Source organism: Nonomuraea sp. NPDC049480, assembly GCF_044465905.1.
Taxonomy (GTDB): Bacteria; Actinomycetota; Actinomycetes; order Streptosporangiales; family Streptosporangiaceae; genus Nonomuraea.
The window spans coordinates 1-55,970 of the sequence record NZ_JBITMD010000023.1 but is presented as its reverse complement, the minus strand read 5'-3'; the positions used below and the strand labels follow the sequence as shown (position 1 = coordinate 55,970).

Annotated in this window: 54 protein-coding genes (1 of these 54 running past the window's edge); 28 read left to right on the top strand and 26 right to left on the bottom strand. The window is 70.2% G+C overall.

Annotated features, from left to right (window positions below; all coding sequences use genetic code 11):
- On the top strand, positions 1-213 hold the 3' end of the coding sequence (locus ACIBX3_RS44950; RefSeq protein WP_397126768.1) for an acyl-CoA dehydrogenase family protein. The gene continues 753 nt to the left of window position 1, outside the view; 213 of the gene's 966 nt are visible here — the last part of the coding sequence; the start codon falls outside the window, past its left edge; the stop codon is at positions 211-213.
- Between the two features lie 55 nt (positions 214-268).
- Here the strand turns inward: ACIBX3_RS44950 and ACIBX3_RS44945 are convergent, their stop codons facing one another.
- Complete coding sequence (locus ACIBX3_RS44945; protein WP_397126767.1) at positions 269-754, bottom strand: hypothetical protein; 486 nt, start codon at positions 752-754, stop codon at positions 269-271.
- Between the two features lie 94 nt (positions 755-848).
- Here ACIBX3_RS44945 and ACIBX3_RS44940 point away from each other — a divergent pair, with 94 nt between their 5' ends.
- Genes ACIBX3_RS44940 through ACIBX3_RS44915 form a run of 6 tightly spaced genes read left to right on the top strand, consistent with a single transcriptional unit; the run spans position 849 to position 8,210 of the window.
- Positions 849-1,916: an LLM class flavin-dependent oxidoreductase gene (locus ACIBX3_RS44940; RefSeq protein WP_397126766.1), complete on the top strand. Its 1,068-nt coding sequence runs from the start codon at positions 849-851 to the stop codon at positions 1,914-1,916.
- Positions 1,917-1,947: 31 nt separating this feature from the next.
- On the top strand, positions 1,948-3,006 hold the full coding sequence (locus tag ACIBX3_RS44935) for a hypothetical protein (RefSeq protein WP_397126765.1): 1,059 nt from the start codon (positions 1,948-1,950) through the stop codon (positions 3,004-3,006).
- Complete coding sequence (locus ACIBX3_RS44930) at positions 3,006-4,541, top strand: AMP-binding protein (RefSeq protein ID WP_397126764.1); 1,536 nt, start codon at positions 3,006-3,008, stop codon at positions 4,539-4,541. The genes ACIBX3_RS44935 and ACIBX3_RS44930 overlap by 1 nt, the downstream gene beginning before the upstream one ends.
- A gap of 33 nt (positions 4,542-4,574) precedes the next feature.
- Positions 4,575-5,759: a class I adenylate-forming enzyme family protein gene (locus tag ACIBX3_RS44925; RefSeq protein WP_397126763.1), complete on the top strand. Its 1,185-nt coding sequence runs from the start codon at positions 4,575-4,577 to the stop codon at positions 5,757-5,759.
- An 8-nt stretch (positions 5,760-5,767) separates the two neighbouring features.
- Entirely contained in the window at positions 5,768-7,069 is a 1,302-nt protein-coding gene (locus ACIBX3_RS44920; protein ID WP_397126762.1) for an FAD-dependent oxidoreductase, read from the top strand.
- Positions 7,053-8,210 carry a DUF6986 family protein gene (locus ACIBX3_RS44915; RefSeq protein WP_397126761.1) on the top strand — a complete coding sequence of 386 codons (1,158 nt, stop codon included), beginning with the start codon at positions 7,053-7,055 and terminating at the stop codon, positions 8,208-8,210. Before ACIBX3_RS44920 ends, ACIBX3_RS44915 begins: the two co-directional genes overlap by 17 nt.
- 16 nt (positions 8,211-8,226) lie before the next feature.
- On the opposite strand, the gene ACIBX3_RS44910 is transcribed toward ACIBX3_RS44915, so the two are convergent.
- The 5 genes from ACIBX3_RS44910 to ACIBX3_RS44890 are packed head-to-tail and all read right to left on the bottom strand — an operon-like array spanning position 8,227 to position 12,728.
- Positions 8,227-8,907 carry a copper homeostasis protein CutC gene (locus ACIBX3_RS44910; RefSeq protein WP_397126760.1) on the bottom strand — a complete coding sequence of 227 codons (681 nt, stop codon included), beginning with the start codon at positions 8,905-8,907 and terminating at the stop codon, positions 8,227-8,229.
- 51 nt (positions 8,908-8,958) lie between these two features.
- Complete coding sequence (locus ACIBX3_RS44905; protein ID WP_397126759.1) at positions 8,959-10,458, bottom strand: tripartite tricarboxylate transporter permease; 1,500 nt, start codon at positions 10,456-10,458, stop codon at positions 8,959-8,961.
- Position 10,459: 1 nt separating this feature from the next.
- Positions 10,460-10,903: a tripartite tricarboxylate transporter TctB family protein gene (locus ACIBX3_RS44900; protein ID WP_397126758.1), complete on the bottom strand. Its 444-nt coding sequence runs from the start codon at positions 10,901-10,903 to the stop codon at positions 10,460-10,462.
- A complete protein-coding gene (locus ACIBX3_RS44895) occupies positions 10,900-11,886 on the bottom strand; it encodes a Bug family tripartite tricarboxylate transporter substrate binding protein (protein ID WP_397126757.1) in 987 nt (328 codons plus the stop codon). Before ACIBX3_RS44895 ends, ACIBX3_RS44900 begins: the two co-directional genes overlap by 4 nt.
- Positions 11,883-12,728, bottom strand: a complete 846-nt coding sequence (locus ACIBX3_RS44890) for a hypothetical protein (RefSeq protein ID WP_397126756.1) — start codon at positions 12,726-12,728, stop codon at positions 11,883-11,885. The genes ACIBX3_RS44895 and ACIBX3_RS44890 overlap by 4 nt, the downstream gene beginning before the upstream one ends.
- A 68-nt stretch (positions 12,729-12,796) precedes the next feature.
- On the opposite strand from ACIBX3_RS44890, the gene ACIBX3_RS44885 reads away from it, so the two are divergent.
- On the top strand, positions 12,797-13,864 hold the full coding sequence (locus ACIBX3_RS44885) for a DUF5937 family protein (protein WP_397126755.1): 1,068 nt from the start codon (positions 12,797-12,799) through the stop codon (positions 13,862-13,864).
- Here the strand turns inward: ACIBX3_RS44885 and ACIBX3_RS44880 are convergent.
- Both ACIBX3_RS44880 and ACIBX3_RS44875 read right to left on the bottom strand, forming a co-directional pair.
- Positions 13,841-14,311: a ferritin-like domain-containing protein gene (locus ACIBX3_RS44880; RefSeq protein WP_397126754.1), complete on the bottom strand. Its 471-nt coding sequence runs from the start codon at positions 14,309-14,311 to the stop codon at positions 13,841-13,843. The genes ACIBX3_RS44885 and ACIBX3_RS44880 overlap by 24 nt on opposite strands.
- Complete coding sequence (locus ACIBX3_RS44875) at positions 14,308-14,775, bottom strand: hypothetical protein (RefSeq protein WP_397126753.1); 468 nt, start codon at positions 14,773-14,775, stop codon at positions 14,308-14,310. The genes ACIBX3_RS44880 and ACIBX3_RS44875 overlap by 4 nt, the downstream gene beginning before the upstream one ends.
- Positions 14,776-14,996: 221 nt before the next feature.
- Between ACIBX3_RS44875 and rimP the strand changes: the two genes are divergently transcribed.
- The 8 genes from rimP (at position 14,997) to truB (ending at position 22,918) form a co-directional block, all read left to right on the top strand.
- Positions 14,997-15,482, top strand: a complete 486-nt coding sequence (gene rimP, locus ACIBX3_RS44870; protein WP_397126752.1) for a ribosome maturation factor RimP — start codon at positions 14,997-14,999, stop codon at positions 15,480-15,482.
- Between the two features lie 12 nt (positions 15,483-15,494).
- On the top strand, positions 15,495-16,499 hold the full coding sequence (nusA, locus tag ACIBX3_RS44865) for a transcription termination factor NusA (protein WP_397126751.1): 1,005 nt from the start codon (positions 15,495-15,497) through the stop codon (positions 16,497-16,499).
- A complete protein-coding gene (locus ACIBX3_RS44860) occupies positions 16,483-16,782 on the top strand; it encodes a YlxR family protein (protein ID WP_397126750.1) in 300 nt (99 codons plus the stop codon). Before nusA ends, ACIBX3_RS44860 begins: the two co-directional genes overlap by 17 nt.
- A gap of 125 nt (positions 16,783-16,907) precedes the next feature.
- Complete coding sequence (gene infB, locus ACIBX3_RS44855; protein WP_397126749.1) at positions 16,908-20,075, top strand: translation initiation factor IF-2; 3,168 nt, start codon at positions 16,908-16,910, stop codon at positions 20,073-20,075.
- Positions 20,076-20,193: 118 nt separating this feature from the next.
- Positions 20,194-20,490, top strand: a complete 297-nt coding sequence (locus ACIBX3_RS44850; RefSeq protein ID WP_397126747.1) for a DUF503 domain-containing protein — start codon at positions 20,194-20,196, stop codon at positions 20,488-20,490.
- A gap of 39 nt (positions 20,491-20,529) precedes the next feature.
- Positions 20,530-20,997 carry a 30S ribosome-binding factor RbfA gene (rbfA, locus tag ACIBX3_RS44845; RefSeq protein ID WP_397126746.1) on the top strand — a complete coding sequence of 156 codons (468 nt, stop codon included), beginning with the start codon at positions 20,530-20,532 and terminating at the stop codon, positions 20,995-20,997.
- Positions 20,994-22,046 carry a bifunctional oligoribonuclease/PAP phosphatase NrnA gene (locus ACIBX3_RS44840; RefSeq protein ID WP_397126745.1) on the top strand — a complete coding sequence of 351 codons (1,053 nt, stop codon included), beginning with the start codon at positions 20,994-20,996 and terminating at the stop codon, positions 22,044-22,046. The genes rbfA and ACIBX3_RS44840 overlap by 4 nt, the downstream gene beginning before the upstream one ends.
- Entirely contained in the window at positions 22,046-22,918 is an 873-nt protein-coding gene (gene truB / locus ACIBX3_RS44835; protein WP_397126744.1) for a tRNA pseudouridine(55) synthase TruB, read from the top strand. Before ACIBX3_RS44840 ends, truB begins: the two co-directional genes overlap by 1 nt.
- On the opposite strand, the gene ACIBX3_RS44830 is transcribed toward truB, so the two are convergent.
- Complete coding sequence (locus ACIBX3_RS44830) at positions 22,911-23,936, bottom strand: TRM11 family SAM-dependent methyltransferase (protein WP_397126743.1); 1,026 nt, start codon at positions 23,934-23,936, stop codon at positions 22,911-22,913. The genes truB and ACIBX3_RS44830 overlap by 8 nt on opposite strands.
- A 93-nt stretch (positions 23,937-24,029) precedes the next feature.
- On the opposite strand from ACIBX3_RS44830, the gene ACIBX3_RS44825 reads away from it, so the two are divergent.
- The gene (locus ACIBX3_RS44825; RefSeq protein ID WP_397126742.1) at positions 24,030-24,956 is read left to right on the top strand and encodes a bifunctional riboflavin kinase/FAD synthetase; all 927 of its coding nucleotides are present in this window, start codon (positions 24,030-24,032) and stop codon (positions 24,954-24,956) included.
- 153 nt (positions 24,957-25,109) lie between these two features.
- Here ACIBX3_RS44825 and ACIBX3_RS44820 read toward each other — a convergent pair whose 3' ends face one another.
- Positions 25,110-25,700 carry a TetR/AcrR family transcriptional regulator gene (locus tag ACIBX3_RS44820; RefSeq protein WP_397126741.1) on the bottom strand — a complete coding sequence of 197 codons (591 nt, stop codon included), beginning with the start codon at positions 25,698-25,700 and terminating at the stop codon, positions 25,110-25,112.
- Between the two features lie 83 nt (positions 25,701-25,783).
- Between ACIBX3_RS44820 and ACIBX3_RS44815 the strand changes: the two genes are divergently transcribed.
- The 6 genes from ACIBX3_RS44815 (at position 25,784) to ACIBX3_RS44790 (ending at position 32,273) form a co-directional block, all read left to right on the top strand.
- Complete coding sequence (locus tag ACIBX3_RS44815; RefSeq protein ID WP_397126740.1) at positions 25,784-26,221, top strand: VOC family protein; 438 nt, start codon at positions 25,784-25,786, stop codon at positions 26,219-26,221.
- Between the two features lie 137 nt (positions 26,222-26,358).
- Positions 26,359-26,628 carry a 30S ribosomal protein S15 gene (gene rpsO, locus ACIBX3_RS44810; protein WP_397126739.1) on the top strand — a complete coding sequence of 90 codons (270 nt, stop codon included), beginning with the start codon at positions 26,359-26,361 and terminating at the stop codon, positions 26,626-26,628.
- A gap of 322 nt (positions 26,629-26,950) precedes the next feature.
- Entirely contained in the window at positions 26,951-29,287 is a 2,337-nt protein-coding gene (locus ACIBX3_RS44805) for a polyribonucleotide nucleotidyltransferase (RefSeq protein WP_397126738.1), read from the top strand.
- Positions 29,288-29,419: 132 nt separating this feature from the next.
- Complete coding sequence (locus ACIBX3_RS44800; protein WP_397126899.1) at positions 29,420-30,730, top strand: M16 family metallopeptidase; 1,311 nt, start codon at positions 29,420-29,422, stop codon at positions 30,728-30,730.
- Positions 30,731-30,898: 168 nt separating this feature from the next.
- Complete coding sequence (dapB, locus tag ACIBX3_RS44795; RefSeq protein ID WP_397126737.1) at positions 30,899-31,636, top strand: 4-hydroxy-tetrahydrodipicolinate reductase; 738 nt, start codon at positions 30,899-30,901, stop codon at positions 31,634-31,636.
- 157 nt (positions 31,637-31,793) lie between these two features.
- Complete coding sequence (locus ACIBX3_RS44790; RefSeq protein ID WP_397126736.1) at positions 31,794-32,273, top strand: GNAT family N-acetyltransferase; 480 nt, start codon at positions 31,794-31,796, stop codon at positions 32,271-32,273.
- A 31-nt stretch (positions 32,274-32,304) separates the two neighbouring features.
- Here the strand turns inward: ACIBX3_RS44790 and ACIBX3_RS44785 are convergent, their stop codons facing one another.
- Positions 32,305-33,105 carry an aminoglycoside N(3)-acetyltransferase gene (locus ACIBX3_RS44785; RefSeq protein WP_397126735.1) on the bottom strand — a complete coding sequence of 267 codons (801 nt, stop codon included), beginning with the start codon at positions 33,103-33,105 and terminating at the stop codon, positions 32,305-32,307.
- A 283-nt stretch (positions 33,106-33,388) separates the two neighbouring features.
- Between ACIBX3_RS44785 and ACIBX3_RS44780 the strand changes: the two genes are divergently transcribed.
- Complete coding sequence (locus ACIBX3_RS44780; RefSeq protein WP_397126734.1) at positions 33,389-34,720, top strand: MFS transporter; 1,332 nt, start codon at positions 33,389-33,391, stop codon at positions 34,718-34,720.
- Here ACIBX3_RS44780 and ACIBX3_RS44775 read toward each other — a convergent pair.
- On the bottom strand, positions 34,700-36,736 hold the full coding sequence (locus ACIBX3_RS44775) for a tetratricopeptide repeat protein (RefSeq protein ID WP_397126733.1): 2,037 nt from the start codon (positions 36,734-36,736) through the stop codon (positions 34,700-34,702). The two genes, ACIBX3_RS44780 and ACIBX3_RS44775, sit on opposite strands and share 21 nt — an antisense overlap.
- A gap of 158 nt (positions 36,737-36,894) precedes the next feature.
- A complete protein-coding gene (locus ACIBX3_RS44770) occupies positions 36,895-37,053 on the bottom strand; it encodes a hypothetical protein (protein WP_397126732.1) in 159 nt (52 codons plus the stop codon).
- Between the two features lie 161 nt (positions 37,054-37,214).
- Between ACIBX3_RS44770 and fxsT the strand changes: the two genes are divergently transcribed.
- Positions 37,215-39,728, top strand: coding sequence for an FxSxx-COOH system tetratricopeptide repeat protein (fxsT, locus tag ACIBX3_RS44765; protein WP_397126731.1), 2,514 nt, complete (start codon positions 37,215-37,217; stop codon positions 39,726-39,728).
- Between the two features lie 31 nt (positions 39,729-39,759).
- Here the strand turns inward: fxsT and ACIBX3_RS44760 are convergent, their stop codons facing one another.
- The 10 genes from ACIBX3_RS44760 to ACIBX3_RS44715 all read right to left on the bottom strand — a co-directional run bounded on the left by ACIBX3_RS44760 (position 39,760) and on the right by ACIBX3_RS44715 (position 51,674).
- Positions 39,760-41,022 (bottom strand): HEXXH motif domain-containing protein, encoded by a 1,263-nt coding sequence (locus ACIBX3_RS44760; protein WP_397126730.1) that lies wholly within the window; start codon positions 41,020-41,022, stop codon positions 39,760-39,762.
- A complete protein-coding gene (locus ACIBX3_RS44755; RefSeq protein WP_397126728.1) occupies positions 41,019-42,224 on the bottom strand; it encodes an FxsB family cyclophane-forming radical SAM/SPASM peptide maturase in 1,206 nt (401 codons plus the stop codon). The genes ACIBX3_RS44760 and ACIBX3_RS44755 overlap by 4 nt, the downstream gene beginning before the upstream one ends.
- A gap of 97 nt (positions 42,225-42,321) precedes the next feature.
- Entirely contained in the window at positions 42,322-45,048 is a 2,727-nt protein-coding gene (locus ACIBX3_RS44750; protein ID WP_397126727.1) for a hypothetical protein, read from the bottom strand.
- A complete protein-coding gene (locus tag ACIBX3_RS44745; protein ID WP_397126726.1) occupies positions 45,041-46,021 on the bottom strand; it encodes a hypothetical protein in 981 nt (326 codons plus the stop codon). The genes ACIBX3_RS44750 and ACIBX3_RS44745 overlap by 8 nt, the downstream gene beginning before the upstream one ends.
- 3 nt (positions 46,022-46,024) lie before the next feature.
- Positions 46,025-47,257: a P-loop NTPase fold protein gene (locus tag ACIBX3_RS44740; RefSeq protein WP_397126898.1), complete on the bottom strand. Its 1,233-nt coding sequence runs from the start codon at positions 47,255-47,257 to the stop codon at positions 46,025-46,027.
- 80 nt (positions 47,258-47,337) lie between these two features.
- Positions 47,338-48,057 (bottom strand): GAF and ANTAR domain-containing protein, encoded by a 720-nt coding sequence (locus ACIBX3_RS44735; RefSeq protein WP_397126725.1) that lies wholly within the window; start codon positions 48,055-48,057, stop codon positions 47,338-47,340.
- A gap of 138 nt (positions 48,058-48,195) precedes the next feature.
- Positions 48,196-49,071: a 1,4-dihydroxy-2-naphthoate polyprenyltransferase gene (locus ACIBX3_RS44730; protein ID WP_397126724.1), complete on the bottom strand. Its 876-nt coding sequence runs from the start codon at positions 49,069-49,071 to the stop codon at positions 48,196-48,198.
- Positions 49,071-49,679 (bottom strand): GNAT family N-acetyltransferase, encoded by a 609-nt coding sequence (locus ACIBX3_RS44725; RefSeq protein ID WP_397126723.1) that lies wholly within the window; start codon positions 49,677-49,679, stop codon positions 49,071-49,073. The genes ACIBX3_RS44730 and ACIBX3_RS44725 overlap by 1 nt, the downstream gene beginning before the upstream one ends.
- A gap of 44 nt (positions 49,680-49,723) precedes the next feature.
- Positions 49,724-50,239, bottom strand: a complete 516-nt coding sequence (locus ACIBX3_RS44720) for a CGNR zinc finger domain-containing protein (RefSeq protein WP_397126722.1) — start codon at positions 50,237-50,239, stop codon at positions 49,724-49,726.
- A 34-nt stretch (positions 50,240-50,273) separates the two neighbouring features.
- The gene (locus ACIBX3_RS44715; RefSeq protein ID WP_397126721.1) at positions 50,274-51,674 is read right to left on the bottom strand and encodes a PLP-dependent aminotransferase family protein; all 1,401 of its coding nucleotides are present in this window, start codon (positions 51,672-51,674) and stop codon (positions 50,274-50,276) included.
- Here ACIBX3_RS44715 and ACIBX3_RS44710 point away from each other — a divergent pair.
- The 3 genes from ACIBX3_RS44710 to ACIBX3_RS44700 are packed head-to-tail and all read left to right on the top strand — an operon-like array spanning position 51,673 to position 54,109.
- The gene (locus ACIBX3_RS44710; protein WP_397126720.1) at positions 51,673-52,602 is read left to right on the top strand and encodes a DMT family transporter; all 930 of its coding nucleotides are present in this window, start codon (positions 51,673-51,675) and stop codon (positions 52,600-52,602) included. The genes ACIBX3_RS44715 and ACIBX3_RS44710 overlap by 2 nt on opposite strands.
- A gap of 47 nt (positions 52,603-52,649) precedes the next feature.
- The gene (locus ACIBX3_RS44705; RefSeq protein WP_397126718.1) at positions 52,650-53,672 is read left to right on the top strand and encodes a hypothetical protein; all 1,023 of its coding nucleotides are present in this window, start codon (positions 52,650-52,652) and stop codon (positions 53,670-53,672) included.
- An 11-nt stretch (positions 53,673-53,683) separates the two neighbouring features.
- Positions 53,684-54,109: an ASCH domain-containing protein gene (locus ACIBX3_RS44700; RefSeq protein WP_397126717.1), complete on the top strand. Its 426-nt coding sequence runs from the start codon at positions 53,684-53,686 to the stop codon at positions 54,107-54,109.
- Here ACIBX3_RS44700 and ACIBX3_RS44695 read toward each other — a convergent pair.
- The 3 genes from ACIBX3_RS44695 to ACIBX3_RS44685 form a co-directional block, all read right to left on the bottom strand.
- The gene (locus ACIBX3_RS44695) at positions 54,004-54,552 is read right to left on the bottom strand and encodes a GntR family transcriptional regulator (protein WP_397126716.1); all 549 of its coding nucleotides are present in this window, start codon (positions 54,550-54,552) and stop codon (positions 54,004-54,006) included. The genes ACIBX3_RS44700 and ACIBX3_RS44695 overlap by 106 nt on opposite strands.
- Positions 54,553-54,593: 41 nt before the next feature.
- A complete protein-coding gene (locus ACIBX3_RS44690; protein WP_397126715.1) occupies positions 54,594-55,070 on the bottom strand; it encodes a GntR family transcriptional regulator in 477 nt (158 codons plus the stop codon).
- A 547-nt stretch (positions 55,071-55,617) separates the two neighbouring features.
- Positions 55,618-55,905 carry a helix-turn-helix domain-containing protein gene (locus ACIBX3_RS44685; protein WP_397126897.1) on the bottom strand — a complete coding sequence of 96 codons (288 nt, stop codon included), beginning with the start codon at positions 55,903-55,905 and terminating at the stop codon, positions 55,618-55,620.
- Between the last annotated feature and the right edge of the window lie 65 nt (positions 55,906-55,970).

The window sequence follows — 55,970 nt, the reverse complement described above, 5'->3', positions numbered from 1 at the left end:
GCGATCGCGGGGTCGTACTGCACGGAGGCGTATCTGACGGCGGCCGGGGAGAACATCCAGGTCCACGGCGGGATCGGGGTCACCTGGGAGCACCCGGCGCACCGGTATCTCAAGCGGGCCACGTCCGACGCGCAGCTCTTCGGCCCGCCCCAGGCTCACCGGGCCCGCCTGGCGGCCCACGTCTTCGGCGACCCGGTCCCGCTCGTCCCCTGATCGGCGCCGCGTCGTCCCCTGTTGCGATCACACAGACGACAGGAAGCGCCGGCGCCTAGCCGCCCAGGAGTTCCTCCCACGGATGGCGGGCGTTGGTGCGGCGGGTGGTGTCGAGGGCCTCGGCCAGGCGCCAGAAACCCGGCCGCGCGCGTACGGTGGCCCGGCCCATCGGGTCGATCGCGCGCAGCTCGAAGCGCACGCCCATCACGTCCAGCACGGCCGAGGCGTCGTTGCCCGGGCCCGCCTCGGCGACGAGCGAGCCCTCGTAGCCTGGGTCGCGCACCTGCTCGGCCAGCAGGGTCGCCACCTCCGACGCGTACGGCCCGTCGCGCCACTCGATGTGCCAGCTGTGGTCGGATCCGCGCCACCAGGTCAGGTCGCGGCAGGACTCGATGAAGTCGGCCTCGGTCGCCAGTGCGGCCATCACCCGGCCGAACGCCTCGTAGCGGCGGGCACTCGTGAGCGAGAGATCGTCGTCGCCCTGGTCGGGGACCGTGGCATTTTTCGGCCGCCTCAGCGCGTACTTTCGCTTCACAGCCATCCACTCTGATCGCGCCCGCACCCTTCCCGCAAGACTTTGCTGCTGATACTCTCTACCAAGCGAGCGCTTGGTTTACTACTGTGCCGGAGGCGCGATGACGTCCCTGAGGATCAGCCTGGGGTACGAACTGGAGGTCCGCGGCCGCACCCGCGAAGTCGAGCAACAGGCGTTCCACAACGTGGTCGAGCAGGTCGTGCTGGGGGACCGGCTGGGCTTCGACACCGCCTGGTTCGTCGAGCACCACTTCACCAGGGGCTTTTCCCACTCCTCCGCCCCCGACCTGGTCCTGGCCGCCATCTCCCAGCGAACCGAGCGCATCCACCTGGGGCTCGGCGTGGTGCTGCTGCCGTTCCAGTCCCCGATCCGCACGGCGGAGCGCGTGGCCACGCTGGACGTGCTGAGCGGCGGGCGGGTGGAGTTCGGGACCGGGCGCGGGGCCTCGCCGCTGGAGTATCAGGCGTTCCAGCGGCCGTTCGAGAAGTCCCGGCAGATCTGGGAGGACTCGCTGGAGGCGACGCTGGCCATCTGGGAGGCGGACGGCGAGCCGGTCAGCCGGTCGAACGAGTTCTTCGAGATCCCCGATGTGGCCGTCTACCCGCGGCCGGTCCAGCGGCCGCATCCCCCGGTGTGGGTGGCGTCCACGTCGCTGGAGGGGTACCTGGCGGCCGCCAGGCACGGGTACAACCTGCTCGGCATGACGATGCTCAAGGGCATCGACGACGTCGCCGCCGACATCGCGAAATATCGGGAATGTCTGGCGGAGCATGGCTTCGACCCCGCCAGCCGGCGCGTCGCCCTCATGATCCCGTGGTTCGTCGCCCCCACCCGGGAGGAGGCCAACGCCGCGGCCGCCGACCCCGTCCTGTGGTACATCCGGCGCCAGGTCAATCTCGTCACCCCGCCCGACTACTACGACGCCCGCCACGCCACCCACCGCGTGCTCGGCCAGCTCGCGGCCGGGCTCCCGCCCGATGAGTCCATGGCCACGCTGCGCGAGCACCTCATGGTGGTGGTGGACGACGTGGAGGGCTCGCGCAAGGCCCTGGCCAGGATCGCCGAGGCCGGCGCCACGGACCTCATCATCCAGGCCCAGGTCGGCGGGCTGGCGCACGAGCGGGTGTGCGAGTCGATGACGTTGTTCATGACCGAGGTGGTGCGCTGATGACCGTGTTCGCTGCCGGGGCGGTGGCCGGATGACCCGCTGGCTGACCCGCGATGATCTCGGGGCCGCCGCGCGGACGGCCACCGGGCTCCTGCTCGTCTCCCCCGACGTGTCGAGCGTCTTCCCGATGGGCCCCGAGGACCGTACGGCCGCCGCCGGGCTGACCGCGGCGGCGCTGCGGGCGGCCGGCGTCGGTGAACGCGACCGCGTCGTGGTGGCGCTCGCCGAGCCCGCGGGCGCGCTGTGGAGCGCCGCCGCGGCCGACGTCGCGCAGGCCGCCGCCGCCGTGGGGCCGCGCGGCCGGATGCGCCTGCACCACGCGCTGTCCGCGCTGAAGGCCACCACGCTGGTCGCCACCCCGACGGGCGCGATGGACTTCCTGGCCCGCCTGCACCTGGAGTTCCTCCTGGACCCGCTGGACCTCGGGCTCAGGAACATCGTCGTGACCGGCGAGATCGCCTCGAAACGCACGATCGGCCACCTGGCGGATGAGTTCGAGGCACGGGTCACCGAGGTGTACGCCAGCCCGTTCGGCGGCACGCCCCTGGCCTGGCGCGCGTCCGAGGAGGACCCGCTCACGCCGCTCGCGGACGATGTGCTGGGCCTGGCGGCCCTGGCCAAGGACGAGGCCCCCGGTCCGGGCGCCGCGCCGGTCGAACTGGTCGTCACCCCGCACGGGCACTCGACGCTCGGCGACGTCGTGCTCAGAACCGGCCAGGTGGCGAAGGCGGGCGAGGGCCTGCCGGCGCCGGCGCACACCGTGGGTGACCATGTGCTGGTCAGGGGCGTGTGGCTGGCGCTGCCGCGCGTCGAGAAGGCGCTGTCGAAGATCGACGGCGTGGCCGGCTGGGACCTCGCGATCAGCCGGCAGGGCACGCTGGACGCGGCCGTGCTCACCGTGACGTTCAACCGGGAGAGCCTGGTCGGCAACCCCATGTGGCGCTCGCGGATCCAGCAGGCCGTCCAGGCGCTGACCCCCGTGTCGATCGGCGTGGAGATCGCCCAGGACGTCTCCGAGACGCCACGGCCGGGCACCGTGAACGACCTGCGCGGCCACCACCTGGGCAGGGACCGGGCTCTCATCCAATGATGCCGGACTGGGAGACGCTGCCCCGCATGCTGCGCGACCAGGCAGAGCGCCATCCCGACGCCGTGGTGATCGCCGAGGGCGGCACGCGGGTGACGCTGTCGGACCTGCGGTCGGCGGCCGCCGACGTCGCCCGCGGCCTCATCGCCCTCGGCGTCGAGCCCGGCGACCGGGTGGCGATGTGGGGGATGAACTCCGCGTACTGGGTGACGCACGCGTTCGGGATCTGGGACGCGGGCGCGGTGATCGTGCCGCTGTCGTCGAGGTACAAGGGCATCGAGGCCGCCCAGCTCATCGAGAAGACCGGTGCGAAGGTGCTGATCACCGGCGAGGGGCCCACGGCCGTCCCGCTCGCCGGGCTGCTCCCGCCGCTGCCCGGCCTGCGCCACACGATCGTCCCCCCGGCGCAGGAGTTACGCGCTCTCGGCAGGCGGGTCTCCGAACGGGAGGCCGAGGACAGGGCGCTCGCGCTCCGCCCCGATGACCTGTGCGAGATCATGTCCACGTCGGGCACGACCGGCACGCCCAAGGGCGTGATGCTGGATCACGCCCAGGTCCTGCGCGGCTACTGGGACTGGTCGGAGATCGTCACGCTGGACGAGCACGACCGCTATCCGATCATCGCGCCGTTCAGCCACGGGTTCGGGCTCAACGCCGGGCTCGTCGCCTGCGTGCTGCGCCGGGCCACGATGTTGCCGATCCCGATCTTCACTCCGGACGCGCTCATGTCGCTGATCTCGGCCGAGCGCGTCACGATCCTGGCCGGGCCGCCCACGCTCTTCCACCGCATCCTGGACGAGCTGGAGCGCGGCTCCTGGGACGTGTCGTCGCTGAGGGTGGCCATCTGCGGCGCGGCCGCCGTCCCGGCGACCCTGATCAGGCGGCTGGTCGAGCGGGTCGGCCTGGAACGGATGATCAACGCGTACGGGCTGATGGAGGGCACGGTCGTCTCGATGACCAGGGCGGGCGACCCCATCGACGTCATCGCCACCACCACCGGACGGCCCGTGCCGGGCATCGAGGTCAAGATCGTCGATGACGACGGCAAGGAGGTCGCGACAGGCGAGCGCGGCGAGATCCTCCAGCGCGGGTACGGCGTGATGCGCGGCTACTGGGACGACCCCGGGAAGACGGCCGAGGCCGTCGACGCCGGCGGCTGGCTGCACACGGGCGACGTCGGCGTACTGGACGAGCACGGCAACCTCGCCATCGTGGACCGCAAGAAGGAGCTCTACATCGTCAACGGCTTCAACGTGTCCCCGGCCGAGGTCGAGTCGCTCCTGCTGCGCGAGGGGTCGCCGGCCCAGGTGGCGGTCGTCGGCGTGCCGGACCCGGTCACCGGCGAGGCGGGGGTGGCGTACGTCGTGCCCAGGCCGGGCGCGACCGTCGACCCCGAGGCGCTGATCGCGTGGGCGCGGGACAACATGTCCAACTACAAGGTCCCCAAGCGGGTCGTCGTCGTCGACTCCCTCCCCACCAACGTCAACGGCAAAATCGACAAGATCGCACTACGCGACCGGGAGCGGCGGGCGAGTTAAGTTGGTAGTGCGCCCGCTGTCCCAGGAGCTGCCATGTTGCGCCTGCTGGCCGGGGCGGCCGCACGTAGGTTCGGGGCGCGCGCGGCCGTGGTCACCGGCTCCACTTCGCTGACCTTCGCCGATCTCGACCGGCTCTCCGACGAGGTGGCCGCCGGGCTCGCCCATCGAGGCGCCCGGATCGGCGACGTCGTGGTCCTCGCGCTCCCCGACGGCCCCGAGTTCGTGATCTGCTATGTCGCCGCCGCGAAGATCGGCGCGGTGACCGCGGGCATCGGCACCGAACGCGTGGAGCTGCTGGCCATGCTGGACCCGGCCATCGTCATCACCGTCCCGCGCGTGCTGCCGCCGCTGGCCGGGCTCGACGTGGTGACGCTGCCCGTCGAGCGCGACGGCCGGGTACGCCGTGCGTACGACCCCGCGTGGCTGGCCGGTCTGCGCAGGGCCGAGCCGCCACCGCCGCCGCTCCCGCCCGACCCCGGCCGCCCGGTGGTGATCGCGTTCACCTCCGGCAGGACGGGGCCGCCCAAGGGCGTGTTGTTCGGCAACCGCCAGCTGGAGGCCATCCGCGCTCACGGGGCGGGGTCCCGCTGGGCCACGGGCGACGCCCGGCTGGTGCCGCATCCGCTGGGCCGGCTCGGGTTCGCCACCCGGTTGCCGATCTTCCTTCAGACCGGGCGGACCTGCCACGTGCTGCCGTCGTGGAATGTGGACGGGGTCATGCGGATCATGCGGGACCACGGGATCGGGGTGCTGCACGGCAGCCCGTACCAGCTGTCGCGCATCCTGGCCTGCGGCGGGGATCTGCCCGACCTGACGCTCATCCTGTCCAGCGGCGCCCCCGCCCCGCCCGAGCTGATCAGGGCGCTGCGGGCCAGGTACGGCGTGCCGGTCTGCAACCGTTACATCTGCACCGAGGCCGGGCTGGGCCTCGGCACGCGGCCCGACGACCCTCCCGAGGACGCCGAGGTGAGCGTCGGCCGGCCGCGCGGTGGGGTGGACGTGTCCGTACGGGACGAGGGCGGCCGCGTCCAGGCTCCCGAGGAGCCCGGTGAGGTGCTTCTCCGGTCGGATGCGGTGATGAGCGGCTACGTTGGCAACAGCACCGATCAATCGGTTTTCGCCAGGGACGGGTTCGTCCGCACCGGCGACCGGGGATACATCGATGACACTGGCCGGTTGCATCTGGTGGGGCGCGTGTCCAGGGCGGCCGGGTCTTAGGAGGCAGCGTGGCGTTGCGTGTGGCGGTCATCGGATCGGGCCCCGCCGGGATCTACACGGCCGAGGCGCTGGTCAAGCAGTCGGCGCATGACGTGCAGGTCGACGTGCTCGAACGCCTGCCGACCCCGTACGGGCTGGTCAGGTATGGCGTCGCGCCCGATCACACGTCGATCAAGTCGATCGCGAACTACCTGCGGAGGGTGCTGGAGCTGCCGGAGGTCCGCTTCCTCGGCGGCGTCACGCTCGGCGCGCATCTGTCCGTCGAGGACCTGCTGGGCCGCTACGACGCGGTGGTCTACTGCACGGGCGCGATGGTCGACAGGAAGCTCGGCATCCCCGGCGAGGACCTGCCCGGGAGTGTGGCGGCGACCGACTTCGTCAACTGGTACTGCGGGCACCCCGACGTCGATCCCGGCCGGTTCACGCTCGACACGTCCGAGGTCGCGGTGATCGGCGTCGGGAACGTGGCCGTGGACGTCGTCCGCGTCCTGGCCAAGACCGCCGACGAGCTGCGCGCCACCGACGTGCCCCACGACGTGCTGCAGCGCCTCTCCGAGAGCCAGGTCAAGGCCATCCACATGGTCGGCAGACGCGGCCCCGAGCACGCCAAGTTCACCCTGAAGGAGCTGCGCGAGCTGGGCGATCTGGCCAACGCCGACGTCTGCGTGCGCCCCGACGAGGCCGTCGTACTCGGCGGCGACTTCCCGCGCCAGGTCCAGGGCAACATCAAGGTCCTGCAGTCGTGGGCCGACCGCGAGCCTGTCGGCCGCCCGCGCCGCCTGGACGTGCGCTTCTGGCTGCGGCCCGTGGAGATCCTCGGCGCCGAGCGGGTCGAAGGGCTCAAGCTGGAGCGCACCCGGCTGTCGCAGGACGGCCGCGTGATGGGCACGGGCGAGTTCGAGACGCTGCCGGTCGGCATGGTGCTGCGGTCGGTCGGCTACCAGAGCGTTCCGCTGCCCGGGGTGCCGTTCTCGGAGAAGACCATGACCGTGCCGAACGAGGCCGGCCGGGTCCGCGACCGCGAATACGTTGCCGGCTGGCTCAAACGCGGACCCACCGGGGTGATCGGCACCAACAAGTCCGACGCCGCGGAAACCGTCCGTACGCTCCTGGCCGACCTGGAGGGGCACGAGCGCGTGGGCGGCGAGCCGATCGAGGCGCTGCTGGCCGAGCGGGGCGTGCGGCCGGTCACGTACGATGAGTGGCTCGCGATCGAGGCGGCCGAGGCCGAGCTGGCCAGGTCACTCGGCCGCGGTGAACGCGTCAAGCTCGTCGGTCTGGAGGCCATGCTCCGTGCCTGCCGTCCCTGAACCGCCCGGTGGGTTCGCGGGGGCGTACCGCGCCCAGCGGGTCCGCTACCCGCACCTGACGGCCGCCCCCGGATGGCAGCCGGTCCACACCGTGTACGTGCCGGCCGACAGGTTCTCCGCGCGCACGGTCGGCGAGTGGCGCGATCAGGCGTTGTCCCTGGTCAAGGCCCATCTGGGTGGTCCCGGCGAGCTCACCGAGGTCTTCGGCGTGCCGCACGGGCTCGCCGCCGCCGTCCACGAGAGGCTGCTCGCCAAGCTCGCGCACGAGCCGATCGAGGACCTGCGCGTCGACTTCGAGGACGGCTACGGCGTGCGGCCCGACGACGTCGAGGACGGGCACGTGGAGCAGGCCGCCGAGGCGGTGGCCGCGCTGCACGCCGCCGGGGCGCTGCCGCGGCGGTGGGGGCCGCGGGTGAAGTCGTTCGCGGACGGTGATCCGGGTCGGTCGGTGCGGACGCTCGCCGGATTCGTCACCGGCGTGGCCGAGCGGGCCGGCGAGCTGCCCGCCGGATTCACGGTGACGTTCCCGAAGGTGCTGATGGAGGACTACCTCGGGCAGTTCGCGGACGTGCTGGCGCGGCTGGAGGAGGGGCTGGAGGTTCGCCTGCGTTTCGAGATGCAGGTGGAGGCGCCGCAGACGCTGCCGTTCCTGCGTGCCGAGCTGGCCGAGTCGCTGGGCGGGCGGCTGGCGGCGGCGCATTTCGGCGTATTCGACTACACGGCCGCGCTCGGGCTGCCGCCGCACGAGCAGCGGCTCGACCATCCGGCCTGCGACCACGCCCGGCACGTGATGCAGACCGCGTTCGCCGGCACGGGCGTGGAGCTCTCCGACGGGTCGCTGGCCGCCTCGCCCGCCTCCGGCCGCGCGGCCGACGTGCACGCGCTGTGGCGGCGGCACGCGGAGCTGGTGCGGCACTCGCTGCGGCACGGGTTCTACCAGGGCTGGGACATGCATCCGTCGCACCTGGTGAGCCGCTTCGCCGCCGTCTACGCCTTCCACCTGGCCGACTACGACTCCTACCGGGCGCGGGTGACCGCCTGGGAGGAGCAGCGGGACGCCGGTGGCGGCGTCATGGACGAGCCCGCCACCGTCCGCACCCTCGCCGCCGCGCTGCGCAGGGCTGACGCGGCCCTGCCCTGACCGGGCGGCGGCCCGGTCAGTCGCGCTCGACCAGGGCCCGCCACTGGCGTACCTGCCGCCACTCGACCGGGTCCGACCAGCTCGCCCGCACCGCCGAGCCGACGTGGAAGGCGCGGATGCCGTAGTCCAGCAGGGCCGGCACATGTGCCGGGCGCAGGCCGCCGCCGGCCAGGATGATCGAGCCGTCGCCGGCCTCCGCCCTGGCCCGTAACGTCGGCAGGCCGTCCCCCACCCCGATGGGCGAGCCCGAGGTGAGCACGGTCGCGAGGTTGGGCAGCAGGCGCACGGCGCGCCAGGACGCCTGGATGTCGGCCGCGTGGTCGACGGCCCGGTGGAACGTCCACGGCAGCGGGGACACGGCGTGGATCAGCGCCTCGGTCGCCGCCAGATCGACGGCTCCCGCGCCGTCGAGGAACCCGAACACGAACCCGGCCGCCCCGGCCTGCGCCAACGCCTTGGCGTCCCTGCCGAGCCGCTCCAGGACGTCGGGGCCGGCGGCGAAGTCGGCGTCGCAGCGGAGCATCACCATCTGGGGCAGGGGGCATTCCGCGGCGATCGCGGCCACCGTCTCCGGGGAGGGGGTCAGCCCGTCGGCCGCCATGTCGGCGACGACCTCCAGCCGGTCGGCTCCGCCCTGTTCGGCGGCCACGGCGTCGCGCACGTTGAGCGCGATCACCTCGAGCAGGGATCCGGTCATGCAGGAGAGGTTATATGGTGATCTGCGCCTTTGTGTCGGGAAGAGCCCCTGCTACCTGGGACGGAACATGGCCTTCGTACGCCGGCGCAGGAACGCCGGGCCTGCCAGGCACGCCGCCGCGATCAGCAGGATGGCCAATGACACAGGACGTGTCACGAAAACGGACGGATCCCCTTCGCTGAACGCCAGCGCCCGCCTGAACTGCACCTCCATCAACGGCCCCAGCACGGCCCCGAGGATCAACGGCGCCACCGGATACCGGGCCCGGTGCAGCACCCATCCCAGGAGCCCGAACCCGTACGCCACCAGCACCTCGAAAACGCTCTGCGAGATCGAGTAAACCCCCAGCGTGGCGAACGTCAGGATGGAGGCCGTCAGCAGCGCGGCGGGCACGGTCAGCAGCTTCACCCACACCCGGATCAGCGGCAGGTTGAGCACCAGCAGCATCACGTTCCCGATGTACAGGCTGGCGATCAGCGTCCATACCAGCACCGGCTGCTGGTCGAAGAGCCGCGGCCCGGGTTGCACGTTGTAGATCTGGAACGCGATCAGCAGCATGCTCGCCGTCGCCGACGTCGGAATCCCCAGCGTCAGCAGCGGCACCAGCACCCCGGAGAAGGCCGCGTTGTTGGCCGCCTCGGGCCCCGCCACCCCTTCGATGGCGCCCTGCCCGAACTCCTCCTTGTGCCGCGACAACCGCTTCTCGACGTTGTAGCTCAGGAAGGTCGGCAACTCGGCGCCCCCAGCGGGCAGCGACCCGATCGGCAGCCCGAACAGGGTCCCCCGCAGCCAAGGCCGCCACGACCGGCGCCAGTCCTCCCTCGTCATCCCGATCTTCCCGGCCACCTCTACGGGCGCCTGCGCGGGCAGGTGCGTGGCGGCGGCCGTGGAGACCGCCTCCGCCACCGCGAACAGCCCGACCGCGACCGCCACCACCGACAGCCCTTCGTACAGTTCGGGCACTCCGAAGGCGAAGCGCGGCTGCCCGGTCATCTGGTCGATGCCGACCATCCCGATCGTCAGCCCGAGGAAGAGACTCGACAGCCCCCTGACGATCGAGTCCCCCATCAGCGAGGTGACCGTCACGAACGCCAGCACCATGATCGAGAAGTACTCGGCAGGCTGAATCAGCTTGGCGATGTTCGACATGCCGGGAGCCAGAAACGTGATCACGACCGTGGAGATCGTGCCCGCCACGAACGACCCGATGGCCGCCGTCGCCAGCGCCGCCCCCGCCCGGCCGCGCCGGGCCATCGGATATCCCTCGAGCGTCGTCGGGATCGAGGCCGTCTCGCCGGGGATGTTGAGCAAGATCGCGGTCGTGGAGCCGCCGTACATGCCGCCGTAGTAGATCCCGGCGAACATGACGAACGCCCCCACCGGGTCGAAGACGAACGTCAGCGGCAGCAGCAACGCGATGGTGGTGGCGGGCCCGAGCCCGGGCAGCACGCCCACCAGGGTGCCGACGGTGACGCCGAGCACGGCCAGCAGCAGGTTCTGCAGGCTCAGCGCGTGGCCGAACCCGTCGAGCAGGTTGCCGAGCACGTCCATCTCAGATCGCCAATCGGATCAGGCCCGGCGGCAGCGTGATGCCGAGGAGCCGGTCGAACAGGAAGTACGTGGCCAGCGCCAGCACCAGCCCCACCAGCACGTCACGGACCGGTCTCCGGCTCCCCAGCACCCTGGCCACGACCGCGAAGAAGACGGTCGTGGCCTGCCAGTAACCCGCGGGCACGAGGAGCAGCGCGTACCCGGCCAGGGCGGCCACCAGCATCCCCACCGAGGGCCAGTGGATCTCTTCAGCGGCCTCCGTACCGCCGCTGAAGGCCTGGACGACGCCGATGACCGCCACCACGGCCAGCCCGCACCCCACCAGCAGCGGGAACGCGCGCGGCCCCACCGCCTGGTACCCGTCGCCCCGCGGGATCGCGAACGCCTGAGCCAGCACCACCACGGCCGCCGCCAGGAAGCCGAGCGAGACGATCCGCTGCGTCACTTGCCGAGCCCCAGCTCGCCCAGGATGGCGGTGACCTGGGTACGCTGCTCGGCCAGGACCTTGCCGAACTCGTCACCCGGCCGCCAGTCCTCGGTCCAGTTGTTGCGCTCCAGGACCTTCTTCCAGCACGAGGTCTGCCGCACCTTGTCCAGCAGGCCGATGACGTCCTGCTGCTGCTCCTTCGTCAGCCCGGCCGGGGCCAGCACGCCGGCCAGCGTCGCGACGGCCTCGCCGGCGAGGCCCAGCTCCTTCATCGTGGGCGCGTCCACGCTCTGGACGCGCTGCTCGGAGTCCACCGCGAGCACCCGCACCTCGCCCGCGTCGATCTGCGGGCGCAGCTCGGCGACCGTGTCGACGGCCGCGGTGGCGGCGCCGCTGAGGAGGAGGTTCATGGACTCGCCGCCGCCCGCCGTGGGCACGAAGTTGATCTCCTTGACGGCGACGCCCCTGTCCTTGGCCAGCCCCGCCACCGTCATCTGGCCGGGCCCGCCGAGCGAGCCGCCGGTCCACTTGACGCCGCGCGGGCGGGCCTCCATCGCGTCGAGCAGCGCCTTCAGGTCCTGGTACGGCGACTTCTTCGTCACCACGATCGCGCTCGGCCCCCGGCTCAGCCCGGCCACGGGCGTGAGCGAGGAGAGGTCCACCGGCGACTTGTTGTTCACGATGCCGCCCAGCATGGTCACGCTGTCCATGACCATGAGCTGGTAGGGGTCGCCCTTCTTCTTGGCGAACTGGGCCAGCCCGATCGTGCCGCCCGCGCCCGGCACGTTGGTGACCGTGGCGTCCACGTCGGCGACCTTGCAGTCGCTGAGCGAGCCGGCGATGCCGCGGGCCCGCGTGTCCCAGCCGCCGCCCGGGCTGCCCGGCGCCATGATCGCCAGGGGCTTGCTGGGGTAGCCGCCGCCCGCGTCGGCGCTCTCGCCCACGGCGCAGCCGGTCAGCGAGGCGGCCACGGCCATGACGGTGAGCAACTTGATCTTCATGATGACTCCCGGGGGGTGAGTATCGAGGCGAAGAATTCCTTGACCGGCTCCAGCACCCGCATCGGCTCATGGCCCACGCCTGGCACGACGTCGAACCGCACGCCGATCCCGTGGGCCTCGAAGTTGTCGCGCAGCGCCCTGAGCCGCTCGACGCGCGTGACCCCGTAGGCGTCGGCGCCGTCCATCCAGTTGGTGTCGCCCTGGTTGTTGATCTCCCAGGTCTCCACGTCCGCGCCGCCCACGACCATCTGCACCGGCACGTCCCGCAGCTCCGCCACCCGGGGAGCGCAGCCGAACTCCTCCTCGAACCCCTTCAACCCGATCCACCACGGGCTGTCGTGATCGATGTACGTGATCCGCCCCGGCGCGCCGATGGACAAGCCGGAGAGCCGGTCGGGATGCAGGTACGCGAACCGGTGCACGAACTGCCCGCCCCCGGAGAACCCGTGCAGCAGGAACCGCCGGACGTCCACGTTGAAGCGCTCGCCGACCTCGTCGGCCATGGCCAGCAGCACGCGGTCGAAGCGGATGTCGCCGTACCGGAGGAACTTGAAGTTGTGCAGGTCGTCGGGGTCTCCGATGCCGGCCGGGAAGAGCGGGGCGAGCACCAGGCAGCCGTGTTCCTCGGCCCACCCGGCGAAGTTGTCGCGGTACTGCGGGCCGCGCCTACCCGTCCCGTGCTGCAGGACCGCCATCGGCAGCGGCGCGCCGTCCGGGTCGTGCGCGGACGGCACGTACAAGCAGTATGAGAACCTCTGGTCGAATCGCGACGCGAAGACGGTCGTGGCACCCGCCGAGTAGAACCCCGTCGGATGCCTGACCATGTGCAGTGCCTTAGCCATGGGCCCTCAGCCTGCGCAAACACGTGTTCGGTCACAAGGAGATTGACGCGAACGCGGTAACCTGCAGGGTGGCCGTCACGCTCTTTCTCGACTCACCCGGCGCCGGGCCCATCACCGTGCAGCAGTCGCCGCTGGCCGAGTTGTGCGCGTGCCTGCACGTCCTCGACGAGCCCGGCCACCACCCCGCCAGCGCGGGCTGGGTGGCCAGGGCGCACCGCGACGCGGACGGCGGGCTGCTGGCCACGGCCGCCGCCTGGGCGCCGCTCTGGGGCCCCTTCCGCGCCCGCTATCTGCTGCCGCTGTCGGCGGGGCCGCGGCGCACGCTGGCCGCCGAGCTGCGGGCGGTGGCCGAGCTGCCCATCGGCGACTTCGTGGCCATGACCGTGCAGGCCCTGATCGGCAAGAACGAGACCGAGCTGGCCCCCAGGCTGGGCGACGACACGCTGCACCGGCTCCGGCTGATCTCCACCAGCCGTATGGAGATCGGCGCCAGGCTGCGCGCGGACCCGGAGGCGTTCCGCGCCGAGTTGCTCGGCTTCCTCGCCGCCTTCGCGGCCGCGGCCTTCGACGCCGAGTGGCCCGCGCTCCGTCCCGCCCTGGACCGCGACGGCGCGCTGCGCGACCGCGACCTGCGTAACAAGGGCGCCCAGGCCCTCGCCGACTACCCGACCGCCGCCGCCACGGGCCCCGCCTCCGGGCCGCTGCGGATCGTGTTCGACAAGCTCTACAACGCCACCGCGCGGGTTCACGCCGGGCGTCCCTGCCTGCTGGTCCCCACGGTGCACGGGCGGCCGCACTTCGTGATCAAGCACTATCCCGGCTATCCGGTCGTCATCCAGTACAGCCCCGACGAGGCCGCCACGCCGTCGCTGGAGACGGCCAGGCGCCGGCTCGCCGCCCTCCAGGACCCGACCAGGCTGCGGCTCTGCTACGCGATCCTGCGCAACCCGGTGGCCACCGCCGAGCTGGCCACGCAGCTCGGCATGACGGCACCCCAGGTCTCCAGGCACCTGCGCAGGCTCAGGGAGGCCGAGCTCGTCCACACGCACCGGCGCGGCTCGGTCGTCTACTACCAGCTCGACGCCGCCGCCGTCGAGCGTCTCGGGCCCGACCTACTCTCCGTCCTGTACCGCTGAGGGCGTGGCCGGGGGTGAGGCCGCCGCGGCGACCGGCATGCCGGGGAACGCGGGCGGCTGGGCGGGGCGGAAGGCGTACGCGCGAGTCGTCGCCTCCTGCATGGCCAGCGCGGCGTAGCGGCGCAGCGCCGCGTCCTGCGCGGCCACCAGCTCCAGGTAGGCGGCCGTGACGCCGCTCTCCAGGTGTGCCGCCAGCCTGGCGGCCAGCGTGGCGTTGGACGGGAAGAACGGCAGCGCGTAGGACGCGTCGGGCTCGGCCGGCCGGCCGCCCCGCGTCGTGATGAACGAGCGCAACTGGTCGCGGCGCGCCCGGTGGGCGTCGAAGGCCGCGGTCATCCTGGCCCGCAGCGAGCCGGAGGTGCGCGCGCCCAGCAGCCCGTACGCGAACACCGCCGCGTGCTCGGCCGCCAGCGCCTTGCGCAGCTTTTCGACGTCGTCGCCGTTCACAGCGACCTCGGCAGGGCGACGGCGTGGGCGGCCTCGCAGGCGCCGATGCTGGCGATCAGCTGGGCCACCCCGGGCGAGACGCTCGCGAGCTGGCGCGTCCGCAGCGCCGCCGCCTTGCGCTCGAGGTCCCGCAGCCGCGACAGCGAGGCCTTCGGCGTGGCGGACGGCGACGGCGACGCGGGGGCCGAGGCGGAGGCGGTGAGCGTGACGTGCTTGCGCAGCTCGTTCAGATGGGCCTGATGGCGGTCCCTGAACGGGACCAGTTTCTGCGCCCCGCCCGCGATCAGCGACGAATAGAGCGCGATCGTGCGTTCCTTCTCGGCGACCAGCTTTTTCAGCAGGATCGTCTCGGGGGAGTCCGGGGCCTGGGCGGACGGCTGCGGAGGGCCGGAGGCGCTGCAGGCGGTGAGAGCGGCCGCTCCGCCCGCCAGCATGGCTCGCCGGGAGAGGTGACGCGGGCGCACGAGCTTAGACCTCCCAGTACTACGGCATCGGTAGCATCGTACGGGCTGGCGCCCGGGATCGCTGTCAGGCGACGCTCGCCATTCGACCATGCCGAGTGGCGCTCTTTCCGTGCCCTCGTACGGATAGGGTGTCAACTATCGTCGCTGGCTGAGCGGCCGGACGGCGGAGAGCCAGTGGCGAGGTCCGCCCGGCTGAGACATGACACATAGGGGAGGTCGATATGGGCAGCGCATCACCCCGCGACCACCTGATGAAGCTCCTGGAGCCCGTGGTCAGCGCGGAGGGCCTCGACCTGGAGGACATCACGGTCACCCAGGCAGGCAGAAGAAGGCTGCTGCGTGTGATCGTCGACCGGGACGGCGGCGTGAGCCTCGACGACGTGGCCGACGTGAGCCAGGCCGTCTCCGCGGCGCTGGACGGCGACGACTCCATGGGCCACGCGGCCTACACGCTGGAGGTCTCCTCGCCGGGCGTCGACCGTCCTCTCACCGAGCCGCGCCACTGGCGTCGCGCGGCCACACGCCTGGTGAAGGCCGAGATGAAGGACGGCACCGTGGTGGAGGGCCGCATCATGGCCGCGGACGAGAGCGGCGTCGACATCGACGTCGCAGGGTCCGCGCGCCGGCTTGATTACGTGGACCTGACCCGGGGACGGGTGCAGGTGGAATTCCGCCGCATCGACGACGTCGACGGCGACGAAGGCTAAGGGGGAGCCGCCGTGGACATCGACATGAGCGTCCTGCGCAGCCTGGAGCGGGAAAAGGACATCTCCTTCGACCTGGTGGTCAAGGCGATCGAGGACGCGCTGCTGATCGCGTACATCCGGACCGAGGGCGCGGCCTCCAAGGCGCGCGCCGAGCTCGACAGGGGCACCGGTCACGTCACGATCTGGGCCGCGGAGCTCGACGAGGAGGGCGAGGTCGTCAGGGAATACGACGACACGCCCAACAACTTCAGCAGGATCGCCGCCACCACCGCCAAGCAGATCATCCTGCAGCAGCTGCGCGACGCCGAAGACGAGATCAACTTCGGCGAGTTCGCGAGCCGCGAGGGCGAGCTGGTCTCCGGCGTCATCCAGCAGGGCAAGGACCCTCGCGTGGTGCTCGTCGACCTGGGCAAGATCGAGGCCGTGCTGCCGCACGCCGAGCAGGTCCCCGGCGAGGACTACGTGCACGGCGAGCGCATCCGTGCCTACGTGGTCCAGGTGAAGAAGGGCCACAAGGGCCCCTCCGTCAGCCTGTCGCGCACGCATCCCGGGCTGGTGAAGAAGCTGTTCGCACTGGAGGTGCCGGAGATCGCCGACGGCACCGTGGAGATCGCAGCGGTGGCTCGCGAGGCGGGGCACCGTACGAAGATCGCGGTCAGGTCGCGCAAGCCCGGCGTCAACGCCAAGGGCGCGTGCATCGGCCCGATGGGCTCGCGCGTGCGCAACGTGATGACCGAGCTTCACGGCGAGAAGATCGACATCATCGACTGGTCGGAGGATCCCGCGGAGTTCGTCGGGAATGCCCTGTCGCCCGCCCGCGTTTCTCATGTCGAGGTTCTCGATTTGGAGGGGCGCGTCGCGCGGGTGACGGTGCCCGACTACCAGCTCTCGCTGGCCATCGGGAAAGAGGGGCAGAACGCCCGGCTGGCCGCGCGGCTGACGGGATGGCGGATCGACATCCGGCCCGATACTCAAGCGGAAGATGCCGCCGGTTCCGTAGATGCGTCAACACGGTAAGCTGGAATATGGTGGCCAAGCGGCCCCACAGCGCACCTGTGTGGGCTGCAGGGTTCGCACGGCTAAGTCCGAGCTGCTCCGCCTGGTGCAGGTCGAGGATCATGTGGTCCCTGACCTGCGAGGACGGCTTCCTGGCCGGGGTGCATCGCTGCATCCGTCCTTGAGCTGTCTGGAGCTTGCCGAGCGTCGCCGGGCGTTTCCGCGCGCGTTTCGCGTGGCGGGACCGCTTGACGTCTCGCCTGTGCGGGCGCACCTGGAGGGAGAACCACGAAATGTCATGTAGGACGCCGAGTTGATGGGCGGAGTCAGATTGCTATGAGCGCCTGATGAGCACGCGGCGATGAAGACGTCAAGGTAGCGACGGTCCGGACGGCACAGCCAGCCTCCCGGGCCGAGTAAGGGAGTGCAGTGGCGAAGGTCCGGGTATACGAGCTCGCTAAGGAGTTCGGCGTAGAGAGCAAGGTCGTCATGGCCAAGCTCCAAGAGATGGGAGAGTTCGTCCGTTCGGCGTCCTCGACCATCGAAGCGCCGGTGGTCCGCAGGCTCACCGAAGCTCTGGGCGCATCGAAGGGTGGGCCCTCCAGGGGCGGCGGACAGCCGTCCAACAAGCCGCAGCCGCCAAAGGCTGCTCCCCGGCCGGCGGACAGCCAGGCCGGCAACGGCGCCCCGCAGGCGCCGGTTCCGACTCCTCCGCGCCCGGGTCCGGCTCCCAAGCCCGGCCCCGGTCCGCGTCCGGGTCTCGCGGGCGGCGATCAGCCGCGTGGCGATCAGCCGCGCCCGCCGGTGCCCATGCCTCACCAGCAGCAGCCCGAGGCCGCGCGTGGTGAGGCGCCTCAGGCTCCGCAGGCGCGCTTCGAGAGCGGCGCGCCCGCCCGGCCGACCCCGGGCCCGCGTCCGAGTCCGGCTCCGCGGCCGTCAGGCCCCAAGCCGGGTCCGCGCCCGGGTCCCGGTGACAGCTCCGCGCAGGCACCGCGTCCCGGTGGACAGGGTGAGCGTGGTCCGCGTCCCGGTGGACAGGGTGAGCGCGGTCCGCGTCCCGGTGGACAGGGTGAGCGCGGTCCGCGTCCCGGCGCCGGGCCGAAGCCCGGTCCGCGTGGTCCGCGTCCCGGCAACAACCCGTTCTCGTCCACCGCGAGCGGCATGGGCCAGGCCCGTCCGCCGCGTCCCGGTGGCCAGCGCGACGGCGGCCCTCCCGGCCAGCGCGAGCGCCGCGACGGTCCGCCACGTGACGGCGCGATGCCGCGTCCGCCGCAGGGCCGTGGGGGCGACAGGCCCACTCCTGGTCCTCGTCCCGGTCCGCCTGCCGGCGGTCCGCGTCCGGGTCCCGGTGCGGGCGGTCCCCGTCCGGGTGGCCCGCGTCCCAATCCGATGATGATGCCGCAGGGTCGTCCTGCCGGTCCGGGTGGCGGTGGCCGTCCGGGCGGTGGTCCCGGTGGCGGCGGTGGCGGCGGTGGCCGTCCCGGTGGCGGCGGTGGCGGCGGTGGCCGTCCCGGCGGCGGTGGCGGCGGCGGTCGTCCCGGCGGCGGTTTCGCCGGTCGCCCGGGTGGCGGTGGCGGCGCAGGTCCGCGCACCGGCACCGGTGGTCCCGGTGGTGGCGGCGGCGGTTTCGCCGGTCGTCCCGGTGGCGGCGGTCGCGGCCGTGGCGGCGGCACCGCGGGAGCCTTCGGGCGTCCCGGCGGCCGTCCTACGCGTGGCCGTAAGTCGAAGCGGCAGAGGCGCCAGGAGTTCGACAACATGTCGGCGCCGGCGATCGGCGGCGTGCAGGTCGCTCGCGGCAACGGCGCGACGATCCGCCTTCCGCGCGGCGCGTCGCTGTCCGACTTCGCCGACCGTATCGGCGCCAACCCGGCCGCGCTCGTGCAGATCATGCTGCACCTCGGCGAGATGGTGACCGCGACCCAGTCGGTCAACGAGGAGACGCTGCAGCTGCTCGGCGCCGAGCTGGACTACAACATCCAGGTCGTCAGCCCGGAGGAGGAGGACCGCGAGCTTCTCGAGGCCTTCGACATCGAGTTCGGCGAGGACGAGGGCGACGAGGCCGACCTGGCCGCACGCCCGCCGGTCGTGACCGTCATGGGTCACGTCGACCACGGTAAGACCAAGCTGCTCGACGCCATCCGCAAGACCAACGTGGTGGCGCGCGAGGCGGGTGGCATCACCCAGCACATCGGTGCTTACCAGGTCTCCGCCGAGCACGAGGGCGAAGACCGGAGGGTCACCTTCATCGACACCCCGGGTCACGAGGCGTTCACCGCCATGCGTGCCCGAGGCGCCAAGTCCACCGACATCGCGGTGCTGGTGGTCGCGGCCGACGACGGTGTGAAGCCGCAGACGATCGAGGCGCTCAATCACGCCCAGGCGGCTGACGTCCCGGTCGTGGTCGCGGTCAACAAGGTCGACAAGGAGGGCGCGGACCCCAACAAGGTGCGGGCCCAGCTCACCGAGTACGGCCTGGTGGCGGAGGAATTCGGCGGCTCGACGCTGTTCGTCGACATCTCGGCGAAGAACGGCACGGGCATCGAAAACCTCCTCGAGGCGATCCTGCTCACCGCGGACGCCGAGCTCGACCTGCGGGCCAACCCGACGATGGACGCGCAGGGCATCGCGATCGAGGCGCACCTCGACAAGGGCCGTGGCCCGACCGCGACCGTCCTGGTCCAGCGCGGCACGCTGCGCGTCGGCGACTCGATCGTGTGTGGCGAGGCCTACGGCCGCGTCCGCGCGATGCTCGACGACAACGGCGACGCGGTCGAAGAGGCCACGCCGTCCCGTCCGGTCCTGGTCATGGGTCTGACGGCCGTTCCGAGCGCCGGTGACAACTTCATCGTCGTCTCCGACGACCGGATGGCCCGGCAGATCGCCCAGCAGCGCGCGGCGCGCAAGCGCAGCGCCGACATGGCGAAGTCGAGCCGTCGCCGCACCCTCGAAGAGCTGTTCAGCGACCTCGAGAAGGGTCGTGTCGACGAGCTCAAGCTCATCATCAAGGGTGACGTGTCCGGTTCGGTCGAGGCCCTGGAAGACGCCCTGCTCAAGATCGATGTCGGCGACGAGGTCAGGCTCCGTGTCCTGCACCGCGCGGTCGGCGCGATCACCGAGTACGACGTCAACCTGGCCGTCGCCGACGACAACGCGGTCATCATCGGCTTCAACGTCCGCCCCGAGCCTCGGGCGCGCGACCTGGCCGAGCGCGAGGGTGTCGACATCCGCTACTACTCGGTCATCTACCAGGCGATCGAGGAAATCGAAGCGGCGCTCAAGGGCATGCTCAAGCCCGAGTTCGAAGAGGTCCAGATGGGCACGGCGGAGGTCCGCGAGGTCTTCAAGGTGCCGAAGATCGGCAACGTCGCCGGTTCGCTGGTCCGCTCCGGCCTGATCGTCCGCAACAGCAAGGCCAGGATCATCCGCGACGGCGTCGTCATCGCGGACAACCTGACCGTCTCGTCCCTGCGTCGCTTCAAGGATGACGCGACCGAGGTCCGCGAGGGCTTCGAGTGCGGCATCGGTGTCGGCTACAACGACATCAGGATCGACGACGTCATCGAGACGTTCGAAATGCGGGAGAAGCCGCGCGTGTAACACGCGGCCGGGCGCCCGGCGGGACATCCGCCGGGCGCCTCTCGCACGCCAGGCCTGGTTCCCACCGCAGCAGGCCGGTCGTGCGTCACCACACCAGGCCAAGCGGTGGTAGCCAACGATGTATGTGGGTGCTCTGACCCTGGACATCCTGCTCGGCGACGTGCGGTCGCTGAAGCAGAAGCGCTCTGCCGTCCGGCCTCTGGTCGCCGAGTTGCAGCGACGTTATCCCAGCATCGCGGTGGCCGAGACCGGCCATCTCGACCTGCATCGCAGAGCTGAGATCGGCATCGCGGTGGTCTCCGCCTCCGCGGGTAACTGCAAAGAGGTGATGGACGCCTGCGAGCGGATGGTGGCCTTCCGCCCTGAGATCGAGCTGCTGTCGGCCCGGCAGCGCCTCTACAACGACGAAGATTGAACGACAGCACGGCCAGGTCGTGCGTGAGGGGGAGCGAACATGGTGGATGCCGCACGAGCGCGCAAGCTCGCCGACCGCATCCAGCAGATCGTCGCCGAGATGCTGGAGCGCCGGATCAAGGATCCACGCCTGGGCTTCGTCACCGTGACCGACACGCGCGTCACCGCCGACCTGCGTGAGGCGACGGTCTTCTACACGGTGTTCGGCTCCGAGGCGGAGCGCGCCGACAGCGCGGCCGCCCTGGAGAGCGCCAAGGGGATCATCCGTTCCGAGGTCGGCCGCCAGACCGGCGTGCGCTTCACCCCGACCCTGACGTTCACGCACGACCCGCTGCCCGACAGCGCCCGTCAGCTCGACGATCTGATCAACGCCGCGCGAGCCAGGGACGCCGAGGTCGCGCGGCAGGCCCAGAACGCCGCGTACGCCGGGGAGGCCGACCCGTACAAGAAGCCCGACGAGGGCCCCGATGACATGACCGCGCGCGCGGCCGGGGACGACCAGGCGTGACGCCCGACGTACGAGACAGGGCCGACCGGCCGGCGCGGGTCGGGACCCGCGACCGCGCCGGCGGCGGCGCGATACCGGAGAGCGCCTGGGACCGGGCGCTGCACCTGATCGGGCGGGCCGACGAGGTCGCGCTGGCCTGCCACGTGACGCCCGACGGCGACGCGCTCGGCTCGATGCTGGCCGTGGCCTTCGTACTGCGGTCGATGGGCAAGCGGGTCGTGGCGTCGTTCGGCGACCGGCACTTCGCGGTGCCGCGCCTGCTGGGGTTCCTTCCGGGGCAGGAGATGCTGGTGCCGCCGGAGGAGTTCCCGGCGGCCCCCGCGCTGCTGATCACGTTCGACTCCTCGACGTTCGAGCGGCTGGGGTTGCTCAGCGACAACACCGCCAGGGCGGCCGAGGTCGTCGTGATCGACCATCATCCGTCCAACGCCGGGTTCGGCACGCTCGCGCTCATCGACGCCACGGCGGCGGCCACGGCGATGCTGGCCGAGCAGCTGATCTACCGGCTCGGCGGGCGGCTCGACCGGGACATCGCCACGTGCCTGTACGCGGGCCTGGTGACCGACACCGGCTCGTTCCGCCATTCCTCGACCACGCCGGCCGTGCACCAGATGGCCGCCCGGCTCGTGGCGACGGGGCTGCGTACCGACGAGATCGCCCGCGAGCTGTGGGACCGCTCGCCGTTCGGCTACCTCAAGGTGCTGGCGGCCGCGTTCGACCGGGTGACGCTGGAGGACGGTCCGGCGGGCGGCATGGTGTGGACGTACGTGACCCGGGTGGACCGGGCCGCGTACGGACTACCGTATTCCGAGCTCGAAGGCATCATCGACATCGTGCGGCGCACCGACGAGGCCGAGGTGGCGGTCGTGCTCAAGGAGGACGACCAGGGCGCCTGGCAGGTGTCCACCAGGTCCAAGGGCACCGCTGACGTGGGCGCCGCGTGCGCGGCGCTGGGCGGTGGCGGCCACCACAACGCGGCCGGATACACCTCGCACGCCAGTGTCGAGGACACCATGGCCGCCCTGAGGCGAGAGCTGGGGAAGGCGTGATGGCCGAAAGCGGTCTGATCATCGTCGACAAGCCGGGCGAGTGGACCTCCCACGACGTGGTCGCCAAGATGCGGCGCATCGCCGGCACCCGCCGCGTGGGGCACGCCGGCACGCTCGACCCGATGGCGACGGGCGTGCTCGTGATCGGCGTGGAGAAGGCGACGAGGCTGCTCGGGCACCTGACGCTGACCGAGAAGGTGTACGAGACCACGATCCGGCTCGGCGTCAGCACGAACACCGACGACGCCGAGGGCGAGGTCATCGCCACCGCCTCGGCGGCCGGCGTGACCCCCGCCGAGATCCACAAGGGCGTCGCCGCGCTGACCGGGGAGATCATGCAGATCCCGCCGCAGGTCAGCGCGATCAAGGTGAACGGGCAGCGGGCGTACAAGATGGCGCGGGCGGGCGAGGAGGTCGAGCTGTCGGCCCGGCCCGTCACGGTGCGGGCGTTCGACGTGCTCGGCATCCGGGCCCATGACGACGTCGTGGACGTGGACGCGGTCGTGACCTGCTCCAGCGGCACCTACATCCGCGCGCTGGCCCGCGACCTGGGCGCGGCGCTCGGCGTCGGCGGGCATCTGACGCGGCTGCGCCGTACCAGGGTGGGGCCCTATGACCTGTCGCTGGCCAGGACCGTCGAGCAGCTCGCCGGGGAGTGCGTGATCCTGCCGATCGGGGAGGCGGTGACCGCGGCGTTCCCGCGCAGGGACGTGACCGCCGACGAGGCCCGGGTCATCGGGCACGGCGGGCGGCTGCCCGCCACCGGCCTCGGGAAGGGGCCGATCGGCGTGTTCGGGCCGGACGGGGCGCTGCTCGCCCTGGTCGAGGAGCAGGGCCGGACCGCGAAGCCGCTCGCCGTGTTCGTCAGCTAGCGGTGGGTTTGCGGGCGACGATGATGTCGCGGACGATCGCCTGGTCCACCCAGTGTTCGAAGTCGGGATAGCTCATCACCTGGAGACCGGCGGCCGTGAGGATCTCCGCCAGGTCTGAGCTCTTGCCGCCATAGGTGTTCCAGGCGATGCCCATCGCGCCGCCGGGGCGCAGCAGCTCCGTCCAGACGGGGACCGCGCCGCGCAGCAGCTCCAGAGGGCTGCGGGACAGGCCGGAACCGCCCTTGCTGCCGTGCTGGACCCCGTAGGGGGCGTCGGTCACCAGGACGTCGAACGAGCGGGGCTTGAAGAACTCGCGGCTCTTGAGGGTGTCGGCGTTGACCATGGCCAGTTGCTGCACGTCGCCGGCCTTGACCGCCTCCTTCGACAGGCCGAAGGTGACGTTCAGCCGCCGCCCGACGAGGGCCCGCTCGCGGCGCACCGGAACGGTCTCGGCGGTGTGCTTGAACCGTTTGTTGCGCAGCCAGGTCTTGATGAAGCCGGCGTACGCCTCGAAGTCCTTGCCGTCGACGTCGATCCCGTAGGCGTCGTAGCCGTACATGAGGGCCTGGTTGAGCGTCGTGCCGCGGCCGCACAGCGGGTCGAACACCGACAGCCGCTCGCCCAGCCCTTTGCCCGAGGCCAGCACGGTGACGTTGAGCAGCAGCTTGGTGAAGTGCTCGTTGGTCTTGCCCGCGTATTTCTGGATGGTGATCAGGTCGCTGGTCAGCCGGTCGAGCGGCTGCATCCGCAGCGGCCTGAGCAACTCGCCCTCGATCCCAAAGATTGCGTAAACAGAGGAAAGGTTCGACAAAAGCGCGACGTCCGCCTGGGCAAGCGGCTCCGCCGTCTCGAACGTCACGTAAGGCACGCCGCCGATCGTCGTCTCCTCGCTGCCCAGCACCTCGCCGCGCAGCGCCTGCGCGTCGAAGACCGCCAGCTCGCTCCTCGTCAGCCGGACGGAGCTCTCGCCGTAGACCCGGTTGAAGGCAGGCAGGATCAGAAGCGCGTATCGAGGCATGATTCCCGATCCTATCTGGGACTCCGGCCCCTCGATTCGAGTTAACCGTGACGCCCGTGGCAGGCTTGTGTCGGATTGATCCGCCACGAGCGAATGGGGCCTAGCGTGCTGGATACGGGAAGGTCTGTCGTCACCATAGGCGTGTACGACGGGGTGCACCGCGGGCATCAGCGGGTTGTCGAGCGGGTCGTCGCCATCGCCCGGCAGCGGGGGCTGCGGGCCGCCGCCGTCACCTTCGAGCCCCATCCGGACGAGGTCGTGTTCCCCGGGTCGCACCCGCATCGGCTCACGAGCCCCAGGCGCAGGGGCGAGCTGCTGACGGGGCTGGGGGTGGACGAGATCGTCGTGGTGGAGTTCACGCTGGAGCTGTCGCGGACCAGCCCGGCCGACTTCGCCCAGTCGGTGCTGGGGGAGCGGTTGCGGGCCGCGGTCGTGGTGGTGGGAGAGAACTTCGTGTTCGGACAGGGTGCGAGCGGCGATATCGATACATTGCGGACGCTGGGCGATAAGTACGACTTCGCGGTGGAGGTTGTGCCCACCCTCGACGACATCTCCTCGACCGCCATCCGCGAGCGGCTCGTGGCCGGCGAGGTCGAGGCCGCCGCGGCCGCGCTGGGACGGCCGCACCGCGTGGAGGGCGTGGTCGTCCGCGGCTACCAGCGGGGGCGCCAGCTCGGCTTCCCTACCGCGAACGTCGAGACGCCGCAGCACACGGCGATCCCCGCCGACGGGGTCTACGCGGGGTGGTTGCAGTGTGTGCCGGTGGCGAACCTGCCGACCCTGTATCCGGGGGAGCGGTGGCCGGCGGCGATCTCGGTCGGCACCAATCCGACGTTCGAAGGGGTGCCGCGGACGGTGGAGGCGTACGCGCTGGACCGGGACGATCTGGAGCTGTATGGCGCGCACGTGGCGGTGGAGTTCGCCGCGCGCCTGCGCGGCAACACCAGATTCGAGTCCATCGACGCCCTCATCGCCCAAATCCACGCCGACGTCGACGCTGCTCGTCGTCTCACGCGTTAACAGCCCTTTCTTCCTTTACGCGTCGCCGTGGCCCGCCACCCGACGCACTCCGGCCTGCGTCGCCTGTCAAGGCGCACCCCGCATCCAGCGGCACACCACCCAGGGGACGAGCACCGGCCTCCGCATATCGGGCGGTTCGTGAACCGTGAAGGTTCAGCCGTGGGTGCGGAGGGACTCCAGCAGGCGGGACAGGGCCGCCTGGGTGTCGGCCAGGTCGTTGTTGTCCGGCCTGGCGGACCGGGCCAGCCACAGGGCCGCTTCGTTCATCGCGCCCGACAACAGGCGGGTCAGTGGCGCGACCGGCTGGGCGGGGATCGTCCCGTTGCCGATGAGGATGGCGAGCGCCTCGGCCAGGTGCTTGGCCGAGGTGGCCTCGTCGATCGCGCGCCACTCGTTCCAGCCCAGCACCGCGGGGCCGTCGATCAGCATGATCCGCTGCACCTCGGGGTCGGCGCCGGCCGCCACGAACGCCGCGCACCCTGCCTTGAGCCGGTCCCATGGATCGCCCGCCGCCTCCGCCGCTCGGACCACCCGGGCCGCCACCTCCTGCTGCACCTCCTCCAGCACGGTGCGGAAGAGGTCGGCCTTGCCGGCGAAATGGTGGTAGAGGGCCCCTTTGGTCACCCCTGACTCCGCCACGATCTCCGCCAGGCCGACCGCGACATAGCCCTTGGTCGCGAACAGCCGCCTGCCCACGGCGATCAGCGTCCGCCTGGTGTGTTCCTTCTGCTCGGTCCTGGTCACCCGCACCCCTTTGACATACCTCTGGTATGTGAATTAGCGTACCCTCGCATACCGTTGGTATGTGAACAGAGAGGGGAATGCTCATGGAGCTCAGCAGCTTCTACCCGGTGGTCTGCGCCGCCGACGTCGCCGCGTCGAAGGACTTCTACGTGCGATTGTTCGGGTTCGAGGTGACGTTCGAGGCCGACTGGTATGTGAGCCTGCGCCGCGGGGCGTACGAGCTGGCCCTGCTGGATCACACGCACCCGACGCTGCCCGCGGCCTACCGGCGGCCGGTGGGCGGGCTCCTGCTCAACTTCGAGGTGGCTGACGTCGACGCCGAGTGGGAGCGGCTGGTGGTGCGCGAAGGGCTGACGCCGGAGCTGGCGCTGCGCGACGAGGACTTCGGTCAGCGGCACTTCATCGTGGCCGACCCCGGCGGCGTGCTCGTCGACGTCATCACGCCCATCGCGCCGTCCGGCGAGTACGCCGAGCTGTACGCGTCCGGTGCCGGACATGAACACCCGAGCACCCTGGACTAGGTGGTAACCTTGCATGTCGGCATTGTGACGGCGGCGCTGCGCGCTGCCCATGACGGCCTTCATGCGGCGACTGTAGGCACGCACGGTCGTTCGCACTTTCGTCACATTCGCGCGTGCCCGTAGATTGAAGGAGAGCCGTGTCTCTCGACACCGCTGCCAAGAAGTCCATCATCGGCGAGTATGCGACGGTCGAGGGCGACACCGGGTCGCCCGAGGTGCAGATCGCACTGCTCAGCAAGCGCATCAGCGAGCTCACCGAGCACCTGAAGACGCACAAGCACGACCACCACAGCCGTCGTGGCCTGCTTCTGCTCGTCGGTCGCCGGCGCCGCCTGCTGAAGTACCTGCAGAAGGTCGACATCCAGCGCTACCGTTCGCTCATCGAGCGGCTCGGCCTGCGCCGATAGCATGAAAGGGAGCGGCGCTCATGCCGCTCCCTTTCTCATATGGGTAGTCCCATACGAGAGACCGCCGGGCGCGTGGCGACGTGAAAACGCCCACGCCCCTGACGTACAACTGAAGATCCGAGACACACAGCCCCCGCGTCCGCTCAGCACCATGCGACCCGCGACGCCTGCGGGCCGGTCCTCGGTAGTGGCTTCCGGTAGACGTGACAGTGACATCTGACCGTCACCTTTAACCGGGCGCTTCGATCGAAGACCGGCGCTGCACCTAACGAGGGTGCCGGTGAGAAAAGGGCGCGGGTGACCGACCACAAGGAGGTCCCCCGTGGAGGGTGTCCACACTGCTGAAGCCGTCATAGACAACGGCTCATTCGGCACACGCACGATCCGGTTCGAGACCGGTCGTCTCGCTCGCCAGGCGGCCGGCTCCGCCGTCGCCTATCTCGACAACGACACGATGGTGCTGTCCGCCACCACCGCGTCCAAGAATCCGAAGGAGCAGTTCGACTTCTTCCCGCTCACGGTGGACGTCGAGGAGCGCATGTACGCCGCGGGACGCATCCCCGGCTCGTTCTTCCGCCGTGAGGGCCGTCCGTCCGAGGACGCGATCCTGACCTGCCGCCTGATCGACCGGCCGCTGCGCCCGTCGTTCGTCAAGGGCCTGCGCAACGAGATCCAGGTCGTCGCCACCATCATGGCGCTCAATCCCGACCACCTCTACGACGTGGTCGCGATCAACGCCGCGTCGCTGTCGACGCAGCTGGCGGGCCTGCCGTTCTCCGGCCCGATCGGCGGCGTGCGGGTCGCGCTGATCGAGGGCCAGTGGGTGGCGTTCCCGACGCACCACGAGCTGGAGCGGGCGACGTTCGACATGGTCGTGGCGGGCCGCGTGCTCGGCGACGGCGATGTCGCGATCATGATGGTCGAGGCCGAGTCCACCAGAGACACGCTCAAGCTGGTCGCCGAGGGTGCCGTCGCGCCCACCGAGGAGACCGTCGCGCAGGGCCTGGAGGCCGCCAAGCCCTTCATCAAGGTGCTCTGCGAGGCGCAGTCGCGCATCGCGCAGGTCGCGGCCAAGGAGACGGCCGAATATCCGGTCTTCCTGGAGTACCAGGAGGACGCCTACGCCGCGGTCGAGTCCGCGGTGAAGTCGGAGCTGGCGGCCGCGCTGACCATCGCCGGCAAGCAGGAGCGCGAGAGCGAGCTGGAGAAGGTCAAGGCGCTGGCCGCCGAGAAGCTCCTGGCCGACTTCGAGGGGCGCGAGAAGGAGATCAGCGCCGCGTTCCGCTCGGTGATGAAGAAGCTCATGCGCGAGCGCGTCGTCAAGGAGGGCGTGCGCATCGACGGCCGCGGGACCAAGGACATCCGCGAGCTGTCCGCCGAGGTCCACGTGGTGCCGCGGGTGCACGGCTCGGCGCTGTTCGAGCGCGGTGAGACCCAGATCATGGGCATCACGACGCTCAACATGCTGCGCATGGAGCAGGTCATCGACACGCTCAACCCGGAGCGGACCAAGCGCTACATGCACAACTACAACTTCCCGCCCTACTCCACCGGCGAGACCGGCCGGGTGGGCTCGCCCAAGCGCCGCGAGATCGGCCACGGCGCGCTGGCCGAGCGGGCGCTGATCCCGGTGCTGCCCACGCGCGAGGAGTTCCCGTACGCCATCCGCCAGGTCTCCGAGGCGCTCAGCTCCAACGGTTCCACCTCGATGGGCTCGGTCTGCGCCTCCACGATGGCGCTGCTCGACGCCGGTGTGCCGCTCAAGGAGATGGTCGCCGGCATCGCGATGGGCCTGATCGGCGAGGGTGACACCTACGTCACCCTGACCGACATCCTGGGTGCCGAGGACGCCATGGGCGACATGGACTTCAAGGTCGCCGGCACCAAGGACGTCATCACCGCGCTGCAGCTCGACACCAAGCTCGACGGCATTCCCGCCTCCGTGCTGGCCGCCGCGCTCAAGCAGGCCAAGGGCGCCCGCCTGGCGATCCTCGACGTGATGCAGGAGGCGATCGACTCCCCGGCGGAGATGAACCCGACCGCGCCGCGCATCATCACCATCAAGGTCCCCGTGGACAAGATCGGCGAGGTCATCGGCCCGAAGGGCAAGATGATCAACCAGATCCAGGACGACACGGGCGCCGAGATCACCATCGAGGACGACGGCACGATCTACATCGGCGCCACCGACGGCCCGGCGGCCGAGGCCGCGCGGTCGGCGATCAACGCGATCGCCAACCCGCACATGCCGGAGGTCGGCGAGCGCTACCTGGGCACGGTCGTCAAGATCGCGGCCTTCGGGGCGTTCATCTCGCTCATGCCGGGCAAGGACGGCCTGCTGCACGTCTCGCAGATCCGCAAGCTGCACGGCGGCAAGCGCATCGAGAACGTCGAGGACGTGATGAGCGTCGGCGAGAAGATCCAGGTGGAGATCGCCGAGATCGACGGCCGGGGCAAGCTCTCGCTGGTGCCCGTCGAGGTCATCGAGAAGGAGGCCGCCGAGAAGGAGGCGAAGGGCGCCGAGGGCGACGACGAGGCCCCGCAGCCGGAGGAGGCCGCCGCGCCGGGCGAGGACAAGTCGGAGCGGCCGCGCCGCACCCGCACGCGCGTCCGCACCCGGAGCAGCAGCGGCGGCGACGGGGACGACCGGAACTCGTGAGCGAGCGTAGCGAGTGAATCATCAGACGCAGCGGCTTGCCACGAGGCCGGAGAAGGAGGCCTCGTGAGCACACGTAGCGAGGGCAACCAGCAGACGCAGCACCTTGTTCGAGGGGCCGGAGACGGAGGCCTCGTGAACACCACGACGCTGCATCCTGGCAAGGACGGGGCTGGGGTCGTCCGGCGCACCGTCCTCCCTGGTGGGCTGCGCGTGGTGACCGAGACCATGCCGACCGTGCGGAGCGTCGCGGTCGGCATGTGGGTCGGCATCGGCTCGCGTGACGAGGCCCCCGAGCACACGGGGGCCACCCACTTCCTCGAGCACCTGCTGTTCAAGGGCACTCCGACGCGTGACGCGATGGAGATCTCCGCCTCCATCGAGGGCATCGGCGGCGAGATCAACGCCTTCACCGCGAAGGAGTACACGTGCTACTACGCACGTGTGCTCGACGATGACCTGCCGATCGCGGTCGACGTGCTCGCCGACGTCGTGACCAGCTCGCTGGTGACCGAGGAGGACGTCGAGTCCGAGCGGGGCGTGATCCTCGAGGAGATCGCCATGCACGACGACGACCCCTCGGACGTGGTGCACGAGCAGTTCGCCGCCGCGCTGTACGGCGACTCGCCGATCGGCCGTCCCATCCTGGGCACGGTCGAATCGATCAACGCGCTCGGACGTGACCGGATCGCCGAGTACTACCACCGCTACTACCGGCCCCGCCGCACTGTGGTGTCGGTGGCGGGCAACGTGCGCCACGAGGAAGTCGTGGAGCTGGTCGTCCGGGCGTACGAGCGGTCCGGGGCGCTGACCGGCCCGGCCGAGTTCGCCTCGCCCCGCACCAGCGGCCCCGGCGCCGACACCCGTTCGGGCGTCCGGGTGCTCGACCGGCCGACCGAGCAGGCCAACCTGGTGCTCGGCACAACCGGCCTGTCCCGTACGGACGAGCGCAGGTTCGCCCTGGGCGTGCTCAACTCCGCGCTGGGCGGCGGCATGTCGTCCAGGCTCTTCCAGGAGATCAGGGAGAAGCGCGGCCTGGCCTACTCCGCCTACAGCTACACCTCCGCGTACGCCGACACCGGCCAGTTCGGCATCTACGTGGGCTGCCTGCCGTCCAAGATCGACGACGTGCTCAAGATCTGCCGGGACGAGGTGTCCCGCGTGGTGGCCGAAGGGCTGAGTGAGGACGAGATCCTGCGCGGCAAGGGGCAGATGCGCGGCGGGCTCGTGCTCGGCCTGGAGGACACCGGCTCGCGCATGTCGCGCATCGGCAAGAACGAGCTGGTCTACGAGGAGCTCATGTCGGTGGACGAGGTGCTGTCCCGCATCGAGGCCGTCACTCCCGACGAGATCGCCGAGGTGGCCGGGGACGTGCTCAACCGGCCGCTCACGCTCGCCGTGATCGGCCCGTACGGTGACAAGGACTTCACCGACACCATCCGCTGACCTTGCCGTCGCCTCGGCGGTCGCGTTCGGCGACCCGCCGAGGCGGCGGTCCGCCGAGGCGAGCCCGGGCGCTGCCGCTCGTGGTGCCGGCGAACTCGCGCGGCTCGCGACAGGAGTGCGGGGTGGCACTCTGATGGGCGGGTTTCCTGGTGGGATAGGGTTGGCCGTGTGATCAAGGTAGGTGTGCTCGGAGCCCGCGGCCGCGTGGGCATCGAGGTGTGCAAGGCGGTCGAGGCGACCACGGACATGGAGCTGGTGGCCGCGCTCGACAAGGACGACCCCATCGAAGGGCTCGAGGGCGCGGAGGTGGTGGTCGACTTCACCCACCCCGACGTGGTCATGGGCAATCTGGAATGGGCCATCGCCCATGGCGTCCACCCGGTGGTGGGCACGACGGGGTTCGACGAGGGACGGCTGGCGGCCGTACGCGGCTGGCTGGCGGACTCGCCGGGCACCAACTGCCTGATCGCCCCCAACTTCGGCATCGCGGCCGTGCTCATGATGCACTTCGCGCAGCAGGCGGCCCGTCACTTCGAGTCCGTCGAGATCGTCGAGCTGCACCATCCCAACAAGGCGGACGCCCCGTCCGGCACCGCGCGCCGTACGGCGGAGCTGGTGGCTGAAGCACGCGCCAAGGCCGGTGCCGCCCCGATGCCCGACGCGACCAGCACCGCGCTGGACGGCTCCCGCGGCGCCGACGTGGGCGGGGTGCACGTGCACGCGGTACGCCTGTCCGGGCTGATCGCCCACCAGGAGGTGCTGCTGGGCGGCGACGGCGAGATCCTCACCATCAGGCACGACACGATGAGCAGAGCGGCCTTCACACCCGGCGTGCTGCTGGGCGTGCGCAGGGTGCGCGAGCTGCCGGGCCTCACCGTGGGCCTGGAGCCGCTTCTCGACCTCTGACCTCCGGCCGATGTGCTGTGGCCGCACGACGTGCCCACCACCTGATCGGTCGTGGGCACGTCGTGAGGAGAGGGTCCCGGCTCCGCACAACCGGGCCTACGATCGTCAACACTAATACGAGAGGCGAGTTCCGCCCGAAACATGAGATCGTGTCGGCATGGTGCGATGGGCTGAGGCCGGCGATCTCCCTGGGCTGGTGTCGATCGAGCTGGCCGCGGACGGGCTGTTCGAGACGGTGGGCATCACGTTCCCGCCCGGGACGACGATGATCGAGGAAGTGGACGATCCGGGGACCGTCCTCGTCGAGGGGACGCCTCCGGCCGGGTTCGCGCTGGTCACGTGGGTGGACGGCAATCTGCATCTCGACCAGTTGGCGGTCCATCCGGACAGCATGCGCCAGGGCATCGGCGGGCGGCTCGTCGCGGCGGTCATCGACCACGCGCGGGCGGCCGGGGCGCCGAGGGTGACGCTGACGACGTACCGGGACGTGCCCTGGAACGCGCCGTGGTACGCCCGGCACGGCTTCTCGGTGCTGCCCGAAGAGGAGTGGGGGCCGGAGTTGCGGGCGGTGGTGAAGCACGAGCGGGAGATGGGGATCGAGGTCGCGTCGCGCGTGGTGATGAGCCGCGCCTGTTAGCCCTGGGCGGGACATGGCGTGAGGCGAGCGCCTACTGGTCCTGTCTCGGCGGGGCGCGGTGGGAGGCGAGCCAGTCGACGGCGTAGTCCACGGCAGCGCGCAGGGAGAACAACCTGGCCTCGGCCGCGCCCACCCGGCGCCGTCGCACCGCGCCGGTCTGCTCGAAGCCCGCTCCCAGGGCGGCGAAATCGCCGGCGTCCACGGCCACGTCCTCGAACTCGCACCACACCCGCCCGTCCCCGTCGTCGACCACGGCGCGATAACTTCGTCGCGGCGGGCTGGCGGTGTAGCGGTATTCGGCCAGGTGAAAGGCCGTGCACTTGCCGTAGCCCACGCCCAGCAGCAGGACGAGGGCGCCGGCGTCGTACAGGCGGGCCAGCGGAGATCGCTCTCCGAGCAGGCAGTCGCGGGCGTGGCCCCCGATGATCTCGGCCGCCCGCGGCCCGACGGCGGCGAAGGACGTCTGCGGGTGCGCGCTGCGCCTGGCCCCGGGCAGGGTGCGTACGTGCTCGGCGATCCGGCCCATCTGGTGTGAGGGGGTCGTGGCGCGGTCGTAAGCGGGCATGCGGGAGCGGTAGTCGGCGGCCTCCTCCTGGGTCATTCCGGCCACCGCGGCGCGGTAGAGGGGCGAGGTGTCGGAATTGCCCGCTGTTCCGGAGGGGACCGCGAGCGTGCCGTCGTCGCCGAGCACTCCGCGCAGGGCTGAGATCACCGTACGCGCTCCGCCCTCGATGTGGCCGAGGCTTCGGAGCGAAGAATGCAGCAAAATGACTTGCCCGAAACCGACTCCCAGCGCCGCAAAATCACGACTTAATAGGGCAAATCCTGACATTAGGTGTCTTCCGTCATGTGATGTCACATCAAGATCAGATCATGGCCACAGATGATCTACCAGGCCTGTTTTGGTGGATTGTGGTTTCTGTCCAATTTATTGATCGTCGGTGTATTAAGTTTCTCGTGGACGAGGGGATAGTGACGCTCCTTAAGGGGACGGGTTGGGTGGTGCCGGGCTTGGTTCTCTATACTTAGGCTGGCCGAGACCATTGACGAGATGAGTGGTCCTACCTCCCGAGTCCTGTCCTGACCGTAAGGTCGGGCCTGAAAGGATGGGGGGCGTGGACGAAACGGTTGATCAGGCGCAGGACGGTTCAGTTCCGCCTGTGTCAAAAAGGGCTAGATTTGCCCTCATATGGGTGGGTTCCGCTATTTCCACCGTCGGCACGCGGACGCTGGCGGTCGCCTACCCGCTTCTTGCCTTGGCGCAGACCGGTTCGCCCGCCGCTGCGGGCTGGGCCGGATTCGCCCTGACAATTCCCATCCTGGTGTTCTATATTCCGGGCGGGCTCCTGGTCGACCGGATATCGCCCCGCCGCATCATCCTTTGCGTGGAGGTCGGCCGCGTGGTGAGCGTGTCCTCCGTGCTCTTGCTGCTGCCGTTCGGCGGGCCTTCCCTCGCGCATCTCATCCTGGCCGCAGCCGCTGAGGGGACGTTGTGGGTGCTCTACACCTTGGCGGAGGCGGCCCTGCTGCCCTCCGTCGTTCACCCGGTCATGATCCATGCGGCGCTGGCCAAGAGCGAGGGGGCGAGCCATCTCGCCTCGATCGCTGGGAGGCCGCTCGGGGGATATCTCTTCGGGGTCGGGCGCTACGTTCCTTTCGCGTTCAATGCCGTGCTTTTCGTCATGTCTTGGAGTCTGTTCGTCAGCTGGGGGCGCGACACCGGGAAACGCTCGGCCCGGCCATCTCGGTTGCGCGATCTCTCCGAGGGATTTCACGAGCTCACCCGGCAGCCCTTCCTCGGCAGCGCCATCATGGTGACGACCTTCACCAACCTGATGGTGAACACACTGATCATGATCTTCGTCGCCGGCTCGGAAGGCATGTCCTCGTTCAAGATCGGGCTCGTGCTCGCGGCAGGCGGCGTGGGCGGTGTGGCGGGCGCGATTCTGGCCTCGATCCTGCCGCCCGTGCGTCGGGTGCTGCGGCTGCACATGTGGATCTGGGTGGCAGGGCTGGGTCTGGCGGCGGTGGGTCCGGTCGTGGGGCGGCCGTCGTTCTTCTTCGCCCTGGCCCTCGTCGTCACGGGGATCGGCGGTGCGCTGAGCAACGTGGCGATCAAGTTCGTCGAGTTGCACAAGGTCGATCCGGGAACGCTGGCCCGGGTCGTCGGCGTGTCGCGGCTCTCCTCGCAGGGTGCGCTCTGCCTCGCCGCGCCCCTGGGCGGCCTCGTGGTCACCTGGGGCGATGTGACGGGCGGCTCGCTGGCCCTGTGCTTCGTCATGCTGGGCTTCGCGCTGGCGGCGACCCGCTGGAAGTCTGCACGCACGAAACTGACCCCGCTTCTGCCACCCGACCTGCCGAAGCCCGATCTGCCGAAGATGCTGGCCGGTTTGAGCTTCTTGGGCGCCCTCCAGAACCTCGCATCGTCACCCGGCACTGACAACTAGCTCCCTGGCGTGGTCGACCAGGTGGCCGGGCAATGCGGGCGCACGCGCCGAGATCGCCCTCCTGGCCAGGTCGGCCGCCGACACGGTCTTGCCCGCGAGCTTCTCCACTTGTGCCGCGTACAGCAGCAGCGGGCCGTGCTCTATGGACGGATCGTGGTCCGCCGCCGCCTCCGCCAGCGCCTCGACCATCTCCTGCTGCGCCTGCGTCACGCTGTCGACCTGCGCGATCGCGAGAGCGTGCGCGACTTTGGCGAACGGCCACCGCAGCGGCTTGGCCCGGTCGAGGTCGCGCAGCGCGGCCCGGGCCTGCCCCATGCCGGCCAGGATCTGGCCGCGGCTGATCAGGGCGTCGGTGTTGTCGCCCTCCCTCTCGAGCACGTCGTTGAGCACGCCGACCGCCGCTTCGGGATGGCCGCCGTGCCACAGCGCCCAGGCCAGCTCCGTCTGGATCGTGAGGTCCGCGGGCGCGCGTACCATCGCGGCGCGCAGCTCGCTCACGGCCTTGGCGGGGGAGCCCTGGGCCAGCCGCAGCCGCCCGATGGCGGTCAGCAGGGGTCCCACCGCGGTCGCCGCTCCCGCGGTCTCGAAACTCATGGCGGCCGAGCTGTAGTGGGCGATGGCGACATCGAGGTCGCCGTGGTCATGCGCCACATTGCCGAGCAACGATTCGATCCGCGCGCGCAGTGGCAGATCGCCTGCCGCCGCCCGGTTCAGCGCCTCCTCGCCGAACGCGGCCGCCAGCAGGAGATCGCCTTCGCGCAGGGCGTTCTCGGCCTCGCGGAGAAAGTCCTCGGGGGTCCCCCGGGCCGGTAGCGGGTCGGCGGGAGGGTCGCCCGGCGCGGCGGGCTGGAGCAGCCGGTCGTAGGCCAGCTCGTACGAGCCCTCGCCCATGCGCTGGTCGGCCCTGAGGAGATGCCGCTTGACCAGCAGAGCGATCACGGACCTGCCGATCTCCTTGGTCCTGATCGCGCTCTGGCGGACCGGCTGCCGGTCGGCGAACGTCCGCCGCAACCACGCCCTCAGCCTGCGGTCGTCGCCGTTCAGCCGCTCGGCGGCGATCTTCCCGATCTCCTTGTCGTAGTGCTCGGACAATGCCGTGTCGACGTGATCCCGCACGTGGTCCAGGGTGATCTCGATGGTCTCCGGCGGCAAAGACCTCCACAGGGCCTCGCAGACCACCTGCAACTGGACAGGCTCCACGCCCTGCGCCCGCTGCCGGCCGCTCGTGCGCGTCCTGACCTTGACGAGGTCGCGTACGACCTGCTCGGCCGCTCCCTCGGCGAACACTCGCCCGGTGCCCTGGAGCGGTTCCTGCACGGCCGCCACCGCGCCGTCGAAGCTCAGCGCCTCCAGCGGAAAACGTTCCCAATCGATTTCCACGGGGTTCCGCTCATCGGAGGAGCTCTTCCGGTCGGCGGCGGCGAATTCCCATTCGTACGGCAGCAGGTCCATCAGCCGGTCGACGTGGATCGACAGCAGCAGCCGGAGATTTTCGTCCGCGCGTAACGCCTCGGCGAGCTGGCCGAAGAACCAGTCCCGGTGGAGCCGTTGCCGCCGGCCGCCGGTGAACAGCTCTTCGACCTGGTCGATGGCCACCAGCGTGGGCAGGCGATCACCGAAGGCGTCGTGCTTGGCCGGACGGGCTCGCAGGAACGCGGGAATGCTCATGCCCGCGAGCCGATTGGGCGGCGTCTGCGGAGTCCACGACATCAGCAGGGCGAGAACGTACGGATTGTGCGACGGCAGCGCGGCCCGGGGGAAGGTCGAGCCATGGGAGACCCGCCCGAGGGGCAGGATATCGGCCGCGTGCGAGCTGAGCAGCGGCATGACGCCCGCCTGGAGCAGCGAGGTCTTGCCGACCCCGGAGGCGCCGTAGAGCACGGTCACCCGCTGCGCCAGCCACAGGTCGCGTACCTCCCGGGATTCCTCCTCGCGCCCGAAGAATCGGTGGTGGTCCTCCCGGTGGAAAGCGCGCAAGGATCGGTACGGCCCCGGGGACGCCTTGTGTGCGTTCATGCCGGAAGTCGCCATGCCGATCCCATCCGCATCCGCCATTCGCTGGGCGACATTTTTCCACGCCTGGCGCCGCCGGCACAGCCACCCGGAGAGAAAAGGCGCTCTTGAGACATGCCTTCAGTCTGACCGCTCGCCGGCGTGATGTGGCAGATGCTTTCTCAGATGGAGTTGTCGAAGCCGGCGATCTGCTCCTTGTCGTCGGCCATGCAGGAAGCCAGCACCGCACGGAGTGCGGCACTCTCCATCTTGCCCAGCTCGTGGAGGGAAACGGTGCTGACGTCGATCAGCGGGCTCGCCTCGTGGTGCCCGTCATGCATGCGCACTCCATCCATTTCGGTCAGCCAAATTTCGGACGACATGCAAGCGCTTTTCTGAAACATTTCTATTTAGCATTCTGTGATAAACAGAGCGGTATATCAACCTCTAGGATGGGGTTCTACGGTTGCCTTACCTCTTCGGCGTGAAGCGGAGGACCGACGTGGCTGAGAATTCCATACCCGCCTCAGGGCCGAAGATCTGGGAACGTGTCCCCAAGCGCAACCCGAACTTCACCGGCCGCAATGATCTTCTTTCGGCGCTCAGGAAGAGCATCAACACCGTGACCGCCGTCGTGGCACAGCCCCAGGCGCTGCAGGGTCTCGGCGGCGTCGGCAAGACCCAGCTGGCGATCGAGTACGCCTGGCAGTACCGCGCCCACTACGACATGGTCTGGTGGGTTCCCGCCGACCAGCCGATGCTCGTTCCCTCGGTGCTGGCGGGGATGGCCTCGCACCTGGGCTTGCCGCCCGCGAGCAGCACCGGCGTGGAGCAGGCCACGCAGGCGGTCCTGCGCACGCTGGAGAGCGGATCCCCTTACCGTAGCTGGCTGGTGATCTTCGACAACGCCGAGGATCCCGAGTACATCAAGGACTTCATCCCGAGGGGCCCCGGCCACGTCCTCATCACCTCGCGCAACTCACGCTGGAGCGACCACGAGCCCACGATTCAGGTGGACGTGTTCAGGCGCGAGGAGAGCGTGGCGTTCCTTCGCAAGCGCCTGGGCGACGCGATCAGCCCGCAGGAGGCCGACCGGGTGGCCGACGCGCTCGGTGACCTGCCGCTCGCGCTGGAGCAGGCCGCGGCCCTGCTGGCCAGGACACTGATGTCGGTGGAGGAATACCTGGCCCTGCTCGCCGAGCAGACCAGCAAGCTGCTCAGCCTGGAGAAGGCGCCGACCTACCCGCAGTCGATGACCGCGGCCTGGCAACTGTCGGTCTCCCAGCTCGCGGACCGCATTCCCGCGGCGGTCGAGGTGCTGCGCTGCTGCGCCTTCTTCGGTCCCGAGCCCATCCCCCGCGACGTCTTCCGCCGCGGCAACAGGGCCGTCGGCGCGCGGCTGGCGCCCATCCTGTCCGATCCGATCGAGCTCACCAACGCGCTGAGCCACCTGGAACGCCTGGCCCTGGTCAAGGTCGAGCCCACCACCCGCACCCTCCAGGTCCACCGGCTCAACCAGGCGCTGTTACGCGACGAGACCCCGGAGAAGGACCGCGCCGAGCTCCGCCACGAGGTCCACCTGCTCCTGTCGGGCACCGCGCCGGCCGACCCCGACGACACGGCCAACTGGCCGCGGTTCGAGGAACTCGCCGCACACCTGGAGCCGTCCGGGCTGATCGACTGCAGGGTGCCGGCGGTCCGCAGTTTCGCCCTCGACCTCGTGCGTTACATGTACGTGCGCGGCAGTTACCGGCAGGCGCAGACGTTGCTCAACGAATACATACAGAAGTGGTCGGAGGCGAGTGGCGCGCGGCACAAGGACGTGTTGGCCGCCAAGGTCCACCTGAGCAATACCTATCTGCAGCTGGCTTCGTACGCCAGGGCCGCGGAGCTCATAGCGGAGACCTACGAGCTGATGGAGGACTCGCTCGGCCCAGAGCACTCGGTGACGCTGTGGGCCAGGACCGGCTACGCCGCGGCTCTCCGCGGCCGGGGTGACTTCGACAAGGCGCAGGAACTCGACGCCGAAGCCGCGGAGATCTACGAGCGTTTGCATGGCGACACGCACCCGCTGACTCTGCGAGCCCGCCACAGCCTGGCGCTCGACTACGCCCTGAGGAGCAAATACGACCAGGCGGGCAAGATGCTCCAGGACGTCTTCCTCAACCAGAGCAGCGTGGAGGGAGTCGGCCGGCGCACCCTGCTGACGACCTGGATCAACCTGGGCCGGGCTGTGCGCCTGAGCGGCCAGTTCGAGGTGGCGACCGACATGGCCGAAGAGGCCTATACGTACGGGGTTTCGCAACTGGGCGACGATCACCCCAACACCCTCCTGGCGGCCAGGGACTTCGCGATCTCCCTGCGCCGGAGCGGCCGGGTGGCCGAGGCTCTGGATCTCATGCGGGACACCCACACCCGCCTGCACCGGCTCTACGGAGGCGGACACGCCGACACGATGGCGGCCGCGCTGGGCCTGGCCAGCGTGCTGCGTGCGAACGGCGAGTTCGCGGAGGCGCTGGACGCGGCGAAGCCCGCGGTCGACCACTACCCCGAGGTGTTCGGAGACGATCATCCGTTCACCCTTGCGGCCAAGGTCGAACTGGCGTTGCTCGTGCGGCAGAACGGGGACCCGGAAGCGGCGCGGACGATGAACGAGAAGGCCCTGGCGGGTCTCACCGCGCGGGTCGGCACCGACCACGACTACTCGGTGACCTGCGCCATCAATCTGCAGAATGATCTAGCCGCGCTGGGCAGGCACGACGAGGCCCGCGCGGTCGGCGAGGAGACCTATCGCCGGATCCAGACCAACTTCACCGCCGACCACTACCTCGCCCTCATCTGCGCCGCCAACCTGTGCTTGGACCTGCGGGCGACGGGCGCGGAGGAGGAGGCCAAGCGGCTGCACGCGGAGACGACGCGACGCTTCGACGCGGTGGCGGGGCGCGAGCACCCGGACGCGCTCGCGCTGCTCGCCGGCGAGCGGATCGACTGCGACTTCGACCCGCCGCCCATCTAGACCTTCGGCTTCGCCGGGCCCGGAGAGGCGATCATGCCTGGGCCGGGTCCGCCGTCCAGGCCTTCCTGTGGCGTTCTGCCTGCAGGCGGGCTTGGGCCGCGGCGGCCGGGGACACCGGTTCGGCGCGCCACCGGGCGAGCGTGTCGCGCAGCGTGGCGACGAAGCGCGTGCCCGCCTCCGTGAGTGCGCCGCTGTCCAGCAGCGTCCCCGTGACCTGGTACGCGGCCTCGCGCCAGCGGGCGAACTCCACCTGCGCGTGCGGCCCGTGTCCGGGGTCCTCCGTGTGCCGGCGCCAGAAGCCGGCGACGCCCGCGTGCGCGTACGCGCCGTGGAGCAGGCCGTTCAGCGGACGGGGGTCGGGCCGCCATGGAGCGTAGTAGCGGCGCCCGTCATCCGGCCTGGTCAGCTCGACCACGTCGCTCAGCGCGTACAGCTTGGCGTGCTGGAGCTCGTGCGCCAGCGTGAGGGCCATGCCCATCCCGTCGATCGGGTCGGACGACGCGATCGTGCCGAACGTGTCCCGTGAGGACGCGCTGTGCTGTTCGAGCGAGCGCGTGACGACGGGCGTGAGCACCGAGACCGCCACGGCGATCTCCTCGCCCATGGTCCAGTGGTGGGCCTGCAGCACCTTGTGCGCCTCACCCAGGCACGAGGCCCACCGCTGCCGGCGCTCCTCCGTCAGGCGCTCGTCGGCGTCGTCACCCGGCCAGCGGTAGGCGTCGAGGTCGTCGATGGTCATCAGCACGCCGGGTCCGAAGGGGACGCGGTGCAGCACCTGCCAGCCGGGCCCTTCGCGCGAAGTGTCCACCTGGCGCACATGGCGGCCGACGCGCAGCTCCGCGCCGCCGTCCGACGGCTCGGCCGACGCCACGGCCACCTCCGGCCCCGCGTCGGGCAGGGTCATCAGGCCCAGCGAGGGCAGCATCAGTGCGCCGCCACGCACCGGCACCTCAAGGCGGCAGGCGGTACGCGTGCGTACGCCCGCGGCCAGCGCGACCGCCGCCAGCCGCCCGGGATCGGCCCGCCCGCGACAGGCCCGCAGCGCCCAGGCTCCAACCGCGGGGTGGCGCAGGCAGCGGTCGACCTCCTCGGGCGCGACGGTCTCCATCTCCGACAGCGCCTCGTACGCGCGCGTCACGAGGCCGTTCTGGGCGTCGTCCACGAGCAACCGCACCAAGAGGCGGTGCTTGCTCGCCTGCGCCGCGCGCAGCTCGGCCACGGCTTGCGCGCCGCCTCCGCCTCTGGCCAGCCCGGTGAACGCGGCACCGGAGATCCGGTGCGGGGCAGGTCTCATCCCGCTCCCCGCAGCCGCGCCACGTCCCGCACGCATCGCGCGCTGATGTAGCTGATCAGCCGGTACAGGTCGGCGCAGTAGATCGACGGCTCGGCGAACCCGGTGGCCGGGCTGTAGCGGTGGGCGTACTGGCCGCCGCCGCACGTCGAGACCAGGTCGCAGCGGCGGCACGTGGGAGACAGCGCCAGCTCCCCGATCTGGCGGGCGACGATCGCCGGGTGCAGCAGCGCGCCGTCCAGCGGGTCGCGCAGGACATGCAGCCGGGTCTCGGGGGCGCCGTGGTAGGTGCTTTTGAGCGTGTCCGCCTGCTCGATGCTGCCGTCGGTCTCGATCACGACCATGCGCACCGGGGACAGTCCGATGTTCTCCGCCCGCGAGTGACTGCCCATCAGCAGCCGCATGATCTCCCTGAACAGGCGGATTTCGGTCTGCAGGACCGGGCTGTCGTACCAGATGTCGAAGATCTGGATCAGCCAGTCGGCGTACGGCGTCGCGGGCGAGTCCGGTTCGCGGAACGGCGGCGGCGCGGCCCAGTTACCGTGCGGCAGCAGGAAGTCGATCGCCGGCGGGTCGTACTCCAGCAGCGCCCGGTACGTTCGCACGGGATCGTTGCGCACGTCCACCGTGCACAGGATGCCGCTGAACAGGTGATGGTACGGGCCCTCGCTCAGCCGCCGCAGCGACTCGCTGACCAGGGTGTGGCTGCCTCGCCCGTCGGCGAATCGGCGGTGCCGGTCGTGGCCCTCGGCGTCCCCGTCCAGGCTCACGCCCACGCGGACCTCCAGGGACTCGAACAACTCCAGGTAGGCGTCGTGGAGCCGGACGCCGTTGGTCTGGATGTGCACGTTGACCCGCGTGCCCGTGTCCACCGCGCCGCGCACGCCGCGTACAACCCGGGAGATGAGCTCAGGGCCGGCCAGCAGCGGCTCGCCGCCGTGCAGGATGACATCGATCTCCGCAAGATCGTGGCAGGAGGCGTGCTCGGCGATGCGCTCGATCGCGCGGTCGGCGATGGCGTCGGACATCCTGCGCGGCTGGCCACGCCAGCTCTGGTCCGCCATCTCGTAGACGTAACAGTGGCGGCAGGCGAGGTCGCAGCGGCTGTGGACCTTCAGGATGAACTGCTGGAAGGCGAACGGCCTCCAGCCCTCCGTCAGCAACGCGTCGACATCGAGGATTTCCGGGAACCCCACAGTACGCACGGGCTCCGGTTCAGGGCTTACTGACAACGGCTACCTCTTAGCGTCGTAATACACCCCAGTCTCTATGTTTCATAACTTCGCATACGAGTCAAGATTTCTATCGATAAGAACGAATTTCCTCTTGGTAATACAGCAATTCCTCGAAATATAGGTACAGTTCGTCGATTTCGGGAACGAGCGGGAGCCAGTGGTAGGTGCCCAGCCCGTCCGGCTCTAGCGGGGACAGCAGGCGGGCGGCGGCTCTGAGCTCACTTGGCGGTATCTCACCCGGTGCGAGCTGCGCCACCCCGCTCCGGTACGCCCGCGCGAGCGGATGGTTCGGCCCTCGTACGCCGAGCGCGGCCAGCACCGGCTCGGCGGGATGTTTGGTCGGCGCGCCCGCGGCCAGCTCCAGCCGGTCCGGGTTGGCCAGCGCCACGAGAATGCGCAGTTCGGGCCGCAGGTCGCGGAGCGTGCGCGGAGCCCGTTCCGGATCCGTGTGGTGTTGCCTGCGCGCGAGGAGCAGCAGGACCTCGGGGATCCGCTCGCGCAGGCCGCGCAGCACCTCGTCCACGCACTCGGCAGGGGGGCGCACGGTCATCGCCAGGCGGCGGCCGATGGCCTGCCGCACGAGCGCCAGCGGCTCCACCAGGATGGCGTCCGCCAGCGCGCGGTACCCGTCGTCCGGGTCCTCCTTGCAGGCGTAGGCGTACCGGATCACGGGGTCGGCGGCGCGCGCGCGGGCGTGCGGGCGCAGCTCGCGGCCGAGCTGGTCGAGATCGGCCCGGACGTCGAGCGACGCGCTGGGCCCGAACACCCACGACCTCACCAGGGTCCGCACGGCGAAGGCGCCCGCCGCCGCCACGACCACGCCCTCCGCGATCAGGGTCAGTGCCGACGGGTATGTCATGCCGAGCGCGACGCCCAGCGTGACCAGCACCACGGCGGCGCAGATCACCACCCTGAGCCGGGTCTTCCACTCGCGCACGACGCGCAGACGGGCCTTGCGGAAGCCGTCCCAGTCCGCCTCCCTCCGCGCGGCCCTGGCCCCGGCGATCCGGCGGGTCAGCTCCGCGCGTCTGGCCGGCCAGCCGGAAGGCGCCGGCACCGCCCCGGGAACAGCCGCCTCGGCGAGCTCCCGGCCGAGCGCCACGGACTCGGTGCGCCGCTGCGAACCGAGCGCCTGCAGGTACGCCCTGAGTTCCCGCACCGCCTCTTCGAGCGGCGCCGGATGAGAGGCGGGCCGATCCCTGGCCGCGAGCACGGAAGCCGCCCGCGCCACGAGCTCGTCCAGCTCGAGGGAGAACGCCGGAGAGCCGTCGGCGACCAGCACCGTGTGCACGACGCGGCGCAGGGCGTCCAGCACCGGCGGGCTGACGTACCCGGTGACCAGGAGCGCCGTGTAGAGCGTGCGGCCGTCGGGGACGATGTCCCCGCCCGGGGCGACCATCTCGACGGCGTTGGAGACCTCGTCGTCGAAGAAGACCGCCTCGCTCAGCTTGATCACCACCCGCGGGTCGTGCACCCCCGGCAGCCGGAACGCCGTCGTCCTGCCCTCGGCCTGGACGCGCTCGGCGTCGAGCCCGGCCGCCAGCAGGCGCGACTCGGCCAGCAGGGCGAGGTCGTCCAACCCGGGGGCGCGCCGGTAGCGGACGGCGGCGGCCGCGACCACGTCCGCGTCGAGGGCTCCCGCCGGGGTCGCCTCGAAGCTCGCCCAGGCCAGCTGGAGCAGCAGCCGCACGTTCCCGCCGCTGTGCCGCAGCAGCTCACGCAGACCTGGCTCGGTGATCGGCCAGATGCCGTCACCGGGGGTCTCGCGCACGGAGTCGAGATAGACGCGCAGCACGAGCCGGGCGTCCTCGGGAGCGAGCGGCAGCATGTGGACGGCGCCGGGACCGATGCGCTGGTGCAGGTCAGGCGGCATCGCCTGCCAGCCGGCCTCGCTCGCCGCCAGGAGCAGCAGCCCGTCGACCCGCGGCACCACCTCGCACAGGCTCTGCAGCAGCCCGAGGTTCGCCGGCACCGGGATCCCGTCGTCGAGCAGGAACTTCTCGCACTGGTCGAAGACCAGCGCGAACGGCCGGCCGCTGCGCGTCACCAGCGTGGCCAGCAGTTGCAGTCCGTAGCGGCAGGTCAGGGGATCGTCGATCTGGTCGCCGACTCCCAGCGCGTGGGCGGCGTCGAGCTCGATCGGCCGCCCGCACAGCCAGTCGTAGGCCGCGTCGGAGAACTCGGGGCGGATCAGGAACGACAACGCCCGCTGGAAGCGCGGCCCGTCGCCGGTCACGGCGGCGATCTCCCTGGCCTGCGCCTCCAGCACTCGGCCCGCCTCGATGAGATGGGCGTCGAACAGGTCGAACACCCTGGTCGGGTTGGTGGTCAGCGCGTCGCGGACGCTGCCACGATCGGCCGGTACGCCCGCGTTCGCGGCCTGGTCTCCGGCGAGCGTGCCGAGGTAGCGCACGATCAGGTCCGTGAGCAGGCTCTGCGACAGCTGGGGCACCAGACGGCGGTAGGCGGCGACGAAATCGTCGTCTTGGAACCGCACGTACAGCTGGACCGCGTCCAGATCCGCCCGGTTGATCGCGGCCATCACGTGACGGGCCGCGTGGGTCTTGCCCGCGCCGTGGCTGCCGTACAGGCAGCCGAGGCCACCGTGGCGGGTCGTCTCATCGGGGAAGGCCCGTACGTAGTCCTCGGCCAGCCGTTCGGCGTCGCGCACGCCGGGGAGCAGGGCGGTCGGAGTACGCGCGGCCCAGTTGAGCAGCAGCTCCGGCACGACCGTCTCCTCGACGCCCGCCGTGCCGCGGGCCGGGAACGGGTTGCGGGCGAGGTATTCAGCCATGGAGGGCTCCCGTTCCGTACCAGGTCTCGCCTCTTCGCATGGCCAGCCGGAGCCAGCTCTCGTGGATACGCAGCTCGTCCGTCGGCCACGGCTCGTCGCCGTCGTACTCGCGCAGCCGGGTGTCGAGCAGGTCGTGGAGCCGGCGGAGGGCCTGGCCGATGGTGAAAGGACGTTCGTGGAAGACGTTGCGCACGCCCTGCGGATCGAAGGGGGAAGGCGGGTGACCGGTCCACCGGTGGTGGGCGAGCGCCGCGATCTGGGCGGGAGTCAGCGGGGTCAGATCGGTGATGTGCCCGCGCCTGGCGAAGTCCTGCCGGTCCGCTTGGGTGAGCTGGACGGCGGTCGCGTGCCGGTAGTTGTCGACGGTGAACACCACGACCGTGCTCGCGTTCTCGAACACCCTGATGGCCCGGGTGATGAGTTCCTTGGTGGCCACGCCCTCGTACCGGACGCCGAAGCCCATGTCCCGCGCGGCGAAGATCGAGGCGGCGTAGGCGGCGATCTCCTGCAGTTCGTAGTCGTCCAGGGCTTGCGCGCGTGGCCTCGCGCTCAGGTCGGTGAACATCTCGCTCAGCGGCGGCGGGATGTCGATCTGGCTGGCACGCATCTTGGCGCGCAGTGAGAGCAGGGTGGAGCGCAGCGTCCGGTACGCGTCATGGGTCATCTCGCCGCGCTCCGCGCAGTGCGTGACCAGCCGGAAACAGGGCAGGTGGACGGCTCTGGCGTGGTGGTAGCGGTACATGACGTGGTTGGCCAAGGAGGTGCGGCCGCTGTTGCCCATGCCGGTGATGAGGAAGTAGGCCGGTTTGTCCGTGCCGACCGCCTTCTCCACGGCAGCCTCGATCGCGGTGAGCCGGATGAAGCCCTCGAGCTCGAGCAGAAGGTCGCGGTGATCCTCGACGGCGAACGGGTCGAGCGGGGCGCTGACATAGGGGTTGCCCGAGGGCAATCCGTACAACTCGTAGCGGAGCATCGCCTAACCGCCGATCATGGTCAGGTAGACGGGAAGCTCGTCCCCCGCCGCCTCGAACGCGGAGTCGGCGAAGAGCGGGGCCAGGAAGTCGTGGGAGTCGTAGTGCGCCTTGGCCAGGCTCCTCATCCGCTCGGCTTGCGACTTGAACCGCGCGTCGAACTCCGGGGAATTCGGCGACAGCTTGCCCCGGTAGGCCAGTTCGAGAGCGACCAGCAGGCCGGGCGTGCGTACTACGTCGGCGAACAGCTCAGGGCTCTGCACTCGCAGCACCACCAGGCGGATGACCAGGCTCTTCTGCAGGCCGGCGAGGCCGGGTGTGCCGTCGATGACGGCCTCGGTGACGCGCAGCAGGTTGAGCACGCGTTTGATCTTGCGCGGGTTGGCGGAGACGATCTTCTCCAGCGTCTCCACATGGGTCCTGGCCAACTCGCCCGGGTGGGAGTCGAGGATGAAGCGGCCGACCTCGGCGGGGCCGAGCGGGTAGAGGTGCAGGGGGAGCTGGATCATTTTGTCCAGGTATTCGTCGCCCAGGCGGTCCGTGGCGGCGAAGCCGAACGGCTGGTACTTCAGCGACACGCCTCGGTCGACCACGTCCTTGGCCAGCGCGATCAGCACGAATACGTGCCTGATGTCGAGGAAGAGCTTGATCGACTCCAGCACGTCGATGATCTGGTCGGGCTCACATCGGTCCAGATCGTCTACGAAAAAGATGATTTTTCTGCCTTTCTCGGCCAGGCGATCGGCCTCCTTCTGCAGCAGCGCGCGCAGGCGGCCGGTCTGGCTGTCGACCTGCCCACGCATTTCGGCGTACTGCTGAGCCAGCTTGCCGATCTTCTCCACGCTCACCGAGCCCAAGTTGACCTTTTTGAGCATCTCGTCGGCGGCCAGATTCAGCATGATCGTGCCGAGCCGCTTCGCGGTGTCGGCGAAGCGGTGTCCGGGGTCCTCACTGAGCTCGGTGTGCAGGGCGTTCAGGAGAGGGAGCAGCATCTGGGGCTCGCGGCGGTGCACCCAGGGGTTGAAATGCACGCGTACGAACGCGTCGCCGTGCCGGTCCAGGAGCCGCTCGTCCACCATTTTGAGCAAGGTGGATTTCCCGCTTCCCCACGCGCCGTAAACACCGATCGTGAACGGCGTCTGCGTACGGGGATTGGTAATGACCGAAACAAGCGGATCGACGTACCGCCGAAACTGGAGAAGATCTCCGTGCCAATTGACCGGCGCGTCCGAGAGCATTGCGATGTCCGGCATCATTTCCCTCCAGGACGAGGATGCATCCTCCGAGCCCGGGAAAAACGCCGGTTATCGAACTGTGATTAGCCAGTCCGGCCGGTCTCGCGCGGCGGCGGGTCCTCGAAGCGGGAGCGCTGGGGCGGCTCGCCGGTCACCTTCTCCACGATCGTGGCCGCGACCTGGTGCAGCTTGACGTTCCTGTCCTGGGAGACGTTGCGCAGCACCTCGAACGCCTGGTGCGAGGTGCAGCGGCGCTGCGCCATGACGATGCCGAGGGCCTGGTCGATGATCGCGCGCGTGGTGAGCGCCTCCTTGAGCTGCGCGGCCACCTCGCGCATGCGGGCCGCGTCGAGCGCCGCGCGGAACAGGAGGCCGATGTGGTCGGCGGTCACGCGTACGGCGACCCGCGTCCCCTCCATGAACGCGCCGCACCGGCCCGAGTAGAGCGACAGCACGCCCAGCAGTCTGCCCTCCGACTTCAGCGGCTCGGAATGCAGGCTGAGCAGGCCGGACTCCGCGGCGAAACGGCGCCAGCGGGAGTCCGCGCCCAGATCGGCGGCCGTGACGGGCTCCCCGGTGGCGAGCACGTCGATGCAGGGCCCCTGACCGATGGCCGACTGCAGTTCGTCGATCAGCTCGGCCCGCGCGTGCGAGCAGGCGACCGTACGCAGCCCATGTTCGGCGCGCAGCGCGATGCTGACCATCGGGGAGTCGGGCATCGCCCGGACGGCGATGGCGACGCACTCGCTGAGTGCCCGCTCGAACTCCTCGATGTCCGCAGGCGCGCCTGGCCGGTTCAACAAGCCCCCTAGCTTGATTGTCCGGACCGCTTGACCAGAAGGACTTTTCCCGATTTCGATTTCCAGCCTAGTCTTACCCGCCACGTACGCGTCCACCTCGGCGAGACAGGCGTCCTTGTCTTTCCTCGGCAGCCAGACGTATCAGAAAACGATGGCAAGGCCCACGGCGAACAGCAGGCCGTACGCCAGCTGAAGCTTGCCCGTCTGCTGCAGCACGGCGATCAGCGCCGGGCCCACGGCCTTGCCCCGCACCGTCCTGATCGGGGTGATCGCCAGCGGCGCGGCGAGCAGCACGAGCGCGGCCCACGGCGTGATCGGCACCATCGCCAGCGCCACCACGAACGGCACCACCTGGCACACCACGTAGAGCGTGCGGGTACGCTCGGCCCCCAGCACGACCGCCAGCGTACGCTTGCCCGCCTGGCCGTCGGTGCCGACGTCGCGCAGGTTGTTCACGACGAGCATGGAGCACGACAGCAAGCCCACCGGGATCGACGCGAGGAACGCCGCCCAGCTCAGGGACTCGGTCTGCACGTACGCCGTCCCTACCACGGGGACGATGCCGAAGAACACGAACACGGCCAGCTCGCCGAGGCCGCGGTAGCCGTACGGATTCTTGCCGCCGGTGTAGAACCACGCTGCCGCGATCGCCGCCGCGCCTACGAGAAGCATCCACCACGCCTGCGTGACCAGCACCAGGACCAGGCCCAGCACCGCCGCCAGCGCGAAACAGCCCATGGCGGCGATCAGCACCTGCCGCGGTGTGGCCGCCCGCGAGCCCACCAGCCGCATCGGGCCGACCCGCTGGTCGTCGGTGCCGCGGATGCCGTCGCTGTAGTCGTTGGCGTAGTTGACGCCGATCTGCAGCGAGAGTCCCACGAGCAGCGCCAGGATGGCCCGCCACCACACGAAGCCGCCTTCGCCGATCGCCACGCCGGTCCCCACCATGACGGGCACGACGGCGTTCGGGAGCGTGCGCGGGCGGGCGCCCGCGATCCACTGGTTGAGCGTCGCCATCAGCTGATGTCCGTGGTGAGCCTGACCATCCGGATCGGGCGGCCCATGTCCAGGACGCGTTCGGCCATGTCCTCGCCCCAGCCGGCCGACTCCAGGAAGCCGAGCACCGCGTGGTTGTCCGCGAAGACCCAGGTGACGATCTGCCGGAAACCGTCGTCGCGCAGATAGTCGACCGTCGCGTTGAGCAGGCGGCTGCCGTGGCCCCGGCGGACGAAATCGGGGTCGACCAGCAGCGTCAGCATCTCGGCCGCCACGCTGGGGTCGAGATCGGGATCCTCGGCGGGGGCGTGCGAGGCCAGGCCGACCACGCGCTCGCCGCCGCGAGGGGTGACGAGGGCGGCGCTGCCGCCCGCGCCGAGGGCGGGGAAGCCCTCGGTATCGAGGATGGTCTCCACCGCCACCAGCACCCGATGCATGGGAGTGGGCGGGGCGACGATCGCCTCGTCCCACTGTCGCAGCCACATCTTCTCGGCCGCGGCCCCGGTCATCTGCTCAAGCGGCCCCTCGGGGAGGAACTCCCGATAGCCGTAGCGCCAGGCGCGAATTTGGCAATTCGCAACCTGGAGCACATCCTCGCGCCGGGCCGCCCGGACGCCTACGTCTGCCATCTCGGCCCGCTCCTTCGCCTGCCGTACGTGCCACAAGGCACGAGTTACACCGTATCGGTGTTTGAGCCTTGGAGATGACGCGAACCCCGCTTCCTCGCCCGGTAAGCACGCGTCTTAGTGCGGTTGCCGCATACCCGCATAGAACACCACGAGCGGGAACGGTTCTTCGACGAGTCGATGAACGCCCACTGACACGTTCCCTCCGCGCACACCTTGAGCCGGTCCCATGCCGTCCCCACCGCGGCCCCCGCGATCCTGGCCAGACCTCCTGGCACGCCCGTGTGGATCGGCGCCAGCTCCGGGCTCCCGTTCTCCCGGACGATCACGTGGAGGGGGATGGCCGGAAGGTCGGCCGCCTCACGTCTGAGCGCCGCCCGCAATCCCTCGCGCAGGGCGTGGGCGGTGTGCAGGTCGTCGTCGGTGGCGCGGTCGCCCGGGCCGATGAGGTCGCGTTCGCGCAGCCAGAGGGCCAGCTCGGCGGGGGAGGCCAGCTCGTCGGTGTCGGACTCGACGTCGTAGGTGTTCACGAAGTCTCGGATGAGCTCCGCGGAGAACGACATGCCGGTCACTCTACTTGGCCTGTGATCACTTGGCTCACCGGGCCTCCGCCAGGGCCTGGGCGAGTCGCCGCACTCCCTCCTGCAGCTCCGCCAGGTGGGTGGCGGCGATGTGCGTCACCCGGATCCGCGGCCCGGGCGGCTCGGACGGGTAGTACATCCGGCCGGGGCTCACCAGTACGCGGTTCCGCCTGGCCGCTTCGGCCAGGTCGTTCTCCTCGACGTCGGCGGGCAGGCGTACCCACAGGTGCATCCCGCCGATGGGCAGCAGATGGAGCTCCGCCTCCGGCAGGCGCGCGGCGAGCGCGGCAGCGAGCGCGTCGCGCCGGGTCCTGAGCTCGGCGTGCACGGTCGTCAGATGCCGCCGCCAGGCCGGCGACCCGACGAACTCCAGCGCCGTCTCCTGGAGCGGACGCGCCACGAAGAACGACTCCACGAGCTGGCCGGCCCGCAGCCGGTGCGCGGCGGGGCCGCGGGCGATCACGGCGGCCACCCGCATGCTGGGCGACAGGATCTTCGTCAGCGAGCCCAGGTGGACCACGCTCCCGTGCTGGTCCATGGAGGCCAGCGACGGCGGCGCGTGCTCGGTCAGGTAGCGGGCGTAGTCGTCCTCGATCACGAACGCCCCCGCCGCCCTGGCCACCTGCAGCACCTGCTCCCTGCGCTCGACGGGCAGGGTGGCTCCCGTGGGGTTGTGCAGCGTGGACTGGCAGAAGAAGACCCGCGCGCCGGTGACGGCGAACGCCTCGGCCAGCAGCTCCGGGCGTACGCCGTCCCGGTCCATGGGCACGGCCGTCGCCCGCAGCCCGGCCGCCTTGGCGGCCGCCAGCGCGCCCGGGTACGTGGGCGTCTCGACCAGCACCGGCGTGCCAGGGGCCGCCAGGGCCCGGAACGCGTGCGTGAGCGCCGCCTGGCCGCCGCTGACGATCAGCGCGTCGGCCGCGGTCACGTCGCCGCCCGCCTGGGCCGCGAACCACCTCCGCAGCTCCAGGAGGCCCGCCAGGGGCGGCTTGTCCCAGGCGTCCGGCCGCCGTACCGCCCTCGCGGCCGCGGCCGCGAGCTGCTTGTCCGGCCGCAGCCCGGGATGCAGGTAGCCGCCGGTCAGCGGCACCACCCCCTCAGGGATGGACGCGAGCAGCGAGGCGACCGGCCCGTCGTCGACCACCCGGTCCCCGAGCGCGACCGTCTGCCAGGACAGGTCGGCCGCGTCCTGACCGGTCGTGACCTGTTGCTGCGTGACGAACGAGCCGGCGCCCGGCTTCGTGACGACTCTGCCCTCGGCGGCCAGCAGCCCGAGCGCCCGCGACACGGTGACGGGGCTGACGTTGTGCCTGCGCATGATCTCCCGGCTGGACGGGAGCCGCGAACCAGGTCCCAGCCGGGCGGCCTCCTCGCGCAGTATCGCGGCGATCTGGGCGATACTGCTATCGTTGTTCATGAAAGATAAGAATAGCGCTACTGTTGTCGAGGCAGTAGCGGTCCCGCCGCGGAGCCCGTCCACCGCGGCAGGTCGCGGCACCGCCCTGGCGTTCCTGGGGGTCCTGGCCTTCTCCGGCTCCTTCCCGGCGACCGTCTACGCCATGGAGGGCTTCAATCCCTGGCTGGTGGCGATCGGCCGGGCCGCCGTCGCCGGCGTGCCCGCCGTGATCTGCCTGATGGCCGCAGGCCGTCCCCTGCTGCCTCCCCGGCACCTCTGGCGTTCCTACGCCCTGATCTCCTTGGGCGTGGTCTTCGGCTTCCCCGTCTTCAGCGGCCTGGCTCTGGCCCTGGGCTCGAGCACCGCGCACGCCGCCGTCGTCATCGCCCTCCTCCCCGCCGCCACCGCCGCCTGCGCGGTCATCAGGGCAGGCGAACGCCCCCGCCCCCTCTTCTGGGCGGCGTGCGTCGCCGGCGCCATCGCGATCACCGCCTTCACCCTCACCCAGCACCAGGGACGGGCGTCCTGGCCCGACCTCCTCCTGGTCGCCGCCCTGCTGTCGGCCGCGATCGGCTACACCGAGGGCGGCCGCCTGGCCCGGCAGACCCCGGGCTGGCAGGTGATCTCCCACACCCTCGTCCTGTCCCTCCCCCTCACGGCTCCCGTCGCCGCGGTCCTGGCCTTCACGACCCCTGTCGTGCTCTCCGCCCAGGCGCTGGCGGGCTTCGCCTACGTGTCGGCGATCTCGATGTTCCTGGGCTTCTTCCCCTGGTACGCCGGCCTCGCCCTGGGCGGAATCGCACGTGCCGGGCAGACCCAGCTCACCCAGCCCCTCCTGACTCTCGTCTGGGCCTGGTTCCTCATGGGGGAGAGGTTCGGCCTGGTCACGGTGGCCGCGGCGGTGGCCGTGCTGGTCTGCGTGGCCGCCACCCAGCGCGCCCGTACTTGAAAGCCGTGACGCTGCCCCGCAGGATTGGGGGAGGAGGTGTCACAACAATGGCGGACCTCACGATCCCAGAAGGCGGTTTCTGGCCCGCGCCGGAGATCCCGCAGCCCAACATCTATCCCATGGAGTGGCGGGTCGAGACCGAGAAACTCGCCGCCATCTACGAAAAGTCGAAGCGCGTGCTCTGGAACCCGGCCGACCTGCCCTGGGACGGCCTGGACCCGGAGGACTTCACCCGGGAGCAGCGCCTCGGGATCATGTACTGGTTCGCCGTCCTGGCCAACTTCGACGCCTCGGGCCCGGCCGTCTTCGCCCGGGCCACCATCCAGGCCTTCGAAAAGCACGAAGAAGACCCGGTCAGGAAGTGCTTCTTCTCCATCACCCGTGACGAGATGAACCACGAGGAGTGCTGCCAGCGCACCATCGCCAAGCTCTGGCCCGGCGGCCCCCTCAACTGGACCCCGTCGGACGACCTGGAAAAGGCCGCCCACAACAACATCGGCTGGCTCTACCACAACGGCGGCCGCTACTGGACCGGCTACACCGCCGCCGTGGGCAAATACTCACTCCCGGTGCTCTTCACCAGTTTCATGATGGGCGAGATGGCCGCGTCCACGCTCTTCCGCGGCATGGCGTCCGGCACCCGGCACCCGGTCTTCAGCGAGATGTTCCAGCGCATCGGCCGCGACGAGTCCCGCCATCTCCAGATCTGCATGACCATCCTGGAGAACGAGTGGCCGGGCCTCACGGACGAGATCCGCAGCCTCATCACCCGCCAGCTCAGAGCCGGCTTCGTCTTCCTCAGCATGATCCTCTGGGAGCCCCCCGAGGGCTTCTGGGAACTGCCGCCCTACTTCCTCACCAACCACCGCGTCCTCATGAACCACGCCAGGGAGGCGGGACTCGGCGTGCTGTCGTACGAGGAACAGGCCGAGAACTGGCGCGTGGCCATGGCGCGGATCCGGGCCATCGTCGAACGCTGGGGCATCGCCTTCCCCGCCATCCCCGAGCTGGACCTGGAAGGCGTCCACGTGGACTTCATCGACCCCGAGGAGATCATCCCGGTCTTCTGACATTGCTCTCCATGTGGCCCCGCAGGGACGGACTCAGAGTCCTCGAATTCGGCACGCCCGGCGAGCTCCGCACCCGCCTGACCGACCTGGTCCTGGCCGGGGAGAAGACCGCCACCGCCGGGCTCCTCGCCCTCGACTACGAGAAGGAGGGGGAGGAAGTGGAGCACGTCGGCGAGCGCCTGGTCGTCGTGGACGACACCGGCGCTCGAGTGGCGGAGGTAGAGGTCACGAGGGTGGAGGTGACGCCGTACGCGGCGGTCACGTGGGAGTTCGCCCAGGCGGAGGGTGAGGGCTTCGGCTCGATCGAGGACTGGCGGGAGGCGCACAGCCGCTACTGGACCGGCCAGGGTTGTCCGGTGGACGATTCCTCAACGGTGGTCTGCTTGTGGTTCCGTGTTGCCGACGAGTCGGGCCATTTCTCTGGATCTGATACGTAGGTGCCGCGGTACGGGACGGTGAAGACCCACCCTTGCTCCCGTAGGCGCGCGACCGCCAGACGTGCGGTGACCTTGGCAACCCCGTGGCACTGCATCAAGACCTTCTCGCTGGGGATCGCCCGGTTCGGCGGGAACTCGCCGCGTCTGATCCGCGCGGCGATATCGTCCGCGATGATCGCATACCGAGCCCTTGTCGGCTTCGTACGTGCCACACCGGGCGGTCCGACGAACGTGCCCTCGCCTTGGACAGTGTGGACGAGCCGGCGCCTGCGGAGCTCGCGTGCCACCCTTCGCGCGGTGGTCCGGGCGATCTCGAACTCCGCTTCCATGGCCGCTTCGCTCGGTACGGCTTCGCCGGGTCGCAGCTCCCCGCTGATGATCTGTCTCTCGATTATCTCGGCGACTTGGACGTAGAGCGGGATTGGGCCGTCAGGGTCGAGCATGCTCATAGCGTAGACGTCGCGATACAAGCAGTTGACTAAAGTCAGGCTTGGGGCCACAGCTCCTTCTCGGAGACGTAGCTGCCTCGCTGGGAGACGGTGTAGATCCAACCTTGTTCCCGCAGGAGCGCCATGGCCCGCCGTACGGTTTCGCGGGCGACGCCGTACTGCTGCACCAGCGCTGACTCGCCCGGTATGGGGCGTCGCGGGCGGAACTCTCCGGCCTTGATCTGCTCGGCGATGTCTGTCGCGATTTGCTGGTAGAGCGGGACCTTTCGCTTCTTACGAGGGGCTTCTTCTGGCGTGCCGACAAAAGCTCCTTCGCCTTGAACGGTGTAGACCAGTCCTTCCTCGCGAAGAACGTGAATCGCCCGCCGGGCAGTGGTTCGGGCGACTCCGAACTCCTGCTGGATATCGGCCTCGCTGGGCACCGGATGTCCGGACGAGAGCCCGGAGACCCGGCGCCGAAGGATGTCGGCGATCTGAATGTAGATGTGGGTGTCCCCGTCGTAGTCGAGCACATAGGCAACATAGGCCAACAAGGACAGTAAGCCATATATCGTCCTGTCCGTTTAGACGGAGACATCTTTACGAGTAGACAGAAGAAGACAACCAGACGTATCGTCTGAGCCATGGCTGATTCTTGCCCCGAGTCAGGAGACTGTTTCGGACGCCGTGTGCCGGCTCCGGCCGCCGGGTGCACCCAACTGCGGTGGGATCCCGTCTCGCCCTACAGCGGGCGTGTGCGCGTGCGGGACTACACATGCGACTGTCAACCGACGTTCTACGAGTTGTGCGAGGCGGGTGGGTTGCTTCACATCCGCAGAAGCCGTCGAAAGGGCGGCACGACCCTGATCGACGAGTGTGTTTTCACCCGGCGCGCCAAGACGATGGAGGTGTGGGCCCTGCTGCTGTCGGGACTCGTTCGGTAGGAGGAGGTGTACGCACGGCTGACGCATCATGCGAGCCGTCCTTCGAGATCTGGATCATGTAGCTCACCGGACCCCCGGCTCTCCTGCTGCCGCCGAGCCGGGTCTCATGGCAGATGTGCCAGCTCGGCCGGTCCGGCTATACCCTGCGCAAGTACGCAGCGATCTGCTCTGGGCTCCAGTCCAGCTCCAGCTTGGCTTGGACCTCCGCGCGGAGCTGCTCGTCCTCCAGAAGCCGCCCCTGACGCGGTCGCCGGGCCCGTTGCCGCGCTCGCGCATGAGCCAGATCACTGTCGTGGACGCCCCGATCGTGCGGGAGCGTATTGCGCCGCAGCTCACGGCTGATGGTCGACGGGGAGCGTCCCAGGCGGTCGGCGATGCGCACGCACGCCCAGGCCCTAGTACTCCAGTGACATTTCGCGATCATGGTTGGGATCTGCGCTGGTAGTGGCAGCGTCGAGCGGCGGCTTGATGACGGCGGCGCCATTGTGA

Excerpts from the sequence above, each read along its gene's own strand:
- ACIBX3_RS44935 (WP_397126765.1), top strand. The coding sequence starts at position 1,948 with ATGACCCGCTGGCTGACCCGCGATGATCTCGGGGCCGCCGCGCGGACG.
- ACIBX3_RS44930 (WP_397126764.1), top strand. The coding sequence starts at position 3,006 with ATGCCGGACTGGGAGACGCTGCCCCGCATGCTGCGCGACCAGGCAGAG.
- ACIBX3_RS44945 (WP_397126767.1), bottom strand. The coding sequence starts at position 754 with ATGGCTGTGAAGCGAAAGTACGCGCTGAGGCGGCCGAAAAATGCCACG.
- ACIBX3_RS44700 (WP_397126717.1), top strand. The coding sequence starts at position 53,684 with ATGTGGCCCCGCAGGGACGGACTCAGAGTCCTCGAATTCGGCACGCCC.
- ACIBX3_RS44770 (WP_397126732.1), bottom strand. The coding sequence starts at position 37,053 with ATGCATGACGGGCACCACGAGGCGAGCCCGCTGATCGACGTCAGCACC.
- ACIBX3_RS44730 (WP_397126724.1), bottom strand. The coding sequence starts at position 49,071 with ATGGCGACGCTCAACCAGTGGATCGCGGGCGCCCGCCCGCGCACGCTC.
- ACIBX3_RS44860 (WP_397126750.1), top strand. The coding sequence starts at position 16,483 with ATGCGTCAACACGGTAAGCTGGAATATGGTGGCCAAGCGGCCCCACAG.
- ACIBX3_RS44890 (WP_397126756.1), bottom strand. The coding sequence starts at position 12,728 with ATGGCTAAGGCACTGCACATGGTCAGGCATCCGACGGGGTTCTACTCG.
- ACIBX3_RS44815 (WP_397126740.1), top strand. The coding sequence starts at position 25,784 with ATGGAGCTCAGCAGCTTCTACCCGGTGGTCTGCGCCGCCGACGTCGCC.
- ACIBX3_RS44830 (WP_397126743.1), bottom strand. The coding sequence starts at position 23,936 with ATGCCTCGATACGCGCTTCTGATCCTGCCTGCCTTCAACCGGGTCTAC.
- ACIBX3_RS44745 (WP_397126726.1), bottom strand. The coding sequence starts at position 46,021 with ATGCTCCGCTACGAGTTGTACGGATTGCCCTCGGGCAACCCCTATGTC.
- ACIBX3_RS44825 (WP_397126742.1), top strand. The coding sequence starts at position 24,030 with ATGGGGCCTAGCGTGCTGGATACGGGAAGGTCTGTCGTCACCATAGGC.
- ACIBX3_RS44685 (WP_397126897.1), bottom strand. The coding sequence starts at position 55,905 with ATGATCGCGAAATGTCACTGGAGTACTAGGGCCTGGGCGTGCGTGCGC.
- ACIBX3_RS44790 (WP_397126736.1), top strand. The coding sequence starts at position 31,794 with ATGGTGCGATGGGCTGAGGCCGGCGATCTCCCTGGGCTGGTGTCGATC.
- ACIBX3_RS44905 (WP_397126759.1), bottom strand. The coding sequence starts at position 10,458 with ATGGACGTGCTCGGCAACCTGCTCGACGGGTTCGGCCACGCGCTGAGC.
- ACIBX3_RS44785 (WP_397126735.1), bottom strand. The coding sequence starts at position 33,105 with ATGTCAGGATTTGCCCTATTAAGTCGTGATTTTGCGGCGCTGGGAGTC.
- ACIBX3_RS44715 (WP_397126721.1), bottom strand. The coding sequence starts at position 51,674 with ATGAACAACGATAGCAGTATCGCCCAGATCGCCGCGATACTGCGCGAG.
- ACIBX3_RS44705 (WP_397126718.1), top strand. The coding sequence starts at position 52,650 with ATGGCGGACCTCACGATCCCAGAAGGCGGTTTCTGGCCCGCGCCGGAG.
- ACIBX3_RS44940 (WP_397126766.1), top strand. The coding sequence starts at position 849 with ATGACGTCCCTGAGGATCAGCCTGGGGTACGAACTGGAGGTCCGCGGC.
- ACIBX3_RS44750 (WP_397126727.1), bottom strand. The coding sequence starts at position 45,048 with ATGGCTGAATACCTCGCCCGCAACCCGTTCCCGGCCCGCGGCACGGCG.
- ACIBX3_RS44695 (WP_397126716.1), bottom strand. The coding sequence starts at position 54,552 with ATGCTCGACCCTGACGGCCCAATCCCGCTCTACGTCCAAGTCGCCGAG.
- ACIBX3_RS44850 (WP_397126747.1), top strand. The coding sequence starts at position 20,194 with ATGTATGTGGGTGCTCTGACCCTGGACATCCTGCTCGGCGACGTGCGG.
- ACIBX3_RS44725 (WP_397126723.1), bottom strand. The coding sequence starts at position 49,679 with ATGGCAGACGTAGGCGTCCGGGCGGCCCGGCGCGAGGATGTGCTCCAG.
- rbfA (WP_397126746.1), top strand. The coding sequence starts at position 20,530 with ATGGTGGATGCCGCACGAGCGCGCAAGCTCGCCGACCGCATCCAGCAG.
- ACIBX3_RS44720 (WP_397126722.1), bottom strand. The coding sequence starts at position 50,239 with ATGTCGTTCTCCGCGGAGCTCATCCGAGACTTCGTGAACACCTACGAC.
- ACIBX3_RS44760 (WP_397126730.1), bottom strand. The coding sequence starts at position 41,022 with ATGAGACCTGCCCCGCACCGGATCTCCGGTGCCGCGTTCACCGGGCTG.
- ACIBX3_RS44710 (WP_397126720.1), top strand. The coding sequence starts at position 51,673 with ATGAAAGATAAGAATAGCGCTACTGTTGTCGAGGCAGTAGCGGTCCCG.
- truB (WP_397126744.1), top strand. The coding sequence starts at position 22,046 with ATGGCCGAAAGCGGTCTGATCATCGTCGACAAGCCGGGCGAGTGGACC.
- rimP (WP_397126752.1), top strand. The coding sequence starts at position 14,997 with ATGGGCAGCGCATCACCCCGCGACCACCTGATGAAGCTCCTGGAGCCC.
- ACIBX3_RS44925 (WP_397126763.1), top strand. The coding sequence starts at position 4,575 with ATGTTGCGCCTGCTGGCCGGGGCGGCCGCACGTAGGTTCGGGGCGCGC.
- ACIBX3_RS44895 (WP_397126757.1), bottom strand. The coding sequence starts at position 11,886 with ATGAAGATCAAGTTGCTCACCGTCATGGCCGTGGCCGCCTCGCTGACC.
- ACIBX3_RS44775 (WP_397126733.1), bottom strand. The coding sequence starts at position 36,736 with ATGAACGCACACAAGGCGTCCCCGGGGCCGTACCGATCCTTGCGCGCT.
- ACIBX3_RS44740 (WP_397126898.1), bottom strand. The coding sequence starts at position 47,257 with ATGCTCTCGGACGCGCCGGTCAATTGGCACGGAGATCTTCTCCAGTTT.
- ACIBX3_RS44910 (WP_397126760.1), bottom strand. The coding sequence starts at position 8,907 with ATGACCGGATCCCTGCTCGAGGTGATCGCGCTCAACGTGCGCGACGCC.